This is a genomic window from Bacillus sp. FSL W7-1034 (assembly GCF_038593365.1).
Lineage (GTDB): Bacteria > Bacillota > Bacilli > Bacillales > Bacillaceae > Bacillus > Bacillus altitudinis.
In genome coordinates, this window is the sequence record NZ_CP151989.1 from 3,686,794 (window position 1) to 3,744,464 (window position 57,671).

At 41.3% G+C, this 57,671-nt stretch carries 50 protein-coding genes, 4 tRNA genes and 1 other annotated feature (1 of these 55 running past the window's edge); of the genes, 19 read left to right on the plus strand and 35 right to left on the minus strand.

What is annotated here, in order from left to right; translation table 11 throughout:
- From NST73_RS18950 to NST73_RS18995, 10 genes are all read right to left on the minus strand, one after another.
- Nucleotides 1–560: the beginning of a hypothetical protein gene (locus NST73_RS18950; protein ID WP_144680294.1), read on the minus strand. It extends 1,270 nt beyond the left edge of the window; 560 of the gene's 1,830 nt are visible here — the first part of the coding sequence; it begins with the start codon at nt 558–560; the stop codon falls past the left edge of the window.
- A gap of 137 nt (nt 561–697) precedes the next feature.
- Entirely contained in the window at nt 698–2,119 is a 1,422-nt protein-coding gene (locus NST73_RS18955; protein WP_144680296.1) for an RNA-directed DNA polymerase, read from the minus strand.
- 5 nt (nt 2,120–2,124) lie between these two features.
- Nucleotides 2,125–2,760, minus strand: coding sequence for an SLATT domain-containing protein (locus NST73_RS18960; protein ID WP_144680298.1), 636 nt, complete (start codon nt 2,758–2,760; stop codon nt 2,125–2,127).
- A 269-nt stretch (nt 2,761–3,029) separates the two neighbouring features.
- Nucleotides 3,030–4,475, minus strand: a complete 1,446-nt coding sequence (locus NST73_RS18965) for a hypothetical protein (RefSeq protein ID WP_144680300.1) — start codon at nt 4,473–4,475, stop codon at nt 3,030–3,032.
- 67 nt (nt 4,476–4,542) lie between these two features.
- On the minus strand, nt 4,543–5,022 hold the full coding sequence (gene rlmH / locus NST73_RS18970) for a 23S rRNA (pseudouridine(1915)-N(3))-methyltransferase RlmH (RefSeq protein WP_024718474.1): 480 nt from the start codon (nt 5,020–5,022) through the stop codon (nt 4,543–4,545).
- Between the two features lie 80 nt (nt 5,023–5,102).
- The gene (locus NST73_RS18975; RefSeq protein ID WP_008360116.1) at nt 5,103–5,273 is read right to left on the minus strand and encodes a CxxH/CxxC protein; all 171 of its coding nucleotides are present in this window, start codon (nt 5,271–5,273) and stop codon (nt 5,103–5,105) included.
- A gap of 164 nt (nt 5,274–5,437) precedes the next feature.
- Nucleotides 5,438–6,265: an energy-coupling factor transporter transmembrane component T gene (locus tag NST73_RS18980; protein WP_024718473.1), complete on the minus strand. Its 828-nt coding sequence runs from the start codon at nt 6,263–6,265 to the stop codon at nt 5,438–5,440.
- A complete protein-coding gene (locus NST73_RS18985) occupies nt 6,256–7,971 on the minus strand; it encodes an ABC transporter ATP-binding protein (protein WP_144680305.1) in 1,716 nt (571 codons plus the stop codon). Before NST73_RS18985 ends, NST73_RS18980 begins: the two co-directional genes overlap by 10 nt.
- 19 nt (nt 7,972–7,990) lie before the next feature.
- Nucleotides 7,991–8,548, minus strand: coding sequence for an ECF-type riboflavin transporter substrate-binding protein (locus tag NST73_RS18990; RefSeq protein WP_041508071.1), 558 nt, complete (start codon nt 8,546–8,548; stop codon nt 7,991–7,993).
- Nucleotides 8,549–8,562: 14 nt separating this feature from the next.
- On the minus strand, nt 8,563–9,423 hold the full coding sequence (locus NST73_RS18995; RefSeq protein ID WP_007497378.1) for an S-adenosyl-l-methionine hydroxide adenosyltransferase family protein: 861 nt from the start codon (nt 9,421–9,423) through the stop codon (nt 8,563–8,565).
- Between the two features lie 112 nt (nt 9,424–9,535).
- Nucleotides 9,536–9,806: a binding site (T-box leader), on the minus strand.
- 192 nt (nt 9,807–9,998) lie between these two features.
- Between NST73_RS18995 and NST73_RS19000 the strand changes: the two genes are divergently transcribed.
- Nucleotides 9,999–10,688 (plus strand): ABC transporter permease subunit, encoded by a 690-nt coding sequence (locus tag NST73_RS19000; RefSeq protein ID WP_039164793.1) that lies wholly within the window; start codon nt 9,999–10,001, stop codon nt 10,686–10,688.
- A complete protein-coding gene (locus NST73_RS19005) occupies nt 10,689–11,570 on the plus strand; it encodes an ABC transporter ATP-binding protein (RefSeq protein WP_081114435.1) in 882 nt (293 codons plus the stop codon). It abuts the gene before it with no gap.
- Nucleotides 11,571–11,609: 39 nt separating this feature from the next.
- On the opposite strand, the gene NST73_RS19010 is transcribed toward NST73_RS19005, so the two are convergent.
- The 11 genes from NST73_RS19010 to NST73_RS19060 all read right to left on the minus strand — a co-directional run bounded on the left by NST73_RS19010 (nt 11,610) and on the right by NST73_RS19060 (nt 19,743).
- Nucleotides 11,610–12,074, minus strand: coding sequence for a GNAT family N-acetyltransferase (locus NST73_RS19010; protein ID WP_035704176.1), 465 nt, complete (start codon nt 12,072–12,074; stop codon nt 11,610–11,612).
- A 68-nt stretch (nt 12,075–12,142) separates the two neighbouring features.
- The gene (locus NST73_RS19015) at nt 12,143–13,330 is read right to left on the minus strand and encodes a S1C family serine protease (RefSeq protein ID WP_024718468.1); all 1,188 of its coding nucleotides are present in this window, start codon (nt 13,328–13,330) and stop codon (nt 12,143–12,145) included.
- 81 nt (nt 13,331–13,411) lie between these two features.
- A complete protein-coding gene (locus tag NST73_RS19020) occupies nt 13,412–14,206 on the minus strand; it encodes an MBL fold metallo-hydrolase (RefSeq protein ID WP_007497388.1) in 795 nt (264 codons plus the stop codon).
- Between the two features lie 6 nt (nt 14,207–14,212).
- Entirely contained in the window at nt 14,213–15,076 is an 864-nt protein-coding gene (gene yycI, locus NST73_RS19025) for a two-component system regulatory protein YycI (protein WP_024718467.1), read from the minus strand.
- Nucleotides 15,063–16,442: a two-component system activity regulator YycH gene (gene yycH, locus NST73_RS19030; RefSeq protein WP_024718466.1), complete on the minus strand. Its 1,380-nt coding sequence runs from the start codon at nt 16,440–16,442 to the stop codon at nt 15,063–15,065. The genes yycI and yycH overlap by 14 nt, the downstream gene beginning before the upstream one ends.
- Nucleotides 16,432–18,270, minus strand: coding sequence for a cell wall metabolism sensor histidine kinase WalK (walK, locus tag NST73_RS19035; protein ID WP_024718465.1), 1,839 nt, complete (start codon nt 18,268–18,270; stop codon nt 16,432–16,434). Before walK ends, yycH begins: the two co-directional genes overlap by 11 nt.
- Nucleotides 18,271–18,277: 7 nt before the next feature.
- Entirely contained in the window at nt 18,278–18,985 is a 708-nt protein-coding gene (yycF, locus tag NST73_RS19040) for a response regulator YycF (protein WP_017359978.1), read from the minus strand.
- 347 nt (nt 18,986–19,332) lie between these two features.
- A tRNA-Phe gene (locus tag NST73_RS19045) sits at nt 19,333–19,405 on the minus strand.
- A gap of 26 nt (nt 19,406–19,431) precedes the next feature.
- A tRNA-Asp gene (locus NST73_RS19050) sits at nt 19,432–19,508 on the minus strand.
- An 81-nt stretch (nt 19,509–19,589) separates the two neighbouring features.
- Nucleotides 19,590–19,661: transfer RNA gene (locus NST73_RS19055), tRNA-Glu, on the minus strand.
- 6 nt (nt 19,662–19,667) lie between these two features.
- Nucleotides 19,668–19,743, minus strand: a tRNA-Lys gene (locus NST73_RS19060).
- 332 nt (nt 19,744–20,075) lie between these two features.
- Between NST73_RS19060 and NST73_RS19065 the strand changes: the two genes are divergently transcribed.
- Nucleotides 20,076–20,600 (plus strand): peroxiredoxin family protein, encoded by a 525-nt coding sequence (locus NST73_RS19065; protein ID WP_007497396.1) that lies wholly within the window; start codon nt 20,076–20,078, stop codon nt 20,598–20,600.
- Nucleotides 20,601–20,630: 30 nt separating this feature from the next.
- Here NST73_RS19065 and NST73_RS19070 read toward each other — a convergent pair whose 3' ends face one another.
- From NST73_RS19070 to NST73_RS19085, 4 genes are all read right to left on the minus strand, one after another.
- A complete protein-coding gene (locus NST73_RS19070; RefSeq protein WP_342499283.1) occupies nt 20,631–20,840 on the minus strand; it encodes a hypothetical protein in 210 nt (69 codons plus the stop codon).
- 15 nt (nt 20,841–20,855) lie between these two features.
- Nucleotides 20,856–21,989 carry a DUF418 domain-containing protein gene (locus NST73_RS19075; RefSeq protein ID WP_342499284.1) on the minus strand — a complete coding sequence of 378 codons (1,134 nt, stop codon included), beginning with the start codon at nt 21,987–21,989 and terminating at the stop codon, nt 20,856–20,858.
- Nucleotides 21,990–22,122: 133 nt separating this feature from the next.
- Complete coding sequence (locus tag NST73_RS19080) at nt 22,123–23,418, minus strand: adenylosuccinate synthase (RefSeq protein WP_007497400.1); 1,296 nt, start codon at nt 23,416–23,418, stop codon at nt 22,123–22,125.
- Between the two features lie 216 nt (nt 23,419–23,634).
- Complete coding sequence (locus tag NST73_RS19085) at nt 23,635–24,216, minus strand: TetR/AcrR family transcriptional regulator (RefSeq protein ID WP_342499285.1); 582 nt, start codon at nt 24,214–24,216, stop codon at nt 23,635–23,637.
- Between the two features lie 137 nt (nt 24,217–24,353).
- On the opposite strand from NST73_RS19085, the gene NST73_RS19090 reads away from it, so the two are divergent.
- The gene (locus NST73_RS19090; RefSeq protein ID WP_342499286.1) at nt 24,354–25,559 is read left to right on the plus strand and encodes a cytochrome P450; all 1,206 of its coding nucleotides are present in this window, start codon (nt 24,354–24,356) and stop codon (nt 25,557–25,559) included.
- 32 nt (nt 25,560–25,591) lie between these two features.
- Here the strand turns inward: NST73_RS19090 and NST73_RS19095 are convergent, their stop codons facing one another.
- The 3 genes from NST73_RS19095 to NST73_RS19105 form a co-directional block, all read right to left on the minus strand.
- Nucleotides 25,592–26,005 carry a VOC family protein gene (locus NST73_RS19095; RefSeq protein WP_096882123.1) on the minus strand — a complete coding sequence of 138 codons (414 nt, stop codon included), beginning with the start codon at nt 26,003–26,005 and terminating at the stop codon, nt 25,592–25,594.
- 131 nt (nt 26,006–26,136) lie between these two features.
- Nucleotides 26,137–27,501: a replicative DNA helicase gene (gene dnaB / locus NST73_RS19100; protein ID WP_003214779.1), complete on the minus strand. Its 1,365-nt coding sequence runs from the start codon at nt 27,499–27,501 to the stop codon at nt 26,137–26,139.
- Nucleotides 27,502–27,776: 275 nt separating this feature from the next.
- Nucleotides 27,777–28,733, minus strand: a complete 957-nt coding sequence (locus NST73_RS19105) for a DUF4885 family protein (protein ID WP_061420790.1) — start codon at nt 28,731–28,733, stop codon at nt 27,777–27,779.
- Nucleotides 28,734–28,842: 109 nt separating this feature from the next.
- Between NST73_RS19105 and NST73_RS19110 the strand changes: the two genes are divergently transcribed.
- The 13 genes from NST73_RS19110 to NST73_RS19170 all read left to right on the plus strand — a co-directional run bounded on the left by NST73_RS19110 (nt 28,843) and on the right by NST73_RS19170 (nt 48,401).
- Nucleotides 28,843–29,700, plus strand: coding sequence for a hypothetical protein (locus NST73_RS19110; protein ID WP_342499287.1), 858 nt, complete (start codon nt 28,843–28,845; stop codon nt 29,698–29,700).
- A 745-nt stretch (nt 29,701–30,445) separates the two neighbouring features.
- On the plus strand, nt 30,446–31,327 hold the full coding sequence (locus tag NST73_RS19115; protein WP_041508078.1) for an alpha/beta hydrolase-fold protein: 882 nt from the start codon (nt 30,446–30,448) through the stop codon (nt 31,325–31,327).
- A 7-nt stretch (nt 31,328–31,334) separates the two neighbouring features.
- Nucleotides 31,335–32,120, plus strand: coding sequence for a 2,3-dihydro-2,3-dihydroxybenzoate dehydrogenase (locus tag NST73_RS19120; RefSeq protein WP_024718455.1), 786 nt, complete (start codon nt 31,335–31,337; stop codon nt 32,118–32,120).
- Nucleotides 32,121–32,146: 26 nt separating this feature from the next.
- Complete coding sequence (dhbC, locus tag NST73_RS19125) at nt 32,147–33,328, plus strand: isochorismate synthase DhbC (protein ID WP_342499288.1); 1,182 nt, start codon at nt 32,147–32,149, stop codon at nt 33,326–33,328.
- A 25-nt stretch (nt 33,329–33,353) separates the two neighbouring features.
- A complete protein-coding gene (locus NST73_RS19130; protein ID WP_096882128.1) occupies nt 33,354–34,973 on the plus strand; it encodes a (2,3-dihydroxybenzoyl)adenylate synthase in 1,620 nt (539 codons plus the stop codon).
- Between the two features lie 18 nt (nt 34,974–34,991).
- On the plus strand, nt 34,992–35,900 hold the full coding sequence (locus NST73_RS19135) for an isochorismatase family protein (RefSeq protein ID WP_039169005.1): 909 nt from the start codon (nt 34,992–34,994) through the stop codon (nt 35,898–35,900).
- 15 nt (nt 35,901–35,915) lie between these two features.
- The gene (locus NST73_RS19140; RefSeq protein ID WP_342499289.1) at nt 35,916–43,064 is read left to right on the plus strand and encodes an amino acid adenylation domain-containing protein; all 7,149 of its coding nucleotides are present in this window, start codon (nt 35,916–35,918) and stop codon (nt 43,062–43,064) included.
- 20 nt (nt 43,065–43,084) lie between these two features.
- On the plus strand, nt 43,085–43,312 hold the full coding sequence (locus NST73_RS19145; protein ID WP_024718451.1) for an MbtH family protein: 228 nt from the start codon (nt 43,085–43,087) through the stop codon (nt 43,310–43,312).
- Nucleotides 43,313–43,434: 122 nt separating this feature from the next.
- Nucleotides 43,435–45,060 carry a helix-turn-helix domain-containing protein gene (locus NST73_RS19150; protein ID WP_144680320.1) on the plus strand — a complete coding sequence of 542 codons (1,626 nt, stop codon included), beginning with the start codon at nt 43,435–43,437 and terminating at the stop codon, nt 45,058–45,060.
- Between the two features lie 98 nt (nt 45,061–45,158).
- Nucleotides 45,159–46,124: an iron-hydroxamate ABC transporter substrate-binding protein gene (locus tag NST73_RS19155; RefSeq protein ID WP_024718449.1), complete on the plus strand. Its 966-nt coding sequence runs from the start codon at nt 45,159–45,161 to the stop codon at nt 46,122–46,124.
- Nucleotides 46,125–46,213: 89 nt separating this feature from the next.
- Nucleotides 46,214–46,948, plus strand: coding sequence for an alpha/beta hydrolase-fold protein (locus NST73_RS19160; protein ID WP_144680322.1), 735 nt, complete (start codon nt 46,214–46,216; stop codon nt 46,946–46,948).
- A gap of 72 nt (nt 46,949–47,020) precedes the next feature.
- Nucleotides 47,021–47,164: a YycC family protein gene (locus tag NST73_RS19165; protein WP_008347524.1), complete on the plus strand. Its 144-nt coding sequence runs from the start codon at nt 47,021–47,023 to the stop codon at nt 47,162–47,164.
- A 22-nt stretch (nt 47,165–47,186) separates the two neighbouring features.
- Nucleotides 47,187–48,401: an MFS transporter gene (locus tag NST73_RS19170; protein ID WP_144680324.1), complete on the plus strand. Its 1,215-nt coding sequence runs from the start codon at nt 47,187–47,189 to the stop codon at nt 48,399–48,401.
- Nucleotides 48,402–48,442: 41 nt separating this feature from the next.
- Here the strand turns inward: NST73_RS19170 and rplI are convergent, their stop codons facing one another.
- Genes rplI through NST73_RS19185 form a run of 3 tightly spaced genes read right to left on the minus strand, consistent with a single transcriptional unit; the run spans nt 48,443 to nt 51,836 of the window.
- Nucleotides 48,443–48,892, minus strand: coding sequence for a 50S ribosomal protein L9 (gene rplI / locus NST73_RS19175; RefSeq protein ID WP_007497423.1), 450 nt, complete (start codon nt 48,890–48,892; stop codon nt 48,443–48,445).
- Nucleotides 48,889–50,868 carry a DHH family phosphoesterase gene (locus NST73_RS19180; protein ID WP_017359884.1) on the minus strand — a complete coding sequence of 660 codons (1,980 nt, stop codon included), beginning with the start codon at nt 50,866–50,868 and terminating at the stop codon, nt 48,889–48,891. Before NST73_RS19180 ends, rplI begins: the two co-directional genes overlap by 4 nt.
- Before the next feature lie 20 nt (nt 50,869–50,888).
- Nucleotides 50,889–51,836 carry a YybS family protein gene (locus tag NST73_RS19185; protein WP_039169015.1) on the minus strand — a complete coding sequence of 316 codons (948 nt, stop codon included), beginning with the start codon at nt 51,834–51,836 and terminating at the stop codon, nt 50,889–50,891.
- 303 nt (nt 51,837–52,139) lie between these two features.
- Here NST73_RS19185 and NST73_RS19190 point away from each other — a divergent pair, with 303 nt between their 5' ends.
- A complete protein-coding gene (locus tag NST73_RS19190) occupies nt 52,140–53,069 on the plus strand; it encodes a manganese-dependent inorganic pyrophosphatase (RefSeq protein ID WP_144680326.1) in 930 nt (309 codons plus the stop codon).
- Between the two features lie 44 nt (nt 53,070–53,113).
- Here NST73_RS19190 and NST73_RS19195 read toward each other — a convergent pair whose 3' ends face one another.
- The 3 genes from NST73_RS19195 to NST73_RS19205 all read right to left on the minus strand — a co-directional run bounded on the left by NST73_RS19195 (nt 53,114) and on the right by NST73_RS19205 (nt 55,272).
- Complete coding sequence (locus NST73_RS19195; RefSeq protein WP_144680328.1) at nt 53,114–53,971, minus strand: DUF3298 and DUF4163 domain-containing protein; 858 nt, start codon at nt 53,969–53,971, stop codon at nt 53,114–53,116.
- Nucleotides 53,972–54,466, minus strand: coding sequence for an RNA polymerase sigma factor (locus tag NST73_RS19200; RefSeq protein WP_007497431.1), 495 nt, complete (start codon nt 54,464–54,466; stop codon nt 53,972–53,974). It lies immediately after the preceding gene.
- 149 nt (nt 54,467–54,615) lie between these two features.
- Nucleotides 54,616–55,272, minus strand: coding sequence for a hypothetical protein (locus NST73_RS19205; RefSeq protein WP_342499290.1), 657 nt, complete (start codon nt 55,270–55,272; stop codon nt 54,616–54,618).
- Between the two features lie 106 nt (nt 55,273–55,378).
- Between NST73_RS19205 and katX the strand changes: the two genes are divergently transcribed.
- Entirely contained in the window at nt 55,379–56,968 is a 1,590-nt protein-coding gene (gene katX, locus NST73_RS19210) for a catalase KatX (RefSeq protein ID WP_008347541.1), read from the plus strand.
- Nucleotides 56,969–57,016: 48 nt separating this feature from the next.
- Here the strand turns inward: katX and wrbA are convergent, their stop codons facing one another.
- Nucleotides 57,017–57,640 carry an NAD(P)H:quinone oxidoreductase gene (gene wrbA, locus NST73_RS19215; RefSeq protein WP_045034926.1) on the minus strand — a complete coding sequence of 208 codons (624 nt, stop codon included), beginning with the start codon at nt 57,638–57,640 and terminating at the stop codon, nt 57,017–57,019.
- Nucleotides 57,641–57,671 lie beyond the last annotated feature (31 nt).

Below are 57,671 nucleotides of genomic sequence, written 5' to 3' on the forward strand. Positions count from 1 at the left end.
TTGAGTTGTTTTTCAAAAAGCTTCAATAGTTTCTTCACATAAAAAGGAGCAGGTCGTTCATCTACATAATAATCAGATAAACCGGGAGCCAATCGTGGTTCATTTTCGTCAAATAAATAATCTTCATCGGGTAAACGGTCGTCTACTATTTTATGATGTGATTGAATTTGTTGTTGAATAAAGGGAACGATTTTCTCTTTATGATCCCATGGGAGAAAGTCTATCTTCATTGATTCATCTAAAACCGTTTCATGATCTACCTTCACCATACAACGAAATCGTACATACCCACCAAGTTTAACGGACACTTTGTGTTGCGTACCATCTTGAAGCTCCAATATCCCTGACAATTTTGAATAAGGGATCATATGAGTCAATAAACTTTTTCGTTGTTTTTTATCAACTGTCACACCATCAATGATTAGTTGCTCTTCTTTTATTTGGTTTGTAATTTCTATAGAATGCCCTTTATATTCAATTTTCCATGTTTTATTTATTTCTTTTTCTACATCTTTTATTACGTTACGTATTTCATGTTTAAAGTCAGCTTTGAAACCCATGAAAGTCTCCTTTAAGAACGCAATATGTCCTTATATATGTTCATTGTCAAATACTGAAATAATAATTCAATATTAATTACTTAAATAAAGCTTCACTTTTATTTTATAACTCCCAGAATCATTACTAATTAACTCCTTCATACATATTTTTTAACAAATTTAACAAAATCCACATTAACTATTTCGATCTTATTTAATAAATCACTATGTTTATTTTTATTCTGAAATAAATATGCAACCGCTACTAATGTATCACGAAATGTAAAGTTACTATTATTTAATAAATAGTTTAAAATCAACTTTATTTTCGATCCGTTTATGACATTTTTTCTTTCTAAATGCCGACAAATTAATACATATAAGACGGTAAATTGAGATGGATTGAATTGAATATATCTCCAGTTTTCAACTAAATTCTTTAACTCTTTATCACTTAACACTTTCCATTTACCAGAGAAAATAATATTATTTAATATTTTTCTATTATCTTCGCCTTCAATTGATATGTATTCATCTAATATTTCCTTGTACCTTTTCAAATCTATACCGCTCTCTTCTTCTAATCTACATAATTTATTAACTAATTGAATTAAGTTACCATTATTAATTATTTCTTTAGTTCTTTTATCTATAATTTTTTCACTAGTGAAGGATACCATTTCTTCACCATAGTCAAAGCCAATTACTTCAACTGTATTTTTATATTCTTCTGGACTTAAGAATTTTGTTTTCGAGGAATTTAACACTAACTCTTCATTCCATAGTAAATAGCTTATTTCATTAAGCAAGTTATTATTTCTTTTATAGTCCATCTCACCATCTAAATAAATAAAATACATATCATCAACAAATCTAATTAGATTTATGTTTTCTCTTGAAGCTATTTTCTCTATTTTTGAATCAAAGTCTTGCAAATATACTTGAGATAATATTGATGAACCTATTGAATAATGAAATTGTGGTAAACAATCAAATCCACAAAAATTAAGAAAATAACTCAAATCATCAATAATCTTATTTTCTCCTAGTAACGTTTTTAATTTATTTATCAACGATTTTAATTTAATCGAGTTAAAAAAATCCTGTAAATCTATTTTTAACACGGGAAAATCAAAGTATCTCTCTCTCTCTTTTTGAAAACTGCTATAACTTTTATTAAATCTAGCATTTTGTTTGACATCCGAATGATTAGAACTTATGTCTAAAAATCCTGAATAAAATATCTTCATTCGTTCTTTTGAGAAATCTAATTTAGTATCTTCATCTAAAAACAATTTGGCTATTCTAAAAACAATATAAGTATAATAGGTATAGTATATTGGACTTATCAAATACATATTTCTAGGTGTAAAATAATCGTTCTTATAAATAAAATCTCTTGCTTTAAAAGGGTAATTATTTTCACAAAAATCTTTAACATCTCTTTCTAATTCAATTTTAATAGCCGAGAAACTATGTTTATCAAAGTAATTGGTAATAGCAATAGTTTGTGGATTATATTTTTTAGATTCGGACATTGATAATATATACTTATATGTAAGCTCAATTAGTTCCATCATATCACTCACTTTAGAAAATAAATATAAATAATAACTATAGGAAATAAGAGTATGGCCATATTAACATGTAATAAAATGTTGTCTACTGTAAAATCTTTTATTTTCTTTTTCTTAAATTCTTTATCTTCTATTATTTTATTAAATCTATGTTTTGCATCATCAACAGAATCATGATTTTCGTTATTCTTAAGTATTGACTGATACTCAAACATAATAATATCAAATCTCTCTATTAATGACTTGTCATCACTATTACTATTATTCTTTTCTAAAAACAACTTTTTTAACTTTAAAATTAAGTCTTCTATATCTAATTGATGATAGTGTGTTTTTAAAGCCCTCTCATTATAATTCAACTCATTTACATAGTATTGTAATAGGATTACGTAAATCGAGAAAACTCCAGCAATTAAGCTAAAACCACTATTTGAAAAACTAGGTTCTACTTCCTTTCCTCCAAGAGACAATAACACAAATATTACCGCTTCAATGTTTAACCAGAAAAAAATTATTTTCCATTTGTCACTATACTTCTTTAAACGTTTACTCATTTCTATTCTATTATTTCTAGTTCTATTTAAAGTATTAATTTTTGTTTCTATCTCTGATATTATAGTTATATTTTTGTACTCCTTCTTCACAATTCCGCTCCTTTCTTAATATAAAATACTATATATATTAATACTAACGATTTGATTTTACTTATGATAAGGCTCTCCGTAATGCACCTAAGTGAGGTTTTATCTAAAAGCAGCTCCTAACACGAATGATAGTCACTGCTCAACACTTTATATTATAAAACTCTCGCCCTTTAATACATTTTTAAAAGGCTCTTGAGCATTTTTTTAAAGTCTAAAAAAAATATTTTACTTTTTTGGGTCTAAACTACCTATATATTTAACGAATTTTTTTACAAATTTAGCGCTCTTAATAGAATAGTTCCAGAGATGTCATCTTTTAAGATTTCTCTTGAAGAACTTATTGCTCTATCAGGGCTAAACAAATGAAGCTCTATACGATTATATCTATTCTTATTTTTCTTCATTATAAAATCCACTAAGTAGGGAGTAATATCTAAAGGAAATTGTATAATCTGATGCCATTCTTCATTAATCAAAGCCTTAATTTCGAGTATCAATTTATTATGATTTTCTAGTACTACAGGTCCAACGGTTACTAGATTTGTACCTTTATAAAGAGTTAATAATTCTTTTGGAGCCTCTGCAAATAAAGATAATGTACTTAATCCTGTAGGATACTTTTTTAAATACACACCCTTACTTATCTCTATTTCTCCAGCTTTATTTTGTAAATAATCTTGTAATATATCTTCAATCATTGTAAATACTGATGAAAATGCCGCTACATTAACTCCCTTAAATTCTTCATTTTCAATATGTTTAATAAAATTGCTTTTACTTAATGCAATATTTTGTCCATCTTTAGCTACTTTGGATAAGTCCTCTTCTTGTTCTTCATACTTCATAATTTTAAAATCTAAAATACCTATATCACTAGACTCTTTATTTATTTTAAGTGCATATAAATTAGGAATTAGTAGATGTTTTTTTGTAATTTTATCGAATTCTTTTACCATATATAGTCTTCTTCCATTAATATCTTCTCTAAATAAATCCTTATCGAAATAATAATGTTCGATACTAATATATGGTGTGTCTTTACGGTGCTCTGGTACTGGTAACAACATAGAATACACATTGTTCCCATGATATAATACTTCAGCATCTCCAAATTCACTATTAATATCATCAGCATCTCTATCAAAAATAAATATTTTACAATATTCATTCTCCAATAAAGCATGATAATCACGAATTTTTTTTAATTTATCGTTACCCATCTGAGTTTTTTTATCAGGTTCAAAAAATTCAATATCTAAGCTTTCAAACATGTCATTTCCATTTAACTTTTTTAAAGCATATTTTAAATGTCTCCAGTCTGTTTGTCCTTCTGTAATAATTATATTTTTACTAGGATTAGTTAGTTCATCTAATCTAACGTTTAAGATAGGAAGATATTTTTTTATAAATACCTCTATAATTCCATCGGAGGAGGCTATTATAAAAAGAATTTCATCTTCTTCAGGGGAACATTCAGTTTGAACAATTCCGCTTTTGTTTAAATACAGCCTATCCTCATCCTCATTCCCATATAAAAATATATCATCATCTAAGAGCATAAGATCCTTCAGCTTAAATTTAAAATAGGCACAATTACTCGAGTTTTTAGAAGTATGTGATACCATCTTTATATAAATCCAATTATCTTCAAATTTCTTTAGTATTTTAAAACCCAAATTCAAATCTATAATTTTCAAACGAATATCATGTTCCATATTCATCCCCCTTATAATAAGAACTCTATTACATCAGATTATATATATATTTCTTCAAAAACCTCATTCACTTATGATAAGGCTCCCCCCGCACAATCCGAAACGCCCGATAAACCTGCTCCACCAACACCAGCCTCATCAACTGATGCGGGAACGTCATCCTCGAAAACGACAGTTTCTCATTCGCACGCTGCATCACAGCATCGCTTAACCCAAGGGATCCGCCTATGACAAAACACACCTTACTTTTTCCGTATGTTGCCAGCTTATCTATTGTATCGGCTAATTCTTCGGAACTTTTCATTTTTCCTTCGATGGCGAGGGCGATGACGTGGGCGTCTGGGTTGATTTTGCTTAGGATGCGTTCGCCTTCTTTGTCTTTGATGATTTTCATGTCTTGCTCGCTGAGATTCTCCGGTGCTTTTTCGTCTGCGAGCTCAATGATCTCGATTTTTGCGTATGCCTGTAATCGTTTTGTGTATTCGGCTATGCCTTGCTTTAAATATTTCTCTTTTAGTTTTCCTACTGTGATAATTGATATATTCACAGGTCATCCCCACCTTAAGAACAAGTTATTCATATAAGTTATCAACAATTGTGGATAAAATTTGTGTATTTTGTGTCCGATCATTCGTTCCCCACTATATATATTGCAGGTTCATCGCACAATTCACAGGTTGTGGATAAGCTGTGTGTATGTTCGATTTTTCTGAATTCTGGCGGTGTTTCGTGATCATCTATGTACATGTCTAGTACGGTTTCTATATGTTCTGCACAAGCATAAAGTGATTTGTTCATAAGTTTCTAATTCCTCCAATATGTTGTTTGGTTATTCACATTTGTTTCGCTCATTGTTCAATATAACCGATTTATTCACATGTTAATAGTCTTTTACCATTTTCCACACCTTTTATCCACAAACCAAATAAAAAAGCCTCCACTCCTGTGAAGGCTTCCTTCTATCAAAACGGATTGTAAAATCTCGTTCCTCTAACAAATGTAATCACTAGCGACACAATCAGTACCGCTCCAACAAAGATTAACGCCGCATAATCTGCTTTTTGAAAGTCTTTCGCCGTAAACCATGTGCGCTTTTTATGCTTTCCAAACCCGCGCAGTTCCATCGCATTGCTGATCGTTTCAATCCGCTCTAGGCTGGAGAAAATCAGCGGCATCACAATCGACAGCGCATTTTTAATCCGTTTTCCCAGTTTTTCATTCTTCGATAAATCAATGCCTCTTGCTTGCTGAGAAATGGCAATCGTTCGAAAATCACGCTGAATATCTGGGATGTAGCGCAGAGCAATCGCTACCGCATACGAAATCCGGTAGCTGACCCCGATTCGGCTGAGCGATGAGGCGAATTCACTTGGATTTGTTGTCACGATAAACAAAAGCGCTGCTGGCATCACGGTCACGTATTTCAGTGTAATGTTCAATTGATAGAAAAGCTGTTCAAGTGTGACATTATACCAGCCTGCAATGTGAAACAGCTCGTGCTTCGCTCCATAGATGGCGACACCTTGCTGAGGCGCAAAGACGTAAATGGCGATGTTATTGATGACAAGAAAAATCGCCAAGACAATCACTACGAAAGAGATATCACGAAATCGTACGTTTGATAGCTGAAAGAACACGATACTGGCAACTAGCATAAACACTAATACGCCTGTATCATATGTGAGCATCGCTGCGGATGACCAGAGGATAAAGCAAATGAGTTTGGTTGCCCCTGTCAGCCGGTGAATTGGCGATGGGCGATCGATATAAGACAGCATGTCTACAGCCATGTCATTCGTTCCTTTCTGTCAACCTCAATGAAGCGATCCACGAGTTCATTTGGATTTGGCCAGTCTGCTTTTAGCGCCAGTTCATACAGCGACGTTTCTTTTAAGCTCGCCTTTTGGACTAGCAACTGATCTGTCAGCACTTTGGCTGGTGTATCATCTGCGATTTTTTCTCCATCTGAAATGACGATGGTTCTTGTCGTGTATTCGAGCATGAGATGCATATCATGGGTGATCATCAAAATCGTGACGCCCTGCTGATTTAATTGCTCTAAAAACGTCATCATCTCTGTGTAATGTCTAAAATCTTGACCGGCCGTTGGCTCATCTAAAATGATGATTTCTGGCTCTAACACAAGAATGGATGCAATGGTGACGCGCTTTTTCTGTCCAAAGCTGAGGGCTGAGATCGGCCAGTTCCGAAATGGATACAGCCCGCACACTTTCAGGACTCGCTCTACACGATCCTTGATGTCGTCTTCCTGTACACCTCTTAAAACGAGACCGAGTGCGACTTCATCAAAAATCATTTGTTTCGAAATCATTTGATTTGGGTTTTGCATGACGACACCGATTCGTTCGGAGCGCTGTTTGATGGTGTCTCCTGTGATGTCATCGCCATTTAAAAGGATTGTCCCTTTTGTTGGCTTTTCAAATGCGCAGAGCACCTTGGATAGTGTCGTCTTGCCTGCGCCATTGGCACCGGCGATGCTGATCATTTCTCCTTTTTTGACGGTAAAAGAGATGTTGCTCAGCGTGTTTGGTCTTGTCGGATAATCAAAGCTCAGCTCACGCACTTCTAGTAAATCCGGCGCTGCATTCTGCTCGACTGATGGCTCAGATGCTTCCATCCATTGCTCGATTTTCTCTTTTGCCTCGTCATTTAAGGTGAGATGCTGTAAATTAGCGATCAGATCTCCTGCTGCAATCGGAATGCCTGCATATTTCATCGCTCTCACATATAAAGGCTCACGTAAATACGCCGCTTCTAATACATTTGAGGCGAGCAATTCATCTGGTGTCATATCCGCTGCAATCGTGCCATCATTGACAACGATGATGCGGTCTACATGGCGGAAGAGGACGTCTTCCAATCGATGTTCCACCATCACGACCGTTTTTTTCGTTTCTTTTTGCAGACGGTCAATGAGATCGATCACTTCTTTACCTGTTGCGGGATCAAGGCTTGCCAGTGGTTCATCAAACAGCAAAATGTCGACATCGTTGACAAGTACGCCTGCGATGGCGACACGTTGTTTTTGACCGCCTGACAGCTCATGGACAGACGATGCCAGCTTACCATCTACCTCTGTTAATTTTGCCGCTTTCTCGACACGTGTTTTCATTTCTTCGCGTGTGACTTGATCATTTTCAAGTGTGAACGCGATATCTTCTCCTACAGTCAGCCCGATAAATTGTCCATCAGGATCTTGCAGCACCGTTCCGACGAGCTGTGAGAGGGAGAAAATGTTCTCTTTCTCTGCATTTTTCCCGCCGATGTGAAGACTTCCTTCCATAGAACCTTTATAAGACGCAGGAACTAGCCCATTGATACAATGGGCTAGTGTGCTTTTTCCCGATCCAGACGGGCCTGCGATGAGGACTTTTTCTCCTTCATAGATGGTCAGGTTGATATCTTTCAATGTTGGTTCTGCCTGACTGCGATACTTGAATCCGAAATGTTCGAATTGAATCATCGGTTTCTTCATTTATGTGCTCCACCTTGCTTCATGATGTTTCTTTCGATAGACTGCCGCTTTTGCTTCTTGTTTTCGCATAAGCCGCAATGATGATGGTGCCTAGTACACCGACTGTGATGATGTTTGAGATTCCTGCTACGATGCCTTGAACAAACACTTTATTTGCAGGTTCTGCATAGATCACAATGTCGAGTACCGGCGCAATGACAAACCAGCCTAATGCTTGTGCGCCGGCTTGGACGGCGTTGAAGAGTGTGATTTTTTTCCAGCCAAAGTCGCCCTCTTCTACTTTTAAACGGTTCGAAATGAGGCCAATCAATAAACCAACAACACCCGAAACGATAATCCAGCTCCACCAAGGTCCAAATGTGGTGGCATCTTTAATGAGATGGCCAATAAATCCAATCAATGCGCCTGCAACAGGACCAAATAGCACGGCCATTAATGCAAGGAACGCGTACGATGTTTCAATTTGTGTATTCGGAATCCCAGTTGGAATGGAGACGAAGCGTCCTAAAATGACAAAGACGGCTGCGCCAATTCCGATGGCAACGACAGTTTTCGTTGAAAGTTGTTTACCTGCCATGATGTTTCCTCCTCTTATTCATATATAATGCGCGGAGCTTTGCGAATCGAAAGGCGCCAGCCTGTGCCTGTACCGATGTTATAAGCCTTTGCAAATGACCCTTGATTGATCGCCACGCCTAAATGATCGAGTGAATTGACATATACGAGTGGTTCGCCTACCTTTAAATCGGCAAAAGATCGTCCATAGGTCATGATATTTTTATACACATTTTTTGGCCCGTTGGCAATGGTAACTTCTATTGCATCCCCATAATTGATTGAAAGCTGTTCAAATAACGTATGATGAATGTTTGTCCATAGGTTTCCGAACCGCACATCTAAAATATCAATCGTCCCTGTGATCACTTCTTCTTCCGCATAAGCTTGTACGACTGGAAGGTGAATAATGTCCTCTATATTCGCCTTTGGCCCGACTTCTTCAAAAGAAATCACACCTGAAGCAATTCTCGCGCCTGTATAGGCGTAAATGTCTCTTCCATGGAACGTATGTGATTTACCTGACTTCGGCAGGCGGTTGATGGTTTCATCTAAATACCGAGCCTCCACGATGCCAATATCCTGTGCGACATGCGTAAGTGTCCCATTATCAGGTGTGATGATGTAGTGTGAGCTTGTTGTTTTGACGACAAGGCTCTTTCGCTCTGATCCAACGCCTGGATCAACAACGGAGACAAATACCGTTTCTTCCGGCCAATATGTGACCGTCTGAAGCAAGCGATAAGACGCTTCCCAAATGTCGTATTGGGGAATGTTGTGAGTTAAATCAAAAATGCGGATGCCGCTGCTCACTGTATTGGCTACGCCGTACATTGCGCTGACCGCTCCATCATCAATACCGAAATCTGATTGCAAAACCAATGCATGTTCACTCATGTTAATCTCCCTTTCATTTGAAAAAATGGTTGTGGTGTTTCACGTGGAACATTTGAACATTTGTATGAAAAAAAAGTGGACAATAAAAAATACCCCATCCTTATCTATGAATCATAAGGACGAGGTATTTGTCTCGTGGTACCACCTTTATTTACTGTTTGCTCGCGCTAAACAGCCTCTACAAGTACAAAGCTCCAATTTGGCTCATATACTGTGGTTTTGATAACGAGTACCAACTCTCGTCGTCACCTACTAATATCATGGATATGTTCAGCACGAGGCTCAGAGACCATTTTTCGAATCATTATTTTTGCTTCTTTTCAGCTGCCGAAGCTCTCTGTGGAAAAATTGATGATTGTACTTTCTCTCGTCATTGCCTGTTTAACTATCTTGAATTAAAGCTATCATACATGATGTTTTTTGATAAATCAAGATATTTTTCTGAACATTTTTAAAAATGAGTTAACTGTTTTGGAAGAGTCTTCTTTTTTATAAAATTTAAGCAAATGTTAAAGAGCGAGATATGGTGTCTTTCTTTTCTAGCGGTATAATAAAGATGAAGGGAGGTACAGTGTGTGTGGACCATCTGTATGAATGAATTTAAGCAGCTCTTCAAAAGCACAAAATCCATCTTAACAATTGTTATTATTTTCATTTTATCTACTTTTGTATCAAGTCTTCCATTTATAGCTGCTTATCAAGGGAAGTGGGAACAGGCAAAAGACCCCTATTCCATTGGGAATGAACTAGTAATGTCGTTATTTGGTTTCTTCCTTATTTTTTTATTATCTCATGATATTTTGAGCCGCGAAATTCATTTGAAAACCATTCGTTTTCTCGTCAGCAAAACGACCCGTTTAAACATTGTCATCGGGAAATATCTTGGACTGATGCTGTTTTGGCTCAGTTGCATTATGACCACATATATATTAAATATGGTGATTTCACATCGTTTTCTGTTCTCTGATGCCTTAAAAATATTAACGTTTATCAGTGTCGGCATCTCCTGTGCTTTATTTTTGTCCATGCTCTTTCCAACACCACAGAAATCGATGTTTGTTGGCATGTTGTTTTCCTTTCTATTTCCAATCATGAGCATGATGTCTGTTCTTTCTTCAGAACGGTTGATTCACTGGTTCCAATACGTGACGCCTTATTATTATGCGCGCTGGAGTGAACCGCTGACCTATGTGCTGATGAATGCCGCATTGACTGTTGTCTTACTCGTTGGAACTGCACTACTGTTTCAGAGGAGGGATGTCTAAGTGCTTCACACAAAAGGGCTGACAAAAAAATATCGGACAAAAGTCGCAATAGATCATATTGATCTTGATATCCATCAAGGGGATATCTTCGGCCTCATTGGACCGAAGGGTGCTGGTAAGACAACCTTCTTTAATATCATTACAGGGATCTCCCGCCCCACCTCTGGCACGTTTATCATGATGAACATGACGTCGTTAAAAAAAGTACGTCATCATATCGGTGTTCTGCCTGAATATACAGATTTATATGAAGGGCTGACTGCTATTGAGCATATTGCCTATTTATCGAAAATTACGGGTACTCGCCAGAAAACGAGCTATTATGAAGAATTACTCGAATTTGTTGGCTTACATCGTTATCATCAAGAGAAAGTCGGTGCCTTTACACCTGGGATGAAGAAGCGGCTCGGAATGGCTCAGGCCATCGCTCATCGGCCTGACTTTATTTTACTTGATGAGCCTTTTGCGGATATTGATGCAGATTCTATCTTACATATCCAGCGGGTGATTGAATCGTTAAAATTCGAAGGAAAAACCGTCTTTTTAACAGCAGACGAGCCAAGGTTCACCCAACCTATTTGTACCAAAACAGCTTTCATATCTGAAGGAAAAGTCGTGTCCTCAAGTACTCATCCTCAAGAGAAAACCATCACGTCCTCAACCATTCGTGCCACCTTCAAGCATGCATGGATTGATGATGAGGTGAAGCCTGTTCTCACGCAGTACTTACAAAGTGTGGGAACAGACCTTGTGATCAGTGATGACGAGACCTCATTGTTGATTCGTTCAGAAGCTCAAGTCCCAGCCATCATCCGTGCGTTTGTGAAATGCAAAGTCGACCTATACCGAGTCACGGCGCAAGATGCCATGATGTCCACATAAAAAAGTACCGTACGCTCACTGCACGGTACTTCTCTTTTTTTATAAAGGTTTGCTCATGTAAATCCCAGTCTCAGCAAATCCCGTTTTCTCATAAAGTGAGCGGGCGATTTGATTATGAGCAAAGACATGCAGCGATAGTTTCTTCACACCTAATGACTTTGCCTGCTCTTCTAATGCCGCCATGGCCTGTTTTGCCAACCCTTTTCCTCGATACGCTTCAAACAAAATAAAATTATAAATAAATCCTTCATGCTGGGGATGATCTGGATCATAGCAAAGCCATACCCATCCAATGGCTTCTTCTCCATGTAAGATGTTCCACAACTCATGATCTTCTGTCTGAAGTCCTTCAGGAAGCAGCCGGTCAAATTGTTCCTCTGCGTTCTTTTGCGCTTCTTCCTGATTCCATGTCCCTGCGTGTACCTTTTCTTCTGCGTACCGCTTAATGGCCTTCTCTATCAAGACGTCATAATCTGTTTGCGACATTGGTAGTAATGTGACCAATCGTATCTCCCCCTTTTCTTTATCATATGCCGGGCATGTAAAAAAAGCCAGTCCCTTATAGGAACTGGCTAGCCACCGAACTGATCGGTTTGGGAGAGTTTGATCTCGACTGATTTTTTCTTTCCGCTTCGGTAAAATTGCACCTTTACCTTGTCGCCGACTTTCTTTTGATAAAGATATTTACGCAGATCGACGATATTTTGTACTTCCTTGCCGTCAAACGACGTCACGACATCCAGCTCTTTTAACCCTGCTTTCCCTGCTGGAGACAAAGGCTCGACACTCATCACGACGACTCCGGTTGTGACCTTTGATGGCAGTTTTAACGTTTCCTGCCAATGATAGCTCGCAATATCTGCTAGTGATTTCATCCCAACACCAAGGTACGGACGCTTCACCTCTCCATAGCGCTCTAAATCCTCTATGACAGGGATCACCAGGTTCGCAGGAATAGACAGCCCAATCCCTTCCACCTCTGACTCAGCAATCTTCATTGAATTGATGCCGATCACTTTCCCGTCCATATTAATCAAGGCTCCGCCGCTGTTCCCAGGATTAATGGCGGCATCCGTTTGCAAAACTTCCGCATTCCAATCCGTCTGTCCATCACCATTAGAATCAACAGGGATCGCACGCTCCGTTCCAGAAATCACACCTTGTGTGACGGAGCCAGCAAATTCAAGGCCTAATGGATTTCCAATGGCGATGACAGGCTCACCTGGTTTGACATGGTCTGAATTGCCGAAGGCGGCGGTTTTCTTGATCTTATCACTTTTGACCGTGAGTACCGCTAAATCCATAAGCTGATCACTGCCGACAAGATTTGCCCCGATCCTTGTCCCGTCCTGAAGGCTCACTTCAAGCTGGTTTGCGCCTTTGATGACATGATGGTTGGTCACAATATAAAAGGTGTCACCCTTTTTTTTATAAATCACACCTGACCCGCTGCCTGCTTCACCGCCTTCTTCCCAAAAGCTCGACTTTTGAATGTTAATGACGCCGACAACCGTATCCGACATACTCGATACCACTTTTGTGACCGCATCATTCACGTTCACATTGACGGTCTTTAAAGGGCCATCTGATGCCTGCTGATCTCCAGTTGACTGCCAGCCAAAGGGGCTGCCGCTTTGTCCAGACACATAGGGGAAAAAGAATCCCATTAAAAAAGCTCCTACCAATACACCGATCAGACCAGATAGGAAATATCCTTTTCTGCTTCGTCTCGGCTTCCACTCTACATCGCGATAATCCACTATGTTTCCTTCCTTTCAGTGAATAGATGATGTATATAGTGTTGGTAAGAAGCTCTTATCTTAATCATACGATTGTAAAAATCATACGGCGCAAAGCGGGGTTGCTTTTTTCGGGTCCGTATCATATAAATCAAAGCCGTCCCCTACAACAAAGCCCTTCATTTCAAGCGTCTGCTGGACCGCCATACGGGCTAAGTCCTTCATGTTGTTGTCTTGACTCAAGTGGGCCAAATAAATGCGTGAGGTGGCGTCTCCAATCACGTCTGTCATAGCAAGAGCTGCATCTTCATTGGATACGTGTCCGACATCGCTCAAAATTCTGCGTTTAATACTCCATGGGTAGCGCCCCATTTGCAGCATGCCGACATCATGGTTGCTCTCAAATACGAACGTATTGGCTGATTTAATAATCCCTTTCATCCGGTCACTCACATAGCCTGTATCCGTCATAAGGGCAAGTTTACGCCCGCCATAATGGAATACGTAAAACATGGGCTCTGCCGCATCATGTGATACGCCAAATGATTCAACATCGAGACCGCCGAATGATTGAACCGTCTCCATATCAAAGTGGAATTTCTGCTCCGTATCCACTTTCCCAATATGTGACTCCATCGCCTTCCATGTTTTTGCATTTGCATAGACAGGAAGCTTGTACTTTCTTGCCATCACACCGAGTCCTTTAATATGATCTGAGTGCTCGTGTGTGACAAAAATTCCGTCCAAGTCTTCCGGCTTGCGATCGATTTGACCAAGCAGCTCCACCATCTGTTTGCCGCTTAAGCCTGCATCTACTAAAAAAGCATGCTCATCGGTTTCTAAATAAAAAGCGTTCCCCGTACTTCCGCTCGCTAGTACACTGAACTGCAAGCTCATGTTCTCTCACTCCAATGAAGATTTGTCTTCTTTCTCTATATGATCAAGTGTTGAGCCATCAATGGCATTGATCAAATATTCTTCTTCTGTCTTTTTCTTTGAACCAGTTGCCACGCCTTCAATCTCTACTCGCCATACAGGAACCATTACTTGAGTGCTTGCACCTGGGTATTGCGTGTAGTAGCCTAGCTCCACTTTTTTCACTGTCGTGTTTTGGCTCAGCATATTTTGTGTATATAAGTCCTTCACCGTTTCAAGCGCCGGGACAAGGGTTTCTTTTCTCACTTCATTAATCGATGTCACCATCGACTGCCGATACGAGACGACCTCGTTTTGATCGTTCACATCCAATGTGATCTTCCCAATGGTTTCGGTGTCATCAAGACCTTCTTGGAAGATGTATTTTCCTTTATACGTTTGGAAAAAGACGATTTCACCTGTTTCTTCATCGATGCTCCAGAGCTTATAATTCTTGCCATCCAGTAAACGCTGGCTCACAAGATTGGTCGCTGCTGTTTTCATATCTTTTTTCGGCAATGCAACTGGTTTATTGAAGGTCATTTCAAGCAGGGTGACAGGATCATCTTTCTCGGTTTTCGGGAATGTGCTTTTCGTCTTTTGATCAGCTAATCCGTCGACATCCTTTTTCGTATATTGCTTTTTCTCAGCTGTAATGCGGTATCCAATCTTCGCTTCATCTGATAGATTGCCATATTTGATTCCGTCTGCCTTCATTTCTTCCAGCGTATCTGTTTTTTCGATAATCGCAAAATGATCGGTCGATCGCTTTTCAAAGTATTGAAAACCTAGAAAGATATCGAGAACGAGAAAGGCTAGGATAAAGATCGTTTTGGTCTTATTCCACTCCATGATTCTCGCTCCCCTCTGTCAGCAAATCATTCGATAAAATGACGGTTTTTCCGTTATATTTCATACACCATACCGGCTCTAGCCAGACAAACATCGCTTGATCCTGATCTGATGCCGTGGATGTCGCTTGATAGGCAGGGAAAATCTGTTCAATTTTCTCTAAATCATCATACTTCGTCTGCTTGATGATCAAGTTTTTCAGCTCTGTCCCATTCATCAGTTTGACCTGTTCACTCTGACTCGCTTTGTTGCCGAGAATGTAGTTTGGACGCTTATAACTCAAGATGTCATCATTCGCCCATTGTACTTCAAGTGATGTCATACCAAATGGATGTTTTGTGCTGTTGACGATCGGCAGTCCATCCATAAACATATTAAAGGACAGCTGCTGGTTGCTGTTAATACCGAAGTATTGATAATTATCGGTAAAACTTCCGGTATCATTGAAATATTTCACGCTTCGCTTGATCAAATCCCCCGTTTGGAATACGGTACTAGAATTGATATTACGATGCTGATATTGGATGCGGTGGTCTTTTTGATTTGCTTCAAGACGACTCGTTCCATCTGTATATACCGTCCGGTTTAAATTAGACTCCTCCCCAACTAGACTTGGGTCTGTAAACAAAGCGTCCTTGAATTTGCTTGTCTTAATCGTTTCGATAAAGAACATTTTCGCTTCAAGCTGCTTTTGCTTCTGCGGCAGAAGAAAATCTCGTTTTGAATTCGTAGAGAAAGTATAAAGATCATAGCGCGGCATCTCGTTTTGAGCGGCTGCAATACTATCCATCAGATTACGATAGTTGGCAGATTCAATCGTTAGCTCAAGCACCGATTCCTTGCTGTATGAAACCAAATAGACTTTCTTATTGGCCTTATCCGGTTGAGCGAACGGCACAATCATCCGGTCAAACGAGTTGTATTCAATGGATTTATTCGGCCATTTAAACAGCGCTTGGAAAATATCAATCGGAATCGGATCATTGAACACAAGATCCAATGTTTTGCCTTGCCCCTCGCGTCCATAGAAGAAATTCTTAAATTTCTGCTCGGAATATTGGTCCGACACATCAGCAATCTCTTTGACATCCCACAGGCTCACATCATTCCAAAAGTTTTGGAAGAGTTCCTTTTGATCCACTTTGAAATGCTCTCCATTGGAATGGATGAACATCTCACGCGGCTTCACGACATCAATGAGACTCCGAGGCTCGTCGCTTGAAATCTTCTTCGTTTCCACGACCTGTGTGCCGGCATCCGCCTGATCCTGCATGACGGGCTGGAACATCCAAATATTCCACGTAAACACAAGACTGATCGCAATTAGGATTGTCAATATAATGGTTTTAAAGGTCTCACGCTTCATCCCAATCATCCTCTTGTTCTTCATTGTACGGAAGGGTAAAGGTTACCGTTGTTCCTTTTCCTTCAATGCTGTCAGCCCAAATATCTCCGCCATGAGCCTGAACCATTTCTTTTGCAATCGCAAGGCCTAGGCCGGTTCCGCCAAGCTTTCTTGTTCTTGCCTTATCCACTCGATAAAAACGTTCAAAGATTTTATCCATATCCTTCTTCGGAATACCGATTCCTTCATCTTTGACACTGAATAACACAAGACTTTGCTCCTCATCCAAATCGACAGTGAACGTAATATGTCCACCCTCTGGCGAGTATTTCATAGCATTGGAAATGATATTATCGAGCACCTGAGTGATTTTATCTTGATCAATTTCCACATATATTTCACGCTGCGGCAAGTTGCGGATGAAATCGACATGCTGCTCCTTCGTCATTTCAAAACGATCAATGACGAGCGAGATAAACCTGATAAAATTCGTCCACTCACGATTGAATTGATAATCCTTGCTGTCGAACTTAGACAGCTGGAGCAGGTCATTCACAAGTCTAATCATGCGCTCTGTTTCATTTTGCGTGACACTGAGGAACCTTGGCGCAAGCTCTTTATCACCAATCGCACCTTCAGCGAGTGCCTCAAGATAGCTTCGCATCGTCGTAAGCGGTGTGCGCAGCTCATGCGATACGTTCGCCACGAATTCACGACGTTCCGCATCAATTTTTTCCTGCTCGGTTACGTCATAAATGACTGCAATTAAACCATCAATTTTCCCATGCTCTTTCTGAATCACTGAGAAATTGACACGCAAAACAGACAGTTGATCTTCACGTTCAATTTCTAGCAACATGGAGTCTTGATTTTCGACTAAATCTTCAAATGTATGAGTTTCTTCTAAGCCAAGCAAGGATGTGATCGGCATCTCTAGAGCTGTTTCACGTGAAACATTCAAAAGCTCTAGTGCCGGGCTGTTTAATAGAATAATGGCACCGTTTTGATTCGTGGCAATGACGCCATCGGTCATATAGGCGATAACAGAAGAAAGCTTTTTCCTCTCACCCTCTGTCATCAGCTGCGCTTCCTCCAGCTCTCTCGTCAGATGGTTAAATGTCGTCGCTAGCTGACCAATCTCATCATGTCCATACTTTCGGACCTTTCTGGAAAAGTTCCCTTTGGCGAGCTCGATCGCTTGCTTTCTCATATCCGAAATTGGGTGTGTAATGGTTCTGAATATGAATATACCAAGTAGAGCGGTCGTCCCAAGTGCGATGAGTGTACCCGTCGCCAAAATGGTGTTGATCGTTCGCATTTGGTTAAAAACACTTTCCATGGATGAGACCACATAAATGACACCAACGGTTTCTTGGTTCTCATTTTTCACGGCTGTCGCTGATATGCGGACTCGTTTATTCGATTCTGGGTCATAGAATTTTTTCTCGTAGTCTTTGCCAACCGCGAAAATACGGCTAATGATTTGATCTGTGATTTTCTTCCCGGCAATCTCTTGACTGCCGTTATTCACAGAGGCAATGACCTCTCTGCTTTCGTCAATATAGCTGACTTCAGAAATTTCATTAGACTCATCTTTGTTGTTAAAATCGTTTAATATCTTTTGAGCATCCTCTTTTAATTCTGCCTTGCTTTTCGATGAATCTTGTTCTAGGTAATACGATAACGAGTAGATTCGCTGATTCAAGGAATTATCATAGGAATTAATTAAGGACTGCTCTAGCTGCTTCACAAAGTACACGCCAATAATCTGCATGGCGACAATGATCAGCAGCACATAAATCAAGGTCAATTTAAAGTGAATCGAGCGAAAAAAACCTACTTTACTCATAAGAATCTTAGTCCTGCTCTGGGTTTCTTAAATAGTAGCCGACGCCTCGTCTTGTTACGATCCAGCTCGGGTGGCTAGGGTTGTCTTCAATTTTTTCACGAAGACGGCGGACTGTCACGTCTACTGTACGGACATCTCCGAAGTAGTCGTAGCCCCAAACCGTTTGCAGTAAGTGCTCACGTGTCATGACTTGTCCAATATGTTTCGCTAAGTAATGAAGCAATTCGAACTCACGATGCGTTAGCTCAATCGTTTCGTCACGCTTAGACACGACATACGCATCTGGGTAGATCACAAGTGAACCAATCTCGATATCATTTGATTCAGATTCTTCCTCTGATTGCGGAGCAGCCGTCTGTCTTCTTAAATTTGCTTTTACACGTGCAAGCAGCTCGCGTGTACTGAATGGCTTTGTGACATAATCGTCCGCGCCAAGCTCAAGACCAATGACCTTATCGATTTCAGAGTCTTTTGCTGTCAGCATGATAATCGGCATATCATATTTCTTTCTCACTTCACGGCATACTTCAACGCCATCTTTGTTCGGCAGCATAATGTCGAGCAAAATAATGTCTGGCTTAATTTCTTCTACCATTTCAAGGGCTTCATTTCCATCATACGCACAATGAACCTCGTAGCCCTCTTTTCTTAAGTTAAATTCCAATATATCCGCAATCGGCTTTTCATCATCTACGACAAGAATCTTTTTTTCCATTGTGATTTCCTCCTGCATTTTTAGCATCTATGTCATTCCATTTTGCATGTCTCATTACGCCTTTTTCATTTACGAAAAAAAGGCTCACTGTCTATTATAACGTTTTACGAGGCAAAGATAAAAATAATAACGGCTTTCTTTGCTAGTAAACGTTGGATAGAAGAACTTCACCCAAAAGATTTGATGACTTTTTCCTTTTTTATTGAAACTTTTCCAATCACCAAACGTCTATATACATGTAACGTCTTCTTCTTATGGAGCCGGGCCCTACCTAGGTCCGGCTTCTCCCTTTTTATGCCTTCTTTTCATAATAAAAACGCACCTGCGATTGCAGATGCGTTTGGAAGTGGCTCGGGACGGAATCGAACCGCCGACACACGGATTTTCAGTCCGTTGCTCTACCAACTGAGCTACCGAGCCATCATCAAAAGATGAATATGTATAAATGGCGGTCCGGACGGGACTCGAACCCGCGACCTCCTGCGTGACAGGCAGGCATTCTAACCAACTGAACTACCGGACCTCAGTAACTTGCCCGAAAAAGCAATCGTGGTGCTCCTTCAAGCAAGTGAGGAAAAATTAGCTTAACGCTAAAGTAAATCAATGACCCGTACGGGATTCGAACCCGTGTTACCGCCGTGAAAGGGCGGTGTCTTAACCGCTTGACCAACGGGCCAAAACATGGTGAGCCATGAAGGACTCGAACCTTCGACCCTCTGATTAAAAGTCAGATGCTCTACCAACTGAGCTAATGGCTCTCGGTTTGTGAAAAGTGAATCTGAAGAAGCTGTATTGCGTCAAACCAATCGCTTTAAAAGCTGGAAAATCGCATCTTAACAAGTTTCAGAGACCTTTGCAACAACGAGATTTATAATATCATAGAGTAATTACATATGGCAATACGTTTTTCGACATTTTTTTAAAAAAAGTGTCGGATTTGATATCTTCTGTTACATCGCCTAAATCCGAAAGCGCCTTCATTTAATTAGTGGCTACTGCCCAATCCAGCACACAGAAACGTTTGATTCCGACCAATATTGGTTATACAAGAAACAAACAGCATGGTGATTGAAAAAGGAGGAAGCATAGGATGAGTTCATTTAAATTAGGAGATAAAATGCCCGATTTTTCACTGCCAACAGTGCAGGGCGATCACATTGAGTTTTACAAACATTTAGAGGAGCATCAAAGCTGGCACCTTATCGTTTTCTTTAGAGGATCATGGTGCCCAGTATGTGTCGAAGAATTAAAAGAGCTGGAAAAACAGCAATCCTATTTTCAAGACAAGGATATTCACTTAATGACAATCTCAACGGATAATCCTGAAGACTTGAAAGAATTTGCAGACAAAGAGGGACTTTCTTTCCCCATCATGTCTGACCAAGACCTCACATCATTGAAAGCCTATGAAGTCTTCTATCACGGGGAAGATGCCCCATACGAAGACCACGGGGTGCACGGAGAACCTGCCTATTTCTTATTAAACGAAAAAGGCCAAGTCCTCTATCAGCAAAGACAAACAAGTCCATTTGGTAGACCGCATGCCAACGAACTGCGCAAAATCATTCAATACATTCGTAAAAATTTAAAAGGCCAATATAAAAGCCTAAAATAAAAAAGAAGCTCTCATCGGAGAGCTTCTTTTTTATGAATGTTTTTTATTGTATAGCCAATCTGCGGTGAAAAACACAAGAAGACCTGTCATTAAAATCACAAAAGTAACAGGTGTACTCTCACCTTGAAAAAAAGCGTAAGACCCATGTCCTCCTAATGCTAGAAGATAAAAAACAAACGCCAATCCTGCTGCTTTTTGTGCATTGGCTTGTTCTCTTTTCGTCGTTTTTTTGAAAATCATTGTATCTATTCCCCTTTAAGATGCTTTCTTCATTGTCACACGGCGAAGTGCCCGTGATCGGATATACTCCATTGGCCCAATTCGCCAGACGTGTAAGCAAAGAGCTGAAATGGCGATTTGCAGCAGGGAGATCAACAACCATGACAAGACGATAAGGGGGGCGTTGATTTGACCGCCAAGACCCAATCCCCAGCTGTAAAAAAGGATAGAGCAGATGACATTTTGCAGGATATAGCAGCTAAGCGCCATTTTCCCTACATATTCAAACCAAGTCCACATGAACCATGACTCCGTGCGTGCTAGAAGCTTCGCCACGACAGCAATATAGAAAATAGAGAGGAATGGCGAAAACACATAGCGCACCACAAATTCTACTATGTCATTTGGTACGAAGACGAGCGCATTCAGCGGCAGTCCAATCCACAAACCCATTCGGAACAATATTTTCCGCAGAGATTGCCCACGCTCATTTGCATAAAATACACCAGCTCTCATCATCCGCACACCTAATAAAAACAAAAAGGTATTCATTGGGATAATAAAGATCGCTTCTTCTCGATACATCAAAAAGTGCTGTAATCGGTCTTGAACTTGAGATATCCATGTCTCCGGTAGTTGTTCTTCGTACGCTGGTTCACTGCTCTCGTCATAGGATTCATTTTCCAATTCAGAGAAAGAAAATACAACGAGAAAAGCCGTCACCAACAAATGAATGACACCCGAGACAATCATGCCTTTTTTGATGCGCCGACTTCCTCCACGGACAATAAACGCCACAAGCAAACCCGTGATGGCGTAACTCATGAGCACATCATATTCCATCACTAGCGCAAAATGGACAAAGCCTTCAATCAATAAGAATAAAAGAATCCATAAATATGTACCCGGCCAAGTCCTATTTTTTCTTTTCGCCTGCTGGTATTTCAGCTCTAGCCCTACGCCAAACATGATTGTGAGCAGCGATAGCATTTTGCCATAAACGAACATAGAGACAAGACTTTCAAGAAAACTACCATTTTCATATTCATCCGCAATCTGATCTGTCGCAAAGGTATCCCCTGCGTATGCAAAAAACCAGACATTTGTACCCAATGTACCTAATATCGCAAAACCTCGTAAAATATCTAATAATCGTATTCTTTCTTTCACTAGAACGCTCCTTCCCTTTTATACAGTTATCATATTTTGGTAATGACAGGAAGAGCGTTCCGTAGAAATTAAGGAATATTTAAACAAAAAAAGACACCAGTAAAATGTGTGATTTTACTGGTGTCTGATCAGTCTATAATGATGGACGGTACACGCTGCGGACAACGTTCGTTTGGGAACGGTCTGGTCCGACTGAGAAAATAGAAAGTGGAATACCTGTTAATTGTGAAATGCGCTCTAAGTAATGACGGGCATTTGCAGGCAGTTCACTTAAATTCTTCACGCCTGTAATATCCTCTGTCCATCCTGGCATTTCTTCGTAGACAGGTTCACATTTCGCTAATTCATTTAGACTTGCTGGGAATTCTTCAGTGATTTCTCCGTTCAATTTATAAGCAACACAGATTTTCAATTTCTCAATCCCTGTCAGTACATCGATGGAGTTAAGAGATAAATCTGTAATTCCGCTCACACGGCGCGCATGACGGACAACAACACTGTCAAACCAGCCAACACGGCGCGGGCGGCCAGTTGTCGTACCGTATTCACGGCCAACTTCACGGATTTGATCGCCAATTTCATCATGGAGTTCTGTCGGGAATGGGCCATCACCTACACGAGTTGTGTAAGCTTTTGATACGCCGACCACATGTTGAATTTTCGTAGGACCTACACCAGAACCAATCGTCACGCCTCCAGCCACTGGGTTAGATGACGTCACGAACGGATATGTCCCTTGATCGATATCAAGCATAACGCCTTGTGCCCCTTCAAAAAGAACACGGCGGCCTTCATCTAGAGCATCGTTCAATACAACAGATGTGTCCACGACATATTTTTTCACTTGCTGACCATATTCATAATACTCATCTAAAATATCTTCAATTTTGAAGCCTTCTGTGTCGTACATTTTCTCTAAAAGACGATTTTTCTCTTCTAGATTACGGGCAAGCTTCTCTTCAAATACTTCACGATCTAATAAATCTGCGATACGGATTCCGACGCGGGCAGCTTTGTCCATATAAGCTGGTCCGATTCCTTTTTTCGTCGTACCGATCTTGTTAGCCCCTTTCCGCTCTTCTTCTACCTCGTCCAATTTTAAGTGATAAGGCAGAATGACATGGGCTCTATTGCTGATTCTGAGGTTATCTGTACTCACATTCCGTTCGTGAAGATACGCAAGCTCAGTGACCAACGCTTTAGGATCAACCACCATTCCATTACCGATGACACAAGTTTTCTCTTTGTAAAAAATACCGGACGGAATGAGGTGTAGCTTGTAAGTCACTCCATCAAATTTGATTGTGTGACCTGCATTGTTTCCCCCTTGATAACGGGCAATCACCTCTGCATTTTCTGAAAGGAAATCGGTAATTTTCCCTTTCCCTTCGTCACCCCACTGCGTACCTACTACGACTACTGAAGACATATCGTGCACCTCCGTTAACCTTTCAAAACGTTATCTCTTTCAAACACATTTATTTTATCAATGCACAATGAAAAAGTCAACGTGAAATCCGAACATTAATATCTCGAAATCAAATTTTGTTCGTTTTACATGCGAGGAAAAGCGCTTTAATTGCTCATTCTACGCTTAAACAAGAAGATTTCGAGCAAAATTACTGTTTTTCTCATTTCCGTTTGTTCAGTGATTTTCAATCAATTGAATCATCGAACTTGCCATAAAGTCGGGTGAATATGGTCTGCCTTTTCTCAGCCACCACTCAGCTGTTCCAACATAAGCAGAAATGACAAATTGCTTCTGCATCTCGAGAGGAACGTGTTGTGGATCAGGTGGTGAACCTGTGACTTCTTCTAGCCCCAAAGTAAAGCTTTCTTCAAAAAAAGCACTGGCTGTCTGATGAATATTAAGCTCTCTTCCCCTTTTCAAGAGAATCTGATACTCCTCTTCATGTTCCTGCAAATGCTGATAAAAGCGGTAAATATACACATATGCTGCATGATCGCTCTTCCACTCATTTTCATGTACAGGAGCAAAAATAGAGGTTTTCATGACATCAAACATCTCATCCATGGCCTGCTGAGCTAAGTCAAACTTATCCTCATAATGCTGATAGAAGGTGGTCCGATGGATTCCTGCCTTGTTCGTCAAATCTTGTACAGAAATCTTCCCCCATTCCTTCTCCTTTAATAACTGAAATAATGCTTTTCTTAATTGTTGCTTTGATTCAGTTGCGCGCTTATCCCCTCTGTAGCAGTCCGCCACAAGCCGCTCTCCCCTTCCCATTTTCTTCAACAGATTTCGCTTTTCTGTTGGTTGAATCCTTTCTCCTGATGAATTACCTTTAAATCTAACACAGCGAAAAAAAGGAATCATCTGACAACCCATAAGGAGTGATGATCATGGAAACAACAACACCTAGTGCCGTTCAAAAAGCGTTATTAAGAGGGAAAAACAAGCAGGACCCGTATCACCCATTTGATTGGTACGCCAAAATGCGTCAAGAATCCCCTGTTCATTTTGATGAACACAGCCAAACATGGAGTGTCTTCACCTATGAAGAAGCAAAGCGCGTCACCATCGATAAAGATACCTTTTCTAGTCAACCTCCTCAAGACCACCGGAAACATTCACTGATGAAAACAATGGTCATGATGGACCCGCCAAAACATACACGAATCCGCTCCATTGTGAGCAAAGCCTTTACACCCCGGGTGATGAAATTGTGGGAACCACGCATTCAAGAGTTAATGGATGATCTCATTGCACAAATAGAAGGTAAGGAAGAGATTGATCTTGTTCAAGACATCTCCTATCCGCTTCCTGTGATTGTCATTGCAGAGCTTTTAGGTGTGCCAACAGAACATAAACAATCCTTTAAAGAATGGTCCGATATTCTCGTCAGCATGCCTAAAAGTGAAGAAGAAAGAGATGTCGTTGAATGGCAGAAAACACGGGATCAAGGCGAAGCGGACATGATGGCGTTTTTTGCTGACATCATTGAAGAGAAGCGGCAGAACCTTAGTGATGATTTGATTTCGCTTTTAATTCAAGCGGAGGAAAATGGAGACAAGCTGTCCGCAGACGAATTAATTCCTTTCTGCAATCTGCTCCTGTTAGCAGGCAACGAAACGACCACCAACCTGATCTCCAATATGATCTTTACTTTGTTAGAAAATCCGGGGTCGTATGAAGCGCTCGCTCAATCACCTGACCTCATTCCTCGTGCTGTGGAGGAGGCTGTCCGTTTTCGTGCCCCTGCGCCTACCATCGTCCGGTATGTCACAGAAGACACCGAACTTGGAGGGAAAGTCTTGAAAAAGGGAGACAGTGTGATTGTCTTTCTTGCTTCTGCGAACCGGGATGAGCGTCAATTTCCAAACGCACATGAGTACGATATACACCGGCACCCTAATCCTCATATTGGCTTCGGCCACGGCATTCATTTCTGCCTAGGCGCACCACTTGCTCGCCTGGAAGCCTGCACTGCCATCAAAGCCATACAGTCACGATATGAATCACTAGAGCTTCTCTCTTACGTCCCAATGACAAGCAGCGGTATGTATGGACTAAAAGCACTGAAGCTCCGTGTCACGCCTCGTTGCTAACAAAAAGGACTCCCACGAGATGGGAGTCTTTCTTAATCAGGTGTAATTCCTTCTGTATTCATGAGCACCACTCGATATCCATCTGGATCTTCAATCGTCACGCCTCCTCGATCCCAGTACGGGTTTGTAGAGGTGACTTGCCGTCCGCCAAATGCGATCAGTCTCTTTTTCATCTGCTGAAATTCTTCTTCAGCCGGAATATAGAATACAAGCAGTTGCTCTGGGTGGGGAACAGGCAAGCTTTCGTCTTCTTCATGTTTGGTGATTTCCAGATGAACATGCTGGTGAGGAAGCCCAAGCATGACCCCATCATACCCTTCATGCTGATCAAATGAGCCTATTCGTTTCAGCCCTAAACCTTCTTCATAAAAAGAAACAACCTCTTTCATGTTGACGGTCGGACGTGCGATGCGTAATTGAGCGGCTTCGAATTGTTGAAACTTCATCAGTCATCACTCCTTTTCTCTCCCTTTAGTATACGCTCTCTTTTTCTCCCACTCCTCCTCATTTCGACTGTTTTTCAGTCATTCTTTCGATGTAGATGGATCAAAAAAAGCCCAGCTTCTTGAGCTGGGCTTTAAGCACCGGGCGGAACACCCGCATCGTCAAATCTTCTTTCTAAGTTGACGAATTTGTTATATTCTTTCACGAACGCCAGTGATACCGTTCCAACTGGACCGTTACGCTGTTTCGCAATAATAATTTCAATAATGTTCTTATTCTCTGATTCTTTGTCATAGTAATCATCACGATAAAGGAACGCCACAATATCGGCATCCTGCTCAATACTTCCTGATTCACGAATATCAGACATCATCGGACGCTTGTCCTGACGCTGCTCTACCCCACGAGAAAGCTGTGATAAGGCAATGACCGGCACTTCAAGTTCTCTTGCTAGTGACTTTAAAGCCCTAGAAATTTCAGATACCTCTTGCTGACGGTTATCGCTTGATCGTCCACTCCCTTGGATGAGCTGTAAGTAATCAATCAGGATCATGCCAAGCCCGTTTTCTTGCTTCAAACGGCGGCATTTCGAGCGAATTTCACTGACTCTAATGCCAGGTGTATCATCAATGAAAATCCCACTGTTTGATAGCGAACCCATCGCCATTGTCAGCTTACCCCAGTCCTCTTCTGTGAGGTTACCGGTTCTTAGGTTTTGTGCATTGATATTTCCCTCGGCACAAAGCATACGCATGACCAGCTGCTCAGCGCCCATCTCTAAACTAAAGATGGCGACACTTTCATCTGTCTTGGTTGCAACGTTTTGTGCAATATTTAACGCGAAGGCTGTTTTCCCTACGGACGGACGAGCCGCTACAATAATCAGGTCATTTCGCTGGAAGCCAGCTGTCATCCGATCAAGCTCTGAGAAACCCGTTGGAATCCCAGTGATATCACCTTTTCGATTATGAAGCTGTTCAATATTATCATATGTCTGAACAAGAACGTCTTTAATGTTTTGGAAAGCTCCTGAGTTTTTACGCTGAGCCACTTCCATAATGGTTTTTTCAGCATCACTCAATAGATCTTCTACTTCATCCTCACGCGTATATCCATCCTGTGCAATGGTTGTCGCTGTACGGATCAGACGTCTTAAAATGGATTTTTCTTCTACAATTTTTGCATAATATTCAATGTTTGCGGCAGTTGGGACAGAGTTCGCAATATCTGTTAAATACGAAATCCCGCCTACCTCTTCTAGTAAGTCTGTATTGGCAAGTTCTGATGTCACCGTGACAAGGTCAACCGGTTCCCCTCTATCACCAAGTACAAGCATCGCATTGTAAATCTTTTGATGCGACATTCTATAGAAATCCTCTGGAATTAATACCTCAGAAGCGAGCGTTAGCGCAGATGGTTCTAAAAAAACAGCACCTAATACGGCCTGCTCGGCTTCTATATTTTGCGGCGGCAGCCGGTCATCGAGAAGTTCCGTCATGCCAAGCACCGTCCTTTCATAAAAAAATACGCTACTCATCATTTTAACATTTTCACCAATAAAAAAGTGAAAAACATCAACTATAGTCAAAATTACCATGTCGATGTTTCGTTGAACAGCGAAACAACACACTTCAAATAGAAAAGACTCTGTAACATAAATTGTTATAGAGTCCTTTGTATCGCTAATGGAATTTGTAGCTGTTGTTCACACATGTGATCGATACTCCAACATGGCATGAACACGCACATGATCAAATATTGAAGGTGCGTTTTTTAATCTATCGTTTTCTTAACTCCGTAATTCACCTTTTGTCCAATGTCATATAAAGACCCGTTTTCATACCCAATAGATAGCACCAAATCGGGAATAGAATCATACCCGTTCTTCGCTAGATCAAAGAGCTGTGCACCATAATGTGATGCAGCAATACGGGCATTTTCAGCTGTGTATGGGTTTTTCAGAAGTTCTTCTTTGTAGATATCAAAAATATTCGCTCCGGTATCCGTTACAAATTGACCGTTTACAATGCTTAAATCTTTTAAATTGTAGCCTGTTACCGTTTTGATTTGATTGACAAGGTGAAACTTTGCAAGTGAATCCGGCGTGAATTGAGTCGAATCATCATTTCTACTTTTCATAATATGAAAAAATAGTTCTCTTGTATTGTTGCTTGTATTCAATATGTCTTCTATTTGTTTGACCAGCGACTCGTCAGTTGATCCACTCACCACTAATTTAAAATGATTCGGATCAATGGTAAAAGTTAAATTGGCGTTTTTAGGAATGTTCAAACCATTGGTAGAAAACAAAGCTTGCAGTTGTTCGTTTACCTTCTGACGATTTAATAGTTTCTTTTCTACACTTTCTTGGGTAGGATCGTACCGTTTTTCATTACGGAAAATAGCATCATTGAAGTCATATTGTCCACCTGTTCCAGAATTAGCCCATCCAATTTCCATTTTATAAGCAGCTTCTCTCTCCACTTTAGTTAGATCACTTCTGAAATAAGGAGAGTGTTGATTTCGATACTTATTAAATATATGCCCATGAGGATCTTTGAATCGTTTATTTTGTTCATTTATTTTTTCGTATTTTTCATCTAATATTTTCATTCGTCTATCAGATTCGGTCATCACTTCGTTTGTACTTTTAATAGCTGATTGACCTTTAGCGTCTATTTGGTTCAAATTGTTCGAAGAACTGGCTGTATATGACGTATTAATATTCATTTTGATTCTCCTTTTTTAAGAAAATAGTGATTATTAAATATATCGGCATTTCAGTTAAAATTTGTTAGTTTAATGTCTATATAGTAATCATTGCAATTAGGGTTAATATATGACAAATACTATCTTTAAACGTTTATTATTATCAGCATTATTATTGGCGCTTGTTACTAGTTTTTTTGCACCTACTTCAGCGGAAGCAGCAATTACGGGGAATAACAGCCCTAACACTGCAAGTTCAATGGGATATTGGAAAAATAGTCGTTCAGACACGACAATCTTACCTGAAGGTGAAAATGAAGCGTATTATCAGTTTACGATCAATAAAGGTGAAAGAGTTTATGTCAGAAGTTCATATAATAAGCAATATACAGGGATGAACATCGAGGTGTATAATTCGAAATATTCTAGGACAGGATCCGAAGTTATAAATCCTGATTCAGTAACGCCTTTTATTTTTGCAAATACTGGTGACGTGACTTCAACTTCAGAAACTTATTTTGTGAAAGTAACCCGTGGTACATATACCGGTAACATGTATTTTACTGTTTCCATTGAAGATCGTATTAAATCTGGAAATGGGACATTCAATTTTACAGGGACTGCTACGAACTTGGGGAATTCTTCTTTAAATTTTTTAGGAGTTGACTCTTCAGTCATTACAATGGATTTAACGAATAATTCCACAGTTCCTAAACGCGCTGTAGTTAAATCAATTACGACAACTAGCACTCAAACACCCAACCAAGGGAATGTCACACACAAACTGATGGCTAGTGATAGTAACATTTGGTATCAATCACTTTTCTCCTCTGCAACAAGTGGTTCTTATCGTATATCTCTGGATGATCAATTAAGAGTCGCTCAAAAATGGAGCTTTAAGTACAACGCAAAAGCTACGGCGAGATCTACTATGAGCAATGTCAAAGCCGATATCCGTTACGAATATGATGTCACAGATGGATTTTAAGTGAATGATGTTGACAGATATGTACACCAATTGATCAAAAAGTAAGGGCACATCCCTTACTTTTTTTATTGCCTCATTTTTGATGCTATATGTTATTTCACCACTCTACAGTGCTTGTCATGATTGCTTCGCTTCATGATATTTCGCCACTGTAAACGTATTTTTCAGCTTGAGCTGATTTTCAAGCAGATTTAGCCTCAGTTTTCCTAATGGGGGTTTCATTCTACCTACATTCCCTGCGATCTTGTCTTCCATAGAAGATTGTCTATGAATTTAAGCATGATATTGAATAAGTTGTGAATTAAGAACACTAACTTTCCCCAAAATCCACCTCTTTTTTTCTAAAAACACAAGAAGGTCTATAGACTTATTTTTCTCGAAATTATTTCAAGAAGAAAAACCTATATTTAATCATGATTCAAACAGAAGAAAATGGTAAATATTTTGAGATTGCCAAGGTTTTTTGGCATTTTTACTCTGTTTTAATGACACAATCCGGCATTCTCTATTTCCAATCATTTGGTAGTTAGTTAGTCCTTTATTTTCTGAATATTTAGATCAAATTATCGATTATACCACTTTATGAACATTTGACTTCCTAATTGATAAACATTATCATTTGATTTGCTTGCGTGATAATTGAGAATCATTTTCATTTAAATTTTTATTACTACACTCATCCACTATCCGCAAGCCTGCTTTTATCATCATATGAGGTCAATTTGAGAAAGGGGATTTTTCACATATGACCAAACGCACTGAAGGAATGGGTACTGATGATTCACTTTTTGGAGAAAGCCGTCCTTTTTTTATACCTGGGACGGAGCAACTAGATATCACAACACACCCATACAGACTTTTTATATTTAAACCGAATACCACTCCTCCCGAAACTGGTTTTCCAGTCATGTACGTGCTTGATGGGAATTCACTTTTTGGCACAATGGTCGAAGCTATACGTTTACAGTCAAGAAGACCTGAAAAAACAGGTGTCGTACCTGCTATTATTGTTGGAATTGGCTATCAGACAGAAGCGCCCTATCATCCGCTTAGGCATTATGATCTCACTCTTACCGGCCCTGACGTTTCCATTGAGGGTAAAAGAAAGGACTTCTCCATCCATACATATGGCGGCGCCTCTGCTTTCTTTTCTTTTTTAGAAAAGACGGTTAAGCCATACATTGAGCAGCGCTTTCCGATTAATCAGAGTCGTCAAACACTATTTGGCCATTCTCTTGGCGGGCTTTTTGTATTACACACACTATTTGAGCACCCTGACGCTTATCAGACATATATTGCGGGCAGTCCTTCTATCCACTGGAACAAAGAATTATTTCTAGAAAAAGAACACCAATTTACCAACCGCATCCGTCAAGTGCCTATGGATGTAAGGCTACTTGTAGGTGTAGGTGAGTTAGAAAAACATCATCCATGTCAAATGAATGCTCATGCAAAGTCTCTAGCCAATCGTATGCTGCCTTTATCCTCGTATGGCTTGCATACGACCTATCACGAATTTCCTGAAGAAGGACATACGTCTGTTTTACCGGTGCTGATGAATGACGCTTTTCGTTTTGCATTTTATCATCAAGATCCTTTAACAACTACAGACTTGAAAGAAAGGTAGTGAACACATGAAACAGAGTGGTCTGTCTCATAAAATTGCCCTTATTACAGGCGCAGGACAAGGTATTGGACAAGCAGTCGCAAAGAGACTAGCCGATGAAGGTGCGATCATTGCAGCAGTTGACACAAATGAAGATCAGCTGCAAAGCACCGTGCAGAAGTTGAATGATAAAGGCATACGTGCCTTTGCCTATCCAGGTGACATTACCGATCAAGCATCTGTTCAGCACATTGTCGATCAAATCGAAAAGCAGCTTGGCCCCATTTATTTACTGGTCAATGTAGCAGGCATTCTTCGGATTAGTTCGATTGATCAGATTAGTACAGATGATTGGCACCAAACCTTCGCAGTCAATACACATGGTCTCTTTTACATATCCCAAGCTGTCTCCAAATACATGATGAAAAGATCAGAAGGGGTCATTGTGACTGTCAGTTCTAACGCAGGTGCCATTCCTAGAATGAATATGGCTGCCTATGCTGCTTCAAAAGCAGCAGCTACTTCTTTTACAAAAACACTTGGATTAGAGCTGGCTACCTATGGCATTAGATGCAACGTCGTCTCGCCCGGCTCTACCGCAACACCTATGCAATGGGCTTTATGGTCTGATGAGCAAGGAGCAGATCAGGTGATTAAAGGTTCGTTAGAGACGTATAAAACCGGTATTCCTTTACAAAAAATCGCTGACCCTCAACAGATTGCTGATGCAGTCATCTTCTTTGCATCTGAGCAATCCAGTCATATTACGATGCAGAATCTCACAATTGATGGTGGTGCAACACTCGGAATTTAACATTTTATCAAAAAGGAGGCCTTTTCATGAAACATTCATTATTGTCGACAGAAGAAAAAGTACAGCTGATCCAAGACTATCAGCCAGGCGCATTTTTCCTTGCTTCTCCTAAACGAGCGTTACTTGCAGAGGGGATATTCCAGCATATTAAAACCAATCAACTCGATGAACTATCCACAAAGGTAGCCCATGTTTTTGAGACTGCCAAACAAGCTGGTATTCAAGCACCGATTGTTGCTGGTGCTGTTCCGTTTGATCCGGCGCAACCCGTTCGTTTAAATGTGCCAGTCCATGTACAGTTTAGTGATCCACTCGAATTTCATCAAGGTGATGAGGATTCAGAAGTGACATCACAATCCTATGAGGTGACACCTGTCCCTTCTCCTGAAGTCTACATGAATGGTGTGAACGAAGGGTTAGCTAAAATTGAAAAAGGAGAGCTTAGCAAAATCGTCATTTCTCGATCTCTCCATCTCAAATCAAATCAAGACATTCATACGAAAACAATACTCGAACGACTGGCTCGTCATAATACAACTGGTTATACGTTTGCTGCAAACGTAGCTGATCCGAAATCTTCCCAAAAGCGCACACTTCTTGGGGCAAGCCCTGAGCTGCTTCTTTCAAAAACTGGTTCATCTGTGATTTCCAATCCACTCGCTGGTTCTCGGCCACGCAGTTCAGACCCCGTAGAAGACCAGCGTCGTCACGATGAACTTCTTACATCTGAAAAGGATTTACACGAGCATGCAGTGGTTGTCGATGCTGTCACTAAAGCGCTTGCTCCTTACTGTCATACGTTAGATGTACCCGCATCACCATCCGTCATACAGACAGAAACGATGTGGCATTTATCTACTGTGGTCAAAGGTGAATTAACAGATTCCAATGTGTCCTCCATTGATTTAGCGCTTAGCCTCCATCCAACACCCGCAGTATGCGGAACACCTACAGCAGATGCACGTGAAGCCATTCAAGCGATTGAACCCTTCGATCGAGGATTTTTCACAGGAATGGTCGGTTGGGCAGATGCAAATGGTGATGGAGATTGGATTGTCACCATTCGCTGTGCAGAAGCTGAAGGTCACTCCCTTCGCCTCTTTGCTGGTGCAGGAGTGGTCAAAGGATCAAAGGCAGAAGAAGAGCTAGCCGAAACATCTGCAAAATTCAACACGATGCTTCATGCGATGGGCATCCATCAGCTATAAAAATACATAGGAGATGACAAAAGACATGTTTGTTCAACCACCTACATGGCCAGAAGAATTTGCAAAACGCTACCGTGAAAACGGCTGTTGGCGTGGAGAAACCTTTAGCGGGATGCTTCGTGAACGCGCCGTATCGTTAGGGAATAAAACAGCGATTACATACGCTGATACACACATGAGCTATCAAGAACTTGATGAGCGCGTCAGCAGTCTTGCTGCCGGTTTTCATCAGCTTGGAATCCAAAAGGGAAGTCGAGTTGTCGTACAGCTTCCTAACATTCCTGCTTTTTTTGAAGTCGTTTTCGCTTTATTTCGTATCGGTGCTTTACCCGTCTTCTCACTGCCATCTCATAGAAGCAGTGAAATCACTTATTTTATTGAATTTGCCGAAGCAGACGCATATGTCATACCAGATATCGATGGCGGCTTTGATTATCGATCACTCGCACGTCAAGTGAAAGAAAAACTTCCCTCATTACCTCATGTCATTGTTGCAGGAGAAGCTGAGGAATTCCTAGACTTGGATGATTTGCGCAAGGACCCAGCACTTGATCCACAAATACATGTAGAGGCAAGCGACATTGCGTTTCTTCAGTTATCTGGAGGAAGCACAGGCCTTTCAAAACTCATACCTCGTACACATGATGACTATATTTATAGTCTTTGGAAAAGCAATGAGGTGTGCGAGCTCACACAACATAGTGTGTATCTAGCTACACTTCCAGTTGCACACAACTATCCATTAAGCTCGCCTGGCGTTCTTGGGACATTATACGCTGGTGGAAGAGTCGTTCTTGCACCTGGATCAAGCCCTGATGTCGTCTTTCCACTCATTGAAAAAGAACGGGCGACTATTACCGCTGTCGTTCCACCAATTGCATTGATTTGGCTCGAAGCCGCTCCTCATCGATCAGATGACTTATCGAGTCTTGAGGTCTTACAAGTCGGTGGTGCTAAATTAAGTGCTGAGGCAGCAAAACGAGTGATGCCTGCCCTTGGGTGTAAGTTACAGCAAGTTTTTGGCATGGCAGAAGGTCTGGTCAACTATACCAGATTGGATGATCCTGAACATGTCATTATCCATACACAAGGACGCCCGATGTCTGAATATGATGAGGTACTAGTGGTAGACGATGAGGACAAGCCCGTCCCGAATGAAGTGGCTGGACACCTTTTAACAAGAGGACCTTATACGATTCGCGGCTACTATAAAGCCGATGAACAAAACAAAAAAGCATTTACACCAGATGGCTTCTACAGAACAGGTGACATCGTGCGATTAACCAAAGAAGGAAATGTTGTTGTAGAAGGCAGAGACAAGGATCAAATCAATCGTGGTGGCGAAAAGGTTGCTGCTGAAGAAGTTGAAAACCATTTACTTGCGCATCCTGACATTCATGATGCCGCCATGGTGTCCATGCCAGATCCATTTCTTGGCGAACGCTCATGTGCCTTTGTTATTGCGAAAGGAAACAACAAACCAGCACCGCATGTCTTAAAGTTATTTCTAAGAGAACGTGGGCTCGCTGCCTATAAAATTCCTGACCGCATTGAATGGATTGATGCGTTCCCACAAACAGGTGTAGGAAAAATCAGTAAAAAAGCATTAAGAGAATTAGCTGCAATCCATACTGCCAACGTATAAAAAAGAGGAGTGAAAACCATGGCAATCCCTACTATTCCTGCGTATCCAATGCCAAGCATACATGATTTACCCGAAAATAAAGTGAACTGGATCCCTGATCCGAAACGTGCTGTCTTGCTGATACATGACATGCAGCAATATTTTTTAAATGCATTTCAACAAGATACTTCACCGATTACAGAGTTAGTGCAGCATATTGAACAATTACGTGATACATGCAAAGAACTCGGCATTCCAGTCGTCTATACAGCTCAACCTGGTGATCAAGACCCGAAGGATCGTGCCTTATTAACAGATTTTTGGGGACCTGGTCTTGGTGATGATGAAGCATTGACAAAAATCATTGATCAGCTTGCTCCATCTGAATCAGATACAATGCTGACAAAATGGCGTTATAGCGCATTCAAAAAATCCAACTTTTTAGATCTTCTTCACGAAGGCGGACGTGATCAACTGATCATTACTGGCGTATATGCACATATTGGATGTATGCTGACAGCCGCAGAAGCATTCATGTTCGATATTGAAACCTTTTTTGTCGCCGATGCCGTCGCTGACTTTTCACTTAAGCATCACAAAATGGCAATGACCTATGCAGCTGAACGCTGTGCAGTCACCACAACGACAAACCAAATCATCAGTCGTTTAACAGGACAAGAAGCAAACAGTGATGACCTATCCTTTGATGCCATCGTTCACCAAGTAGCTGAGTATCTTCAAATCAATCCAAATGAAATACCGCTTGACGAGAATCTCGTCTACCTTGGCCTTGATTCAATTAGAATGATGAGCCTAGCGGAAAAGTGGAGACAGCAAGGAGCAACAGTCAATTTCGTTGAGCTTGCAGCAAATCCAACGCTCATGTCTTGGCGGACTCTTCTTTTCCCAGAAAAACAGCCATCTATCCCAAATATCGATTACTTGTAAAGGAGGTTTAGGCCCTTGTCGATCCAGTCCGTCGATTCATTCCCACTAACCGGTGCCCAATCAGGCATTTGGTATGCGCAGCAGCTTGATCCATCTAACCCTATTTTCAATACAGCTGAGTATATAGAGATTAAAGGTCCTATTGATCCCATACACTTTGAAGCAGCCATTCGAAAGACTGTCTTAGAAGCAGATTCCTTGTATATGCAATTCGTTGAGGATACTGACGGTCCAAAGCAATGGATGACATCTAAGAAAGAAATCCCATTTCAATATGTCAATTTACAAAATGAAAAACAGCCGTTTGATGCGGCTAAAGCATGGATGAAAGCCGATCTTTCCACACCAATCTCTTTAGAGAAAGATGTATTATTCCGTGAAGTGCTTTTTCAACTTGCTGACGATCGATTCATTTGGTATCAGCGCATTCATCATATTGCCATTGATGGATTCGCCTTTTCGCTCATTGCACGTCGTGTTGCTGAGGTCTATTCAGCCCTATCGCAAGGGACACCTGTGCCTCCTCAAACATTTGGAGCTTTACATGATGTAGTCCAAGAAGAGATCACTTATCAACAGTCCAATCGATTTGAAGATGATCGAGCATTTTGGAAAAATCGTTTTGCTGATCAACCGGAAATTGTCAGCCTTGCTGAGCTTGCCCCAAGAACGTCGGATCATTTTATCCGGAAAACGGCTAGATACGATGCCGAAAAGGTAAGCAAAATGAAAAAAAACGCCCAAGCCTTCGGTAGTACGTGGCATGAAATGATTCTTGCCGCATCCGCACTCTATATGCATCGTATGACGGGTGCACATGATATTGTTTTAGGATTACCTGTGATGATGCGCCTTGGATCGTGCGCCTTGCAAACACCTGGAATGGTCATGAACCTGGTACCGCTTCGTTTAACATGCAAACCAGAAATGACGCTCTCAGCACTTGTTCGTCAAGTATCTGATGAACTGAAAGCCATTCGTCCTCATCAACGATATCGTCATGAAGACATGCGGAGAGACTTTAAGCTCATCGGAAGAAATCAACGATTATTCGGTCCACAGATCAATATCATGCCATTTGATTATGATCTCAAGTTCGATCAGAGCATTGGTCGAGCACACAATCTCTCAGCAGGACCGGTAGATGATTTATCGATCAACATATACGACCGTGCGGATGGAAACGGATTTCAAATCGACTTTGATGCAAACCCTGCTGTTTACAAAGAGACAGCCGTTGACGCTCATCAACATCGTTTTCTTCAATTGCTGGAGGAAATAACCGGACTAGAGCAAGATCAGACAATCAGTCAATTCAACCTTCTTTTGTCTGAAGAAAAAGAGAACATTCTCAAGCACTGGAATGATACAAAACGAGAATTACCAAAAGAATCATTACGGGAACTATTTGAAAAACAAGTGAGCAAAACGCCGCAAGCAAAAGCATTACAGTTTGAAGGAATCATTTTGACCTATGAAGAGTTGAATCAGCGGGCAAATCAGTTAGCTCATTATTTGAAAAATCGTGGCATTGGACCAGAACAATTCGTCGCAATCGCTCTGCCTCGATCCATCGATATGGTCGTAAGTCTATTAGCCGTCGTCAAAACGGGAGCCGCATATCTGCCACTAGACCCTGATTATCCTAACGATCGTGTCGCCTATATGCTAGAAGATGCCAAACCAGCGTGCTTGCTCACAATCAATGAGACAGCAGGTGGTTTGGACTATCCTCACATCGTTCAACTGGATGATGCAATTGTTCATCAGGAGATAGCAGACAGTCCGCATCTCAATCCTACCTGGAGCGAGGGCTCTCCACATCACCCCGCCTATATCCTCTACACGTCAGGATCGACAGGCAAACCAAAGGGTGTTGTTGTAACAAAGCGAAATGTAGTCAACTTTATATTGTCCATGCAAGATGCATTTTTATTAGATCAAGGAGACCAGCTTTTAGCGGTAACGACCATAGCCTTTGATATTTCCGGGCTAGAAATGTTCCTCCCACTTTTACATGGGGCTGCTATTTTATTGGCAAAAAAAGAAACGATACAAGAACCAGCAAAGCTTTCAAACATGATTCGTTCTCATCATGTCACAATCATGCAGGCAACACCAACGTTGTGGCATGCATTGGCAGATGAATACCCTGACGTGATCACAGGTATGCGTGTTCTTGTTGGAGGAGAAGCACTTCCTGCCTCCCTTTTGCACACACTGCAATCTCTTCAATGCGACATTACCAATTTGTACGGACCTACAGAAACGACGATCTGGTCTACGATGGAAAATGTCACAGCACATCAAGAGAATAGCGGGCCGGCAATTGGTAAACCCATTTGGAATACGAGCATTTACATTTTAGATGAAGGACTAAACCCAGTCCCAGCAGGATCAATCGGTGAACTTTATATTGCAGGTGAAGGAGTATCAAGAGGATATCTTGGACGATACGACTTAACGGCAGAACGATTTGTCGCTGATCCGTTCGGCACAAAAGGCACGAGAATGTATCGTACTGGAGATTTAGCCAGATGGCGTGAAGATGGTTCGATTGATTATATAAGCCGTGCCGATCATCAAATTAAAATCCGCGGCTTCCGTATTGAATTGGGTGAAATTGAAACCGTGATTATGCAGCATCAAGCTATAAAGCATACATCTGTGATCGTTCGTGAAGATCAACCTGGACAACAGTTGCTTTGTGCGTATGTTGTGCTGACAGACGACTCAGCTCTTCACCCTTCAGAGCTCAGGCAATTTGTGGCTGCATTACTTCCAGACTACATGGTGCCTTCTGCTGTTGTCGTTTTGCCGGAACTGCCACTTACACCAAACGGCAAAATCGATCGCAAAGCATTACCAGTGCCAAATATGTCTTTAGTTAGTTCTGAGCGTACACCTAGAACACCCCAAGAAGACATGTTATGTAGTTTATTTGCAGAAACACTTGGCCTATCTCAAATTGGTATAGATGATAGTTTCTTTGACTTAGGTGGGCATTCTTTACTTGCCGCTCGTCTGCTTCGACGTATACGAGATACATTCGGTGCAGACCTAAGCATGAGCACCATTTTTGAATCACCTCGGGTTGCTGAACTTGCGCAGCACTTGGACAAAGCGAAGGACATTCGACCGCCGCTTCAGGTAGAAAACAAGCCAGATGAGATTCCGTTATCTTTTGCTCAGAAACGGCTCTGGTTCCTTCATTGCCTTGAAGGTCCAAGTCCAACTTACAATATTCCACTTGTCATTCAGCTAACAGGTACACTAGATCAACAAGCTCTAACTGGTGCTTTGGCAGATATCACTGAAAAACATGAAACCCTTAGAACCATTTTTCCAAATAAGAACGGCATGCCAAGACAGGTTATTTTACACCCAAAAAGTGTTCAGCCTGAGCTCCATGTCACAGCTTCGAGTGATCAACAAATTGAGAATCAATTAAATGAATCCATTCGCTATAGCTTTCAGATTGAAGAAGAACCTGCACTGCGAGCAGAATTATTCACGCTTGATGCCAATCGGTCTGTCCTGCTTCTATTGCTGCATCATATCGCTGGTGACGGCTGGTCACTTGCACCGTTGACACGAGACTTAGCTGCTGCTTATGAAGCTCGTATTCAAGGGAAATCCACCCCATTGCCAGCGGAACCTGTTCAATATGCTGACTATGCTATTTGGCAGCAGAAACTGTTGGGCAGTGAAAAAGAGACGGATAGTCTATTTGCCAAGCAGCTCAGCTATTGGAAAGGTGCCTTACATGACCTGCCAGAAGAACTTGAGCTTCCCTATGACTTCCCACGTCCACAGGAAGGAAGCTTCAACGGTGCGACGATAGACTTTACGATCGAACCGGCTTTACATCAAAACCTTCTTGAGCTTGCGAAACAGCATCAAGTGAGTTTGTTCATGGTGCTTCAAGCATCCCTTGCAGCATTACTGACACGCCTTGGGGCGGGGACAGATATCCCAATCGGCAGTCCAATTGCTGGACGGAATGACGATGCTCTTGACGATATTGTCGGATTGTTTGTGAACACACTAGTATTACGTACAAATACAGCTGGTAATCCAACCTTCAGTGAGCTATTGAAGCGAGTGCGAAACGTTGACTTAGCAGCCTATGAGCATCAGGATCTGCCATTTGAACGGCTAGTGGAAATCCTAAATCCAACCCGCTCCAGATCACGGAATCCATTGTTCCAAGTGATGCTTGCCTTCCAAAATACACCGAAGGCGGAAATGAAGCTGACACAACTTGATTCGGATCTCTACGTAAAACCAGTGGGATCAGCTAAATTTGATCTGACCATCGAATTGACAGAACAAAGAACTGAAACTGGATCAGCAGCAGGATTAACAGGATTGTTTGAATTCAGCACAGATGTATTTAAACAAAGTACCGTTCGAGCAATCGCTGACAGAATGAAGCGCTTTTTAACAGAGATAGTTGAGCGCCCACATCTGCCGATTGGTCAAATGAACATTTTATCAGATCAAGAACGACAAACATTTCTCCCTGACAAACAGACATTCGCTCAGTCAGACCAAGCACATAGTCTCCCGGCCTTATTTGAAAAAACGGCGCAGCAATACCCTGATCGAGTGGCTGTAACGGATGGCAAGAGGCAGCTGACCTATGGTGAGTTAAACAACAAAGCTAATCGTCTTGCTCATTTATTAATACAAAGAGGCGTTGGACCAGAACAGTTCGTTGCACTTGCTCTGCCTAGATCAATTGATATGCTCGTCAGTTTATTAGCTGTTCATAAAGCAGGCGCAGCCTATGTTCCTCTTGATCCTGACTATCCAGCAGACAGGCTGGCATACATGATACAAGATGCCAAACCAGTTTGCAGCATCACAACAAAAGCAGCTGCATTGCATCTCCCTGCTGATTGCGATTTGATTTTGTTAGACGAAAAAGAAACGAGCGACCAATTGCTGACAATGCCAAATCACAATCCGGCTGATATAGACAGAATTGAGCCGCTATCTTCTCTGCATCCGGCCTATATTATTTATACGTCCGGCTCTACAGGGAAACCAAAAGGAGTGGTCATTCCACACCAAAATGTCATCCGTCTTCTGACATCTACTGAACATTGGTTCCATTTCGATGAAGAGGATGTTTGGACAATGTTCCATTCATATGCCTTTGACTTTTCAGTTTGGGAAATATGGGGACCCCTTTTATATGGCGGGCGACTTGTCATTGTTCCTCATACCATCTCTCGTTCTCCAGAAGAGATGATGCAGCTTCTAGTCGATGAAGGTGTGACTGTACTTAATCAAACACCTTCCGCCTTCTATCAGCTCATGCAGATAGACAAGGAACAACAAACACTTGGTCAAGCATTATCACTCCGCTATGTCATCTTTGGCGGTGAAGCATTAGAACTTAGCAGATTAGAAGATTGGTACAGCCGTCACTCAGACTGCAAGCCAAAATTAATTAACATGTATGGCATTACAGAAACCACCGTTCACGTTACGTACAATGTACTCAATCGAGACATGATCGCAAAGAAATCCAGCAGTTTAATAGGCGAACCAATTCCTGATTTACACGTGTACGTACTAGATGGATACCTACAACCTGTTCCACCTGGGACAACAGGTGAAATGTATGTAGCTGGAGCTGGTTTGGCAAGAGGTTATCTAGGCAGGCCTGACCTGACCTCAGATCGATTCCCTGCCGATCCTTATGGAGCGCCTGGCACAAGGATGTATCGTACAGGCGACCTCGCTCGCTGGACAGAAGAAGGGGCACTTGATTACATTGGTAGAGCTGATCATCAAATTAAAATACGCGGGTTTAGGATTGAACTTGGAGAAATCGAAGCCGTTCTATCACGCCACGACGCAGTTGCACAAGTTGCCGTCATTTTGCGAGAGGATCAGCCTGGCGACAAACGCTTAGTTGCATACATCGTCACAACTGAAGAAGACCATTTCGATACAGAGACTCTTCGCCATTTTGCGGCAGCCAGTCTTCCTGATTACATGGTGCCTGCGGCTTATGTACAGATTGATACGATGCCACTTACAGCAAACGGGAAGCTTGATCAAAAATCACTTCCGGCACCTCAATTGCACATACAGCAGACGGATGGCCGCGGCCCAAGAAACCCGAAAGAGGAAGTCCTGTGTCATCTTTTTGAAGAGGTGCTTGATTTGCCAAAAATCAGCATTGACGATCGCTTTTTTGATATTGGCGGGCACTCATTACTTGCGGTTCGTTTAATTAGCCGCATTCGTGATGCACTTGGTGTGAAACTGAGCATCGGAACATTGTTTGAAGCACCGAACGTTGCCAGCTTGGCAGAGAAACTAGAAACAGGAAGCGATGAAAACGCACTAGAAATTTTACTGCCGCTACGAACAAATGGAGAAAGACACCCTCTCTTCTGTGTTCACCCAGCAGGTGGTCTTAGCTGGTGCTATGCAGGTCTCTTGAATACATTAGAGAAAGACATCCCTATTTATGGATTACAGGCACGAGGAATCGCAAGAAAAGATGACTATCCGCATACACTCGATGATATGGCTGCCGATTATATTAAGCACATCCAAACGATTCAGCCAAAAGGCCCTTATCATCTACTTGGCTGGTCACTTGGCGGAAACGTTGTACAAGCAATGGCTACTCAACTCCAGCAGCAAGGTGAAGAAATCGCTCTCGTTGCGATGCTGGATGCCTATCCGAACCATTTCTTACCGATTAAAGAAGCACCTGATGAAGAAGAAGCACTAATCGCTCTTCTTGCACTCGGCGGTTATGATCCAGATACCTTAACAGGTGAACCGCTCACGATGAAAAGTGCTGTCGACATCTTGAAGAAAGACGGCAGTGCACTAGCAAGCTTAAGTGAGGATGCCATAAGAAATCTAAAAGAAACCTATGTCAACTCAGTGCGATTGCTCGGGGAATATCAGCCAAAAACTTATCAAGGGGACATATTATTCTTTAGATCTACCATTATCCCAGACTGGTTTACACCGATTGATCCCGAAGCATGGGCACCTTATATCAACGGAACCATTGAACAGCACGACATTCATTGCCGGCACAAAGACATGTGCCAGCCTAAACCCCTAGCAGAAATTGGTGTCATCTTAGACAACGCTCTGCACCGGGTCAAACAAAAGCACTAAGAATAAAGGAGAGATGACAAATGACAAATCCCTTTGATCGTGAAGACGGTGTATTTCTTGTGCTTGTCAATGAACAAGGACAACATTCACTTTGGCCATCATTTGCACCAATACCAGATGGATGGGAAAAGGTCTTTGGTGAAGACACTAGAAATGCCTGCATTGATTATATCCAGACACACTGGCAGGACTTACGGCCATTAAGCTTAACAAAAGAACCTGCGTTAGCACATGGAAAAACGGAATAAATCATCGCACCCTGATCTCCATCAGGGTGCTTTTTTGACAGAATAAACACACCATTTTCCAGCTCTTTCTGATACAATTCAATTGAGAATGTTTATCAATTAATAAGAGATCAGGTGGTTTTATGGGAAACAATCATCAATTATGTACAAAGGTAAATGCTGAACAATGCATTTATCGATTAACATATACTGAAAAAATAAATAATGCAGATCTTCCACATACGGAGCAGCAGTTGTCAGATACATTCTGCCTCCTCTTTAGCATAAGCGGCAGTGGTTTACTTACATTGAATGATCAAAGATGGCGATTGAAAAATCTGACACTCTATACGATGATGCCTGGGGAAACATTTATGTTGAAAACAGAGCCTTATCAAAAACACGAGCTCTATCTGTTTCGATTTCAGATGTACACGCTACAAGGTCAAAACATAGAAGAAGTATCAACTGAACATGCCCGTTCTTTACTGAATGTATGGCAATTTATCGATATTAGCTCGATTGAACAAATTCATTCTTTACTGTCCGACATGACAACAGAATGGCAAAAACCTGAATCCATTAGCTTTTTTAGAAGCCAAACCCTTTTTCAACAGCTCATCCTGCAGCTTTTCACACTGCATAAAGAAGACATTTGTGACACAACACACGCCCTTTTCAAAACAAAACAATATATCGATCAACATTCCGAAGAACCTCTCAGCCTTACAAGTCTATCTCATATGGCTGGTATCAGCGCCAATCATTACAGCGAGCTATTTAAAAAGCATTTTGATGTGAGTGTCACTGATTATATCACCAAGAAAAGACTGGCTAGAGCCAAACAGTTAATGGCGAAAGGTCATGCAAAGCTCAAAGACATTGCACAGGACATCGGCTATCAAGACCCCTATTACTTTAGCCGCATCTTTAAGAAAAAAACGGGTATCACTCCTTCTGCTTATATGAAAAGCCGTCAACGGAAAATGGCTGCCTATGGTCATTCCATACTCGGGCAGCTCACACCTATTCATATCATCCCATATGCTGCCCCTCTTCACCCTAAATGGACAGCACATGATTTTGAGCATTATGCAGAAGAAATTCCGATTCATCTGAGTGCACATCGTATCAACGAGCACGCTGAAGCCAATTTACAGCAATTGAAGGAAGCACAACCTGAGCTGATCATTGCCAATGATCATGTGACAGAGGCAGAAAAACAAGTGTTGAAAACCATCTGTCCTGTGCACTTTGTTCCATTCACACAATTGGATTGGCGCACTCAATTCAGACAAACAGCTCTGTTCTTAAACGAAACGAGGGAAGCAGAAGAATGGCTGCTTCATTACGAAGAACTCGTTAATCAAGCGAAAAAGGAATGCGTTATTGATCATCCACCAAGAACCGTCCTGCCTCTTCGTATCTTTCAAGATCAGCTCTACTTATCTGTCAATCGCACCTTGTCAGAAGTAATTTTTCATGACATTGGCCTTCTGCCAGCTTTTCAGAATGATGGCCAGCTCATCGAAAAAAAAATCAGCATTCACTCTATACAGCAGCTAGACCCAGATGCCATCTTCCTCTTGTTGCATAAAGAACCAAAAACCATTGCTTTTTATCAAAAATTAAAGCAACAGGAGGCTTGGCAAAATCTCAAGGCTGTGACGCAACAAGCCGTCTATCCACTCGCTTCTGACCCTTGGCGTGAATACACAGCAGCCAGTCATCAACGAGTCATTCAGGACCTTTTATCTTTTTTTCCGTAAAAAGTCCATCACTAGACAGATCATTGTCTATGGATAAAAGGACGAATGACTACTACAATCTTTAATTGAGAACAATTATCAGTTAAAGGAGAAAACAAATGAAAAAATGGTTCGCATTGCTTATCCTTTGTATCATGACGATCATCGCAGCAGCCTGTGGTGCTGCAGAAAATAAACCGGCTTCCAACACAACCAAAAGCAAGTCAGCTGAAGCAGCAGAAACAAATATCAAATACTTAGATCAAACGTACAAACTGAAAACACCAGTGAAACGAATCGTCATTGCTGGAAGCCTAGAATCGATGGAAGATGCAAAACTACTTGGTATCGACCCTATTGGGGCTTCTACTGTAGGCGGCACTTTCCCTGAATTATTTAAAGACATTACAGCAAAAACAGAAGGCATTGGGGAAAAAACAGAACCAAACCTAGAAAAAATCTTAAAACTAAAACCAGACGTGATACTCGGATCAACCAAGTTCCCGCCTGCAACAATTAAAAAACTAGATAAAATCCAAACGACGATCCCAGTATCACATGTCTCTTCCGACTGGGAAAGCAACCTTTTATTACTAGGTGAACTGACTGGAAAAAGTGAAGAAGCGAAAAGCATCATTTCTGATTATCAGAAAGATCTCAAACAAGCGAAAGAAACGCTGAAAGACAAAAGCAACAACAAAACAGCTGTCATTTTACGCATTAGACAGGGCGACCTGTACGTGTACCCTGAAGACGTATACTTCAACTCTACTTTATATGGGGACTTAGGGTTTACAGCACCAAGTGATATCAAAAAAGCCAAAGCACAAGCAATGATTTCATTGGAACGCCTAGGCGAACTCAATCCTGACTATATCTTTGTTCAGTTCTCCCAAGAGGAAAACTCATCGAATCCAAATGCATTGAAGGACTTAGAGGGAAATAAAATTTGGAACAGCCTAAAAGCTGTGAAAAATGGACACATCAATGAAAATGTCGTTGATCCTATGCTTCAGGGAGGAACAGCACTAAGCAAAACAACTTTCCTTGATCAGGCTGTCAAATGGCTAGATCAAACCAACTAAAAAGATGCGCATCTTGACAAAGGGCTAAACATTTTAGCCCTTTGTTCTTCTTTTCAGCAGAGCTTGAAAACTTGAAGGAGAGAATACACATGAACGGAACGTTTCTATATGACGAATTGAACGGGCGGCAGCTTGATATTTACCTTCCACCGGACACCTCTATTGATGTTCCAGCTGTCTTTGTACAAGATGGCTCTTCTTTGTTTAGAACCCACCTGCTAGAGATCGAAAGCATGATTGAAGCCAAAACCATCTCGCCAATCATCATCGTCGGTATACACCCATTCAATCGACTTGACGAATATACACCATGGAAAGCATCATCACTGCGTTCTGGATTCCCTGACTTTAAAGGTGAGGCACAGACATATGTGTCATTTCTAGCAAATGACTTGCTTCCATATATCAAAAGAGAATACCCAGTCAAACAGACCGGTCATGAACATAGTCACATAGGTGCTTCATTAGGTGGGCTATTTGCAATTTATACTTTATTGATGTACCCTGCTCTTTTTAAAAACATCGCATCTATCTCTGGATCATTTTGGTATCAAGATTTTCTACCGTTTGCTAAACAACAAAGCATTCAGTCTGTGGACCACCTTGTCTATTTGTCTGTAGGCAGTGAAGAAGGGAAAGGCAAAACATCTGTCCAACAGCACATGCCTTTATTCAACAAACAACTCCATGATCTTTTATTACAGAAAGGGATGCAGGAACGAAAGCTTCACTTTCACATTGAACAAGGAGAGGGCCACCATATGAAACAATTTCAAAAAAATTTCTTATCAGCCATCAAGTGGTTTTATAAAAGAAAACCTTAATTTTTTATCAGCAAGTCACAAAGTCGATATGGTATATTGGAACGTATAGATTGAAAGAGGAGGGATTTGCGCATGAGACCTTTACAAATCTCAGCCGATACTGCACAAAAGCTTGCTGCATCACTCAATGTACCGTTAGAGCAAATCATGCATATGCCGCAGCACATCTTATTAGCTAAATTAGCGGAGCTTGAACAGAAGAAAGATCGTTCTTAAAGAAATAAAGGAGTTTACATTCATGGAACAACAACTAGAAAAATCAACATTTCATCCTCGCAGTACAGGGCAAACCATTTTGCTGATTGCTGGGATTTTACTCATTGCCTTTAACCTGAGGCCAGCCATTACGTCTGTTGGTCCTGTGATCGGTGCCATTCGTTCTGATTTACAGCTTTCAAATGGACTGGCTGGTTTCCTCACGACATTACCACTGCTCTCATTCGCATTGCTATCTCCCATTGCACCTAAAATCGGAAAACGTCTTGGGAATGAACGAACACTTTGGCTTGGGCTTGCTGTCCTGCTCTTTGGGATTGTCATTCGTTCATTGGGCAGCATCAACTTTTTAATGATGGGAACAGCGCTAGTCGGCGTCGGGATTGCGATTTGTAATGTGCTTTTACCTGGACTTGTGAAACATAAATTCCCTGCACATGCTGGATTAATGACAAGCGTGTATACGACATCGATGTCCGTTTTTGCTGCACTTGCATCTGGTGTCAGCGTTCCGCTCAGTCATGCAATGCCTGGCGGCTGGAATACATCATTCCTTGTCTGGGCCGGACTTGCCCTTCTTGCGATGATGGTGTGGGCGCCGCAGCTTCTTCATCAGAACACAGCGGCTGTCAAAAGCATTTCACTCAAAGAACAGCCAATATGGCGTTCACGTGTCGCATGGCAGGTGACCTTTTTTATGGGCTTGCAATCATTCCTTTTCTACAGCAGTATCGCATGGTTTCCTGATATTTTGACATCACATGGCATGAACCTAGCGACAGCGGGATGGATGCTGTCCATTATGCAGTTCACTGGTCTGCCATCCACCTTCTTAACGCCCGTTTTTGCAGAAAAATTAAAAACACAAAGACCGCTTGTTGTCGGCCTTGTCCTTGTGTATTTACTCGGCATGATTGGTCTCCTTCTCGGAGGGTCGACGCCTATTCTTGTCATCTCTGTGCTATTAATCGGCGTCGGACAAGGGGCCAGTATCAGTCTTGCCCTCACATTTATTGGATTAAGAACAACCAATATGGAACAAGCAGCTGCCCTTTCTGGAATGGCGCAGTCACTCGGTTATTTATTAGCCGCTGTTGGTCCATTCATGATCGGTATCCTTTTTGATGTGACACATACATGGACGCCATCTATTATCATCTTTATCATCGTTCTATTTTTCATGTTTTTATCCGGTATGCGTGCTGGACGAAGCATCTATATTTCAGATCCATCATAAAAAAAGAACCCGTCTCACGAGGAGACGGGTTCTTTTCTGTTTTATGCTTGTTCTGTGACGTGAACCTTTAATGTTGCTTGTACTTCTGGGTGAAGCTTCACCGGTACATTTGTGTATCCTAACGCACGAATGGCATCATTCAACTCGATTTTACGCTTATCGAGTTTGATTTGATGTTCTTTTTGCAATTTATCAGCGATCTGTTTGCTGGTAATTGAACCAAATAGACGACCGCCTTCACCTGATTTAGCAGTGAGTTCCACTGTCAGCGCCTCAAGTGTTTCTTTTAATTGTTTCGCTTGCTCAAGCTCTTGGATGGCATTCTTTTTCTCTTTGTTTTTCTGCCCTTCCAATGCACTTAGGTTCGTTGGAGTTGCTTCAACAGCTAACCCTTGTTTGATGAGAAAGTTGTGAGCGTATCCGTCAGCTACATTTTTGACTTCGCCTTTTTTCCCTTTGCCTTTTACGTCTTTTAGAAAGATGACTTTCATCTTTGAACCCCTCCTTCGAAATATTCGTCTATGGCAGCTTTTAACTTCTCTACCGCTTCTTCAATGGTTATACCATAAATCTGGGTCGCAGCGTTAGTCAAATGACCGCCGCCATCTAATGCTTCCATAATAATTTGAACGTTGATATCCCCTAACGATCTTGCACTAATACAGACCGTATCGTCATCTCGCCTTGCGACAGCAAATGATGCTTCAACCTCACTCATCGACAAGAGAGAATCAGCCGTCTGTGCGATCGTAATTTGATCATAATACTCAGATCTGTCAGACGGCAAGGAAGCAATCGCTACCTGATTTTGATACAGCTCTGTATGCTGAATGAGCTTTGCCCGTTTGATGTAATGATCGACTGTCTCTTTCAAAAACTTTTGCACAAGGACAGGATCTGCCCCTTTTGCACGAAGGTAGGATGCTGCATCGAACGTTCTTGACCCCGTTCTGAGGGAGAAACTCTTCGTATCCACGATAATCCCAGCAAGAAGTGCTGTGGCTTCAATCATGTTAATCCGCAATTTCTTCGGCTGATACTCTAACAGCTCTGTCACAAGTTCTGCTGTAGATGAAGCATACGGCTCCATATAGACAAGTAAAGGATCACGGATAAATTCCTCACCACGTCTATGGTGGTCAATGACAACGACGTTTTCGATCTTATTTAGCAGTCGTTCTTCCATTACAAGGGACGGTTTATGTGTATCTACGACCACAAGCAATGTGTCATCCTTTGCAAGCTCCATCGCTTCCTCAGGCGTGATAAAACGGGACCAAAGTTCTTCATAATTCTTAATTTCACTAATTAAGCGTTGAACGCTATCCCCAATCTGGTTGGCATCAATGACGATGTAACCTTCTTTTCCATTCGCCTGAGCAACCTTTAAAATCCCGATCGAGGCACCGATAGAGTCCATGTCGGGGAACTTATGCCCCATGATCATGACATTACCGCTTTCAGATACAATTTCTTTTAAAGCATGTGAAATGACCCGTGCGCGTACTCGTGTCCGTTTTTCCATTGGATTGGTTTTTCCACCGTAGAATTTCACTTTCCCATTCGGCTGTTTAATCGCTACCTGATCCCCGCCTCGTCCGAGGGCAAGGTCAAGACTCGACTGCGCAAGTGCGCCAAGTTCTTTTAAAGAAGGAACAGACGCACCGATTCCAATACTAAGGGTAAGTGTGGCGCTATGTGCCCCTGTTTTCTCACGAACCTCATCTAAAATGGAAAACTTCGACGCTTCAAGCTCTGCTAAGATGCTCTCGTTTAATACAGCCATAAATCGTTCAGATGAAATTCTTTTTAAGAAAATGCCGTATTCTTGTGCCCAATTGTTTAACAGCGATGTGACTTCACTATTAATCGCGCTGCGCACCTGATCATCGAGACCTTGTGTGACATCATCATAATTGTCTAAAAAGATATAAGATAACACCGTTCGTTCATTTTCATACTGTCTTTCAATCTGCACTTGTTCCGTGACATCAAAGAAATATAAAAGGCGCTCTGACCGTTTAATAATGACTTTGAATTTCCGGTCATTCAGCGTCACATTTTCTGTCTCAACCTCTTGTTTAATAAGAGGCACAATGGATTCAAATGTATCATACAAGGATCTGCCGACAAGTGTGCTTTCATGGAAGCACGAAGCGAGAAATGGATTGGTCCATTCGATATAATACTGGTCATTAAACAGCATAATACCAATTGGCATCTCCATTAATGCTTCTTCTCCAACCTTTTTGACTCGATAGGATAATGTTGAAATATATGAATCAATCTCTTTTTGCACCTGCGTATCTGCCCACTTTAAAAAGTAGAGCACACCCGCAAGGACTAAAAGACCAACCGCTCCTATGATCCAATTAAAATAAAGGTTGAGGAGGACTGTGATCACCGCAAGAACAATTAACGCGAAGATCGGATACTTGATGACAGGTTTTCGATAGAAGCTTGGCACTGATATCAACTCCTCAACATTCAGAGTGAATTATTTGTTTTTACTTTTTCTCTTAAATCAAAGCCTATGTCAGCAATCCCTATAATACGCACAATCACACCGATTGGCGGAAAGAGAATCGTCAATACGACGGCAAAAATGGGTACCACTTTTGAGATGTTTTTTTCGTGGCAATAATAGAAGATAAAAGAAAAGCCCTGAATAAGCACCAGTATAAATAAAATTTGAAAAGCACTCGTTTGCACGAGCGATAAAAAGCTGCCTTTCTCCGGCTGAATCAGCATCAAAAGCAGTGTGAGTAAATAATACCATACCATGCTTTTTGGCAACCGCATATCCTTAAATTTCTTAAGAGCTGGCATGTCTGGAACAAACCGTTTGATCAACGGCCGCACAAACCAATGATTGACGAAAGACATGAGCGTGACAAAAATCAAAAGCGCTACAGGTAAAGAATTTAATGCCGTATCCTGCATCTCTCTAAACTGCTTGAGTTGTTTTGCTATGTCCTGATCAGTAGCGCCAGATTGTTTTAAGGTACTCTCTACCATCGGCATGATTTGGTCAATTGATTCCTTTGCGACACCCAGTATATCTACTTGAAACAGCTGGACACTGACAACAAAGTAAATGAGAAAACTGAATAAGTAGATCAGCGCACCCGTAATAATAGCCTGACCTGGCTGCCTCCTTCTGTAGAAAACACCCATACCTACTCCAACAGCAATCAGCATTGGCGCACTTAACAGCCCATTAATAGACCCAATTAAAAAGCTGATCACTATGCCAATAGCGCCAGCCGCAATTCCTTTTTTCAAGCCATGCCTGATTGTATAGAGAATGATCGGAATCGGAGCAGCCATGAAGAAAATAATGGCTAAAAGTGGCACATACAAATAAAACAGCGTCATGACCGCAAAAATACTGATCATGATAGCGCCTTCTACTAACGCTTTTGTTTGTTTCACACCTTCACCTCAATCCAATCATTTTTCTATATCTTGCTCAATGTGTACTTCTATGTATACGTACGATGTACGCTCCGTCATATCTTGACCCAACCTTTATTTTACCATAGCCGTAAATCGCAAGTAAAATGCAGGCTATTCCAAGAGCGTTTCACGTGGAACAACTTAGATCGTCTTGTACATGCAACTTTTCAGACAGCATGTTACAATTTTTTAGATTATTCTTAGCTATAAACCCTGAATTCAAGGTCAAAAGCTGTTAGAATAGAAACATCATCAATAAAAGTAAGAAGGAGAATTCACATGGGAAAAACACTCGTATTCGGACACAAAAACCCTGACACAGACACGATTTGCTCTGCTATCGCTTACGCTGATCTGAAAAACAAAATTGGCGTTCAAGCAGAAGCTGTCAGACTTGGAGAAATCAATGGAGAAACACAATACGCATTAGATTTCTTTAAACAAGAAGCACCTCGTTTCATTGAAACGGCTGCAAACGAAACAAAACAAGTCATTCTTGTCGATCATAACGAATTCCAACAAAGTGTAAGCGATATTGATCAAGTACAAGTGACAGAGGTCATTGACCATCACCGTATTGCCAACTTTGAAACAAGTGAACCTCTTTACTATCGTGCTGAGCCAGTTGGCTGCACAGCAACGATCTTAAACAAAATGTACAAAGAGCACCAAGTCACAATTGAAAAAGAAATCGCTGGTTTGCTTTTGTCTGCGATCATTTCTGATTCCTTGCTATTCAAATCCCCAACATGCACACAGCAGGATGTTGATGCTGCGCATGAACTGGCAAAAATCGCAGGAGTAGACCCTAAAGTATATGGTTTAGATATGCTGAAAGCAGGAGCTGACCTAAGCCAAAAAACAGTTCAAGAATTAATCACACTGGATGCAAAAGAATTTGCACTAGGAAACAGCAAAGTCGAAATTGCACAAGTTAATACAGTTGATATCGCTGAAGTAACAGCAAGACAAGCTGACATCGAAGCAAAAATCAATGAAGTCATCGCAGCGAAAGGTCTTGATCTATTTGTTTTAGTGATCACAGACATTCTAGAAAATGACTCTCTTGCGCTTGCCCTTGGTGCTGAAGCAGCAAAAGTAGAAAAAGCATTTAATGTCACACTTGAAAACAACACTGCTTTACTAAAAGGTGTTGTATCAAGAAAGAAACAAGTCGTGCCTGCACTAACAGACGCACTTTCTTCATAAACATAAAAAGACTGCTGACATCTTCAGCAGTCTTTTTTCTTCTTTTAATGAATGTACATATCGCTGACAAGAATATCCTTTAGCACGCTTGTTGGAATCGTGAATTCAACTACACCCATGTAACCAGGCGCCACATCATATTCGTTGAAGGAAATCACCAGTTTGCCTTTTGAATTGATATAGAAGATTTGATCTGGCTGAATCTTCTTAAACGGATCAACCGTATCTTGCTTCGTCATCCAGTAAATCTTATTTGAATCCTCTTTCATCTGTTTCTTCATTTGTTCTTTAATATTTTCACTAATCACATCAATATAACGGTCATCTTTAAACAGACTTGGTAATGTAATGAGTACATGGTTTTTCTTATCCACCGTATCATATGTCATTTCCTCTGCCGCAGAAGCCTGAGTCGTCACCTTGTATCGACCTAGTGAAAGAATTTGATCATTGTTTGTTCTTACCTCATATCCGCTCTCTACACTCAAATGACCATTTTTATAACCCTTTGTTTCCTTTTCAAAATCTTGATACAGCTTTTTGTTTTCAGCTAAATATTTTTGATTCAGGCTGTCTTGTAATTTTCCGTTCCCAAGCCCTGAAACATGTGGTGTTTTGAGATCAATATTTGTTCCCTGATCGCTCTTTTTAAATTCTGTGAACGTCACGACTTTCACAAGCTCTCCAATGACGGGTACTTCTGAAATCGCTCTTGCTGCCTGCGGACTAACATTTACAGTGGTGACAAATAAAGCAGCTGCAGCAACAAGTCCGATCGTCCATTTCTGAAAATGAGGTTGCTTGTTTTTTCGTTTTAATGTCCGTTCAACCATAGCATCGTATTCCGGGGGAATAGGGATTTCTAGATATTCCTCTTTTAACTGTTCCAAATGCTTATCCATTTATATTTCCTCCTGCGATAATTCTACTTTTAAAAGCCGCAACGCCTTATATAATCTTGTTTTAATGGTGTTTTCATTTTCTCCAAGAATATGAGCAATGTCCTCTAGCTTTAAATCCTCAAAGAATCTTAATATAATGATGACCCGATACATCTCCGGCAAATCTTCTATCGCTCGTCTGACATCTTGATCCTCATAGACATCCGATTCACCCTGTGATAAAAATTCCAGCGTGTCATCGTCCGTCACTTGCACACGCTTCTTCTTTCGTAAAAAGTCGAGGGCAGCGTTTACGACGATTTTATAAAACCAGCTATGCATCTTGGTCGCATCCTCTAATCGGTGAACAGATTTGAGTGCTTTATGAATCGCCTCTTGAACGACATCCATCGCATCTTCTGGGTTTTTGACATAGCTATAGGACAATCGATAAAAACTGTGTTTATGCTCCATTACGTAATCCGCAAATTGATCATCAATCTTTCGTTTCTTCATTTTACAAAGAGCTCCTTTATCTTAAATGCGCATCTGTTATTTCTTACATTGGATAGACGCGCACCTGTTAAAAATAGTTTGCGCTCCATTATTTTTTTAACATGTCATCCCATTTACGTTTCTATACAAAAAGAGCGAACCTGACGGGTTCACTCTTTTAAAGCCTTTATTTTTTGATAAACAAATGGTTTAAGTGGTGAAAGCGGATGAATGATGGACACTCCTGTTTCCTGCTCCACCTGCTTTGCAGCGTGAACCATCGAGAGCTGCATCACACATATATCTCCATGCTGCTTCACAGATCGCCTTAACTGTTCCATAATTCGCTCATAGTAGGCTTGTATATCACCGTTCAAGCAAAGATGAAAGACATCCTCTAGCACAACCACTTCTGCCTTTAACTGCTTTCCCTGCTCTTTTACATATGAAGACAGTCGCTTCATCGTTCCTTCTACTGTATCTGGGTTTGAAAACACCAGCTGAAGCGGACCCTCTCGCTCACAAATCTGCTCAAATAACGGCTCATCTATCGGAACAATTGGTTGTTTGAACAGGTGCTGCTGCTCCCCCAAAGCCGCAATGTATTGTGTACACGTTAATAAAACAAGATCAGCCTCTCCTTCTTGCATGAGTCTGTTGATAGCATAGGTTTGCTGCTGTTCAAGATCAAATGCGGGATCTTGTTTGGCTCGTTCCATAAAGGATGAATCGACGATGTGATGCAGATCAAATCCTGTGTCATAGAAAGCGTCGTCAATGTAAGAAATATTAGATGGATGTGCGTGAAGGCAGTGCAATCGAATCATTAGGTCCGCTCCTCATAAAAGTTTTCACTCATTATATCAATCCTTGTATGAAATAGGGAACAACATGACCATATTGTTAAGGAGATATTGAAGGAGGGATTCTACCTTGAAAGAAGATCAACAGCCTACATCATCTTCAGAGTCAGAAGAAACCTTGACGAATCGCCAAGGTCACCCGGTAACAGATAATCAAAACATGAGAACCGTTGGGAATAGAGGGCCGACTACGCTTGAAAACTACGATTTCCTAGAGAAAATCAGTCATTTTGATCGTGAACGCATCCCTGAACGTGTCGTTCACGCACGAGGTGCCGGCGCACACGGATACTTTGAAGCCTACGGTACATTCGGTGACGAACCCATTTCCACTTATACAAGAGCCAAATTATTTCAGGAGAAAGGAAAAAAGACCCCTGTCTTCGTTCGATTCTCTTCTGTTATTCACGGCGGACATTCACCAGAAACTTTACGCGATCCGCGGGGATTTGCGATCAAATTTTATACAGAAGACGGCAACTGGGATCTCGTTGGGAACAACCTCAAAATTTTCTTTATTCGAGATGCTTTGAAATTCCCTGATTTGGTTCATGCCTTTAAGCCTGACCCTGTCACCAATCGTCAGGATGGTGAGCGCATTTTTGATTTCGTTTCACAATCACCTGAAGCAACACATATGGTGACATTTCTCTTCTCGCCATGGGGCATTCCTGCCACATACCGGCACATGCAAGGCTCTGGCGTCCATGCCTATAAATGGGTGAATCATGAAGGAAAAGCAGTGTTGGTCAAATATCACTTTGAACCAAAGCAAGGAATTCGCAACCTGACACAAGAACAAGCCCAAGCCATTCAAGGGGAAAACTTTAATCATGCCACACAGGATTTATATGAAGCCATTGAACAAGGGGATCATCCTGAATGGGAAGTATACGCGCAAATCATGGAAGATGACACCCACCCCCATCTAGACTTTGATCCACTCGATCCGACAAAGCTCTGGTACAAGGATGACTATCCATGGAAACCGATCGGACGAATGGTGTTAAACAAAAATCCAGAAAATTATTTTGCAGAAGTGGAACAGGTTGCCTTTGGGACGGGGGTTCTTGTAGACGGATTAGATTTCTCAGATGATAAATTGCTGCAAGGGCGTACCTTCTCTTACTCTGATACGCAGCGATATCGAGTCGGGCCAAATTATTTACAGCTGCCGATCAATGCCCCGAAAAAGCATGTTGCCACCAATCAGCGAGATGGGCAAATGGAATATCATGTGGATCAAGGAAAAGGACAAAACCCCCATGTGAATTATGAACCGTCCATTCTCGGGGGATTAAAAGAAGCGCAGCAAGATGGAAAGGATCATACGCCTTTTGTAGAGGGTGAAGTCAAGCGGGAAGCCATTGACCGCCCGAACAATTTCGGACAAGCCGGAGAAACCTATCGTCGCTTCAATGATTGGGAACGTGAGGAACTGATTAAAAACTTAGTCAACACCTTAGCTACCTGCCAAAAAGACATCCAAGACCAAATGATCGAAAACTTCACAAAAGCTGATCCTGACTACGGAAAACGTGTGGCCGATGGCTTAAAAGCCTTCAAACAAGAGGAGCCAAGCGGTCCCATTGGCTCAACAGGCGCGGCACAGGCTGTCAACGATGCGATCAACAACAGCACACCTTCAGATCCTTATTAATGAAAAAAGAATGCAGCGGAGTGGCTGCATTCTTTTTGTATACATCTATTAAGCGTTTTGACCTTTTTTGATCCATTCTGCTACATTCACTGTACGTTTCGCCTGATGTTTTGCGGCTGCTTCTGCATCCTCTTGGATCTTTCCATTTTGGTCAACAGTCACACTCACACCGTAAGGGTTACCCCCTGCGCCGTATAAGGAATCATCCGTGTATCCAGGAGCGGCAATAATGGCTCCCCAGTGGAACATCGTTGTATAAAGGCTCAGAACAGTTTGCTCCTGTCCGCCATTAGGGTTTTGTGCAGATGTCATCGCACTCACTGCTTTGTTTGCTAGTTTCCCTTGGAACCATAAACCGCCTGTTGTGTCTAAGAATTGCTTCATTTGAGCCGGTAAGTTACCGAAACGTGTCGGCATGCTGAAAATAATGGCATCTGCCCACTCTAAGTCACTTAACTGAACTTCAGGGACATCTTTTGTTTCATCTAAATGTGCTTTCCATGCTGGATTTGATGCAACAACTGCTTCTGGTGCCAATTCAGGAACCTTTAAAATTTTGACTTCAGCACCAGCTTCTTTCGCTCCAGCCTCAGCCCATTTTGCCATCTGATAGTTTGTACCTGTTGAACTATAATAAATAATCGCTAGTTTTACGTTTTCCACTTGTTCCATCTCCTTTTGTTTGGTTTGCCCAAATAGCTTC

Coding starts and splice junctions, on each gene's coding strand:
- NST73_RS19155 (WP_024718449.1), top strand. CDS start 45,159: ATGAAAAAATGGTTCGCATTGCTTATCCTTTGTATCATGACGATCATC.
- NST73_RS19070 (WP_342499283.1), bottom strand. CDS start 20,840: ATGATTTTCAAAAAAACGACGAAAAGAGAACAAGCCAATGCACAAAAA.
- NST73_RS19090 (WP_342499286.1), top strand. CDS start 24,354: ATGGAAACAACAACACCTAGTGCCGTTCAAAAAGCGTTATTAAGAGGG.
- NST73_RS19065 (WP_007497396.1), top strand. CDS start 20,076: ATGAGTTCATTTAAATTAGGAGATAAAATGCCCGATTTTTCACTGCCA.
- NST73_RS18985 (WP_144680305.1), bottom strand. CDS start 7,971: ATGAAGAAACCGATGATTCAATTCGAACATTTCGGATTCAAGTATCGC.
- yycI (WP_024718467.1), bottom strand. CDS start 15,076: ATGGAGTGGAATAAGACCAAAACGATCTTTATCCTAGCCTTTCTCGTT.
- rplI (WP_007497423.1), bottom strand. CDS start 48,892: ATGAAAGTCATCTTTCTAAAAGACGTAAAAGGCAAAGGGAAAAAAGGC.
- NST73_RS19165 (WP_008347524.1), top strand. CDS start 47,021: ATGAGACCTTTACAAATCTCAGCCGATACTGCACAAAAGCTTGCTGCA.
- yycF (WP_017359978.1), bottom strand. CDS start 18,985: ATGGAAAAAAAGATTCTTGTCGTAGATGATGAAAAGCCGATTGCGGAT.
- NST73_RS19105 (WP_061420790.1), bottom strand. CDS start 28,733: ATGAATATTAATACGTCATATACAGCCAGTTCTTCGAACAATTTGAAC.
- dnaB (WP_003214779.1), bottom strand. CDS start 27,501: ATGACGGAACTTCTCGATGACCGGCTGCCGCCGCAAAATATAGAAGCC.
- wrbA (WP_045034926.1), bottom strand. CDS start 57,640: ATGGAACAAGTGGAAAACGTAAAACTAGCGATTATTTATTATAGTTCA.
- NST73_RS19110 (WP_342499287.1), top strand. CDS start 28,843: ATGACAAATACTATCTTTAAACGTTTATTATTATCAGCATTATTATTG.
- NST73_RS19195 (WP_144680328.1), bottom strand. CDS start 53,971: ATGGATAAGCATTTGGAACAGTTAAAAGAGGAATATCTAGAAATCCCT.
- NST73_RS19020 (WP_007497388.1), bottom strand. CDS start 14,206: ATGAGCTTGCAGTTCAGTGTACTAGCGAGCGGAAGTACGGGGAACGCT.
- NST73_RS18990 (WP_041508071.1), bottom strand. CDS start 8,548: ATGGCAGGTAAACAACTTTCAACGAAAACTGTCGTTGCCATCGGAATT.
- NST73_RS19190 (WP_144680326.1), top strand. CDS start 52,140: ATGGGAAAAACACTCGTATTCGGACACAAAAACCCTGACACAGACACG.
- walK (WP_024718465.1), bottom strand. CDS start 18,270: ATGAGTAAAGTAGGTTTTTTTCGCTCGATTCACTTTAAATTGACCTTG.
- NST73_RS19145 (WP_024718451.1), top strand. CDS start 43,085: ATGACAAATCCCTTTGATCGTGAAGACGGTGTATTTCTTGTGCTTGTC.
- NST73_RS19135 (WP_039169005.1), top strand. CDS start 34,992: ATGGCAATCCCTACTATTCCTGCGTATCCAATGCCAAGCATACATGAT.
- NST73_RS19170 (WP_144680324.1), top strand. CDS start 47,187: ATGGAACAACAACTAGAAAAATCAACATTTCATCCTCGCAGTACAGGG.
- dhbC (WP_342499288.1), top strand. CDS start 32,147: ATGAAACATTCATTATTGTCGACAGAAGAAAAAGTACAGCTGATCCAA.
- NST73_RS18980 (WP_024718473.1), bottom strand. CDS start 6,265: ATGGCTGTAGACATGCTGTCTTATATCGATCGCCCATCGCCAATTCAC.
- NST73_RS18955 (WP_144680296.1), bottom strand. CDS start 2,119: ATGATGGAACTAATTGAGCTTACATATAAGTATATATTATCAATGTCC.
- NST73_RS19115 (WP_041508078.1), top strand. CDS start 30,446: ATGACCAAACGCACTGAAGGAATGGGTACTGATGATTCACTTTTTGGA.
- NST73_RS19080 (WP_007497400.1), bottom strand. CDS start 23,418: ATGTCTTCAGTAGTCGTAGTAGGTACGCAGTGGGGTGACGAAGGGAAA.
- NST73_RS18965 (WP_144680300.1), bottom strand. CDS start 4,475: ATGGAACATGATATTCGTTTGAAAATTATAGATTTGAATTTGGGTTTT.
- NST73_RS19095 (WP_096882123.1), bottom strand. CDS start 26,005: ATGAAGTTTCAACAATTCGAAGCCGCTCAATTACGCATCGCACGTCCG.
- NST73_RS18995 (WP_007497378.1), bottom strand. CDS start 9,423: ATGAGTGAACATGCATTGGTTTTGCAATCAGATTTCGGTATTGATGAT.
- NST73_RS19150 (WP_144680320.1), top strand. CDS start 43,435: ATGGGAAACAATCATCAATTATGTACAAAGGTAAATGCTGAACAATGC.
- yycH (WP_024718466.1), bottom strand. CDS start 16,442: ATGAAGCGTGAGACCTTTAAAACCATTATATTGACAATCCTAATTGCG.
- NST73_RS19130 (WP_096882128.1), top strand. CDS start 33,354: ATGTTTGTTCAACCACCTACATGGCCAGAAGAATTTGCAAAACGCTAC.
- NST73_RS19200 (WP_007497431.1), bottom strand. CDS start 54,466: ATGAAGAAACGAAAGATTGATGATCAATTTGCGGATTACGTAATGGAG.
- NST73_RS19120 (WP_024718455.1), top strand. CDS start 31,335: ATGAAACAGAGTGGTCTGTCTCATAAAATTGCCCTTATTACAGGCGCA.
- NST73_RS19205 (WP_342499290.1), bottom strand. CDS start 55,272: ATGATTCGATTGCACTGCCTTCACGCACATCCATCTAATATTTCTTAC.
- NST73_RS19160 (WP_144680322.1), top strand. CDS start 46,214: ATGAACGGAACGTTTCTATATGACGAATTGAACGGGCGGCAGCTTGAT.
- NST73_RS18975 (WP_008360116.1), bottom strand. CDS start 5,273: ATGAACAAATCACTTTATGCTTGTGCAGAACATATAGAAACCGTACTA.